This is a genomic window from Micromonospora sp. WMMB235 (assembly GCF_001855515.1).
Classification (GTDB): domain Bacteria; phylum Actinomycetota; class Actinomycetes; order Mycobacteriales; family Micromonosporaceae; genus Micromonospora; species Micromonospora aurantiaca.
The window spans coordinates 2146914-2202929 of the sequence record NZ_MDRX01000001.1; the positions used below are offsets into that span (position 1 = coordinate 2146914).

At 74.0% G+C, this 56016-nt stretch carries 56 protein-coding genes (2 of these 56 running past the window's edge); 20 read left to right on the forward strand and 36 right to left on the reverse strand.

Going from position 1 to position 56016, the window contains the following annotated elements:
- From secD to ruvC, 5 genes are all read right to left on the reverse strand, one after another.
- On the reverse strand, nt 1–9 hold the 5' end (the start) of the coding sequence (secD, locus tag BFV98_RS08580) for a protein translocase subunit SecD (RefSeq protein WP_174361706.1). The gene continues 1893 nt to the left of window position 1, outside the view; only the first 9 of its 1902 coding nucleotides appear in the window; the start codon lies at nt 7–9; its stop codon lies off the left edge, out of view.
- 224 nt (nt 10–233) lie between these two features.
- Entirely contained in the window at nt 234–578 is a 345-nt protein-coding gene (gene yajC / locus BFV98_RS08585; protein WP_036345294.1) for a preprotein translocase subunit YajC, read from the reverse strand.
- A gap of 140 nt (nt 579–718) precedes the next feature.
- On the reverse strand, nt 719–1783 hold the full coding sequence (gene ruvB, locus BFV98_RS08590; protein ID WP_071095757.1) for a Holliday junction branch migration DNA helicase RuvB: 1065 nt from the start codon (nt 1781–1783) through the stop codon (nt 719–721).
- Nucleotides 1780–2382 (reverse strand): Holliday junction branch migration protein RuvA, encoded by a 603-nt coding sequence (gene ruvA / locus BFV98_RS08595; protein WP_013285464.1) that lies wholly within the window; start codon nt 2380–2382, stop codon nt 1780–1782. The genes ruvB and ruvA overlap by 4 nt, the downstream gene beginning before the upstream one ends.
- Entirely contained in the window at nt 2379–2906 is a 528-nt protein-coding gene (gene ruvC / locus BFV98_RS08600) for a crossover junction endodeoxyribonuclease RuvC (protein ID WP_071095759.1), read from the reverse strand. The genes ruvA and ruvC overlap by 4 nt, the downstream gene beginning before the upstream one ends.
- Nucleotides 2907–3090: 184 nt before the next feature.
- Between ruvC and BFV98_RS08605 the strand changes: the two genes are divergently transcribed.
- Both BFV98_RS08605 and BFV98_RS08610 read left to right on the forward strand, forming a co-directional pair.
- Nucleotides 3091–3873: a 3-hydroxybutyrate dehydrogenase gene (locus BFV98_RS08605; RefSeq protein WP_071095761.1), complete on the forward strand. Its 783-nt coding sequence runs from the start codon at nt 3091–3093 to the stop codon at nt 3871–3873.
- A 14-nt stretch (nt 3874–3887) separates the two neighbouring features.
- On the forward strand, nt 3888–5807 hold the full coding sequence (locus BFV98_RS08610) for a helix-turn-helix domain-containing protein (RefSeq protein WP_013285461.1): 1920 nt from the start codon (nt 3888–3890) through the stop codon (nt 5805–5807).
- Nucleotides 5808–5844: 37 nt separating this feature from the next.
- Here BFV98_RS08610 and BFV98_RS08615 read toward each other — a convergent pair whose 3' ends face one another.
- From BFV98_RS08615 to BFV98_RS08625, 3 genes are all read right to left on the reverse strand, one after another.
- Nucleotides 5845–6453: a TetR/AcrR family transcriptional regulator gene (locus tag BFV98_RS08615; protein ID WP_013474870.1), complete on the reverse strand. Its 609-nt coding sequence runs from the start codon at nt 6451–6453 to the stop codon at nt 5845–5847.
- An 11-nt stretch (nt 6454–6464) separates the two neighbouring features.
- Nucleotides 6465–8030, reverse strand: coding sequence for an MFS transporter (locus BFV98_RS08620; RefSeq protein WP_013474869.1), 1566 nt, complete (start codon nt 8028–8030; stop codon nt 6465–6467).
- 119 nt (nt 8031–8149) lie between these two features.
- Nucleotides 8150–9211 (reverse strand): FAD-dependent monooxygenase, encoded by a 1062-nt coding sequence (locus BFV98_RS08625; protein WP_071095763.1) that lies wholly within the window; start codon nt 9209–9211, stop codon nt 8150–8152.
- Between the two features lie 54 nt (nt 9212–9265).
- On the opposite strand from BFV98_RS08625, the gene BFV98_RS08630 reads away from it, so the two are divergent.
- On the forward strand, nt 9266–9823 hold the full coding sequence (locus tag BFV98_RS08630; RefSeq protein ID WP_071095765.1) for a TetR/AcrR family transcriptional regulator: 558 nt from the start codon (nt 9266–9268) through the stop codon (nt 9821–9823).
- A 58-nt stretch (nt 9824–9881) separates the two neighbouring features.
- On the opposite strand, the gene BFV98_RS08635 is transcribed toward BFV98_RS08630, so the two are convergent.
- From BFV98_RS08635 to BFV98_RS08650, 4 genes are all read right to left on the reverse strand, one after another.
- The gene (locus BFV98_RS08635) at nt 9882–10523 is read right to left on the reverse strand and encodes a transcriptional regulator (RefSeq protein WP_232236670.1); all 642 of its coding nucleotides are present in this window, start codon (nt 10521–10523) and stop codon (nt 9882–9884) included.
- A 90-nt stretch (nt 10524–10613) separates the two neighbouring features.
- Entirely contained in the window at nt 10614–11690 is a 1077-nt protein-coding gene (locus BFV98_RS08640; RefSeq protein WP_225319659.1) for a zinc-binding dehydrogenase, read from the reverse strand.
- Nucleotides 11687–13129 (reverse strand): aldehyde dehydrogenase family protein, encoded by a 1443-nt coding sequence (locus BFV98_RS08645; RefSeq protein ID WP_071095771.1) that lies wholly within the window; start codon nt 13127–13129, stop codon nt 11687–11689. Before BFV98_RS08645 ends, BFV98_RS08640 begins: the two co-directional genes overlap by 4 nt.
- A gap of 45 nt (nt 13130–13174) precedes the next feature.
- Complete coding sequence (locus BFV98_RS08650) at nt 13175–13828, reverse strand: TetR/AcrR family transcriptional regulator (protein WP_013285453.1); 654 nt, start codon at nt 13826–13828, stop codon at nt 13175–13177.
- 87 nt (nt 13829–13915) lie between these two features.
- Between BFV98_RS08650 and BFV98_RS08655 the strand changes: the two genes are divergently transcribed.
- Entirely contained in the window at nt 13916–15088 is a 1173-nt protein-coding gene (locus BFV98_RS08655; protein ID WP_071095773.1) for an acyl-CoA dehydrogenase family protein, read from the forward strand.
- Nucleotides 15089–15092: 4 nt separating this feature from the next.
- On the opposite strand, the gene BFV98_RS08660 is transcribed toward BFV98_RS08655, so the two are convergent.
- Entirely contained in the window at nt 15093–16130 is a 1038-nt protein-coding gene (locus tag BFV98_RS08660; RefSeq protein WP_030270997.1) for an aminotransferase class V-fold PLP-dependent enzyme, read from the reverse strand.
- Nucleotides 16131–16503: 373 nt separating this feature from the next.
- Nucleotides 16504–17424 (reverse strand): hypothetical protein, encoded by a 921-nt coding sequence (locus tag BFV98_RS08665; protein ID WP_255368078.1) that lies wholly within the window; start codon nt 17422–17424, stop codon nt 16504–16506.
- An 877-nt stretch (nt 17425–18301) separates the two neighbouring features.
- Here BFV98_RS08665 and BFV98_RS33065 point away from each other — a divergent pair.
- Nucleotides 18302–19243: an N-acetylmuramoyl-L-alanine amidase gene (locus BFV98_RS33065; protein WP_369830078.1), complete on the forward strand. Its 942-nt coding sequence runs from the start codon at nt 18302–18304 to the stop codon at nt 19241–19243.
- A gap of 30 nt (nt 19244–19273) precedes the next feature.
- On the opposite strand, the gene dnaE is transcribed toward BFV98_RS33065, so the two are convergent.
- Entirely contained in the window at nt 19274–22807 is a 3534-nt protein-coding gene (gene dnaE / locus BFV98_RS08675; RefSeq protein WP_013285448.1) for a DNA polymerase III subunit alpha, read from the reverse strand.
- A 184-nt stretch (nt 22808–22991) separates the two neighbouring features.
- Between dnaE and BFV98_RS08680 the strand changes: the two genes are divergently transcribed.
- From BFV98_RS08680 to BFV98_RS08695, 4 genes are all read left to right on the forward strand, one after another.
- Nucleotides 22992–23333: a PadR family transcriptional regulator gene (locus BFV98_RS08680; RefSeq protein ID WP_013285447.1), complete on the forward strand. Its 342-nt coding sequence runs from the start codon at nt 22992–22994 to the stop codon at nt 23331–23333.
- Nucleotides 23330–24274 carry a permease prefix domain 1-containing protein gene (locus BFV98_RS08685; protein ID WP_013285446.1) on the forward strand — a complete coding sequence of 315 codons (945 nt, stop codon included), beginning with the start codon at nt 23330–23332 and terminating at the stop codon, nt 24272–24274. Before BFV98_RS08680 ends, BFV98_RS08685 begins: the two co-directional genes overlap by 4 nt.
- A 145-nt stretch (nt 24275–24419) precedes the next feature.
- Nucleotides 24420–24959 carry an RNA polymerase sigma factor gene (locus tag BFV98_RS08690; RefSeq protein WP_013285445.1) on the forward strand — a complete coding sequence of 180 codons (540 nt, stop codon included), beginning with the start codon at nt 24420–24422 and terminating at the stop codon, nt 24957–24959.
- A complete protein-coding gene (locus BFV98_RS08695) occupies nt 24952–25521 on the forward strand; it encodes a hypothetical protein (RefSeq protein WP_071095777.1) in 570 nt (189 codons plus the stop codon). Before BFV98_RS08690 ends, BFV98_RS08695 begins: the two co-directional genes overlap by 8 nt.
- A gap of 9 nt (nt 25522–25530) precedes the next feature.
- Here the strand turns inward: BFV98_RS08695 and BFV98_RS08700 are convergent, their stop codons facing one another.
- Entirely contained in the window at nt 25531–26895 is a 1365-nt protein-coding gene (locus tag BFV98_RS08700; RefSeq protein WP_071095779.1) for a serine/threonine-protein kinase, read from the reverse strand.
- Nucleotides 26896–27013: 118 nt separating this feature from the next.
- Between BFV98_RS08700 and BFV98_RS08705 the strand changes: the two genes are divergently transcribed.
- Nucleotides 27014–27613 (forward strand): hypothetical protein, encoded by a 600-nt coding sequence (locus tag BFV98_RS08705; protein WP_013285442.1) that lies wholly within the window; start codon nt 27014–27016, stop codon nt 27611–27613.
- A gap of 52 nt (nt 27614–27665) precedes the next feature.
- Here the strand turns inward: BFV98_RS08705 and BFV98_RS08710 are convergent, their stop codons facing one another.
- Entirely contained in the window at nt 27666–28226 is a 561-nt protein-coding gene (locus BFV98_RS08710; RefSeq protein ID WP_071095781.1) for a GNAT family N-acetyltransferase, read from the reverse strand.
- A gap of 87 nt (nt 28227–28313) precedes the next feature.
- Here BFV98_RS08710 and BFV98_RS08715 point away from each other — a divergent pair, with 87 nt between their 5' ends.
- The 4 genes from BFV98_RS08715 (at nt 28314) to BFV98_RS08730 (ending at nt 32307) form a co-directional block, all read left to right on the forward strand.
- Nucleotides 28314–29600: a sensor histidine kinase gene (locus tag BFV98_RS08715; protein ID WP_071095783.1), complete on the forward strand. Its 1287-nt coding sequence runs from the start codon at nt 28314–28316 to the stop codon at nt 29598–29600.
- The gene (locus BFV98_RS08720; protein WP_013285439.1) at nt 29597–30274 is read left to right on the forward strand and encodes a response regulator transcription factor; all 678 of its coding nucleotides are present in this window, start codon (nt 29597–29599) and stop codon (nt 30272–30274) included. Before BFV98_RS08715 ends, BFV98_RS08720 begins: the two co-directional genes overlap by 4 nt.
- A gap of 81 nt (nt 30275–30355) precedes the next feature.
- The gene (locus BFV98_RS08725) at nt 30356–31249 is read left to right on the forward strand and encodes an ABC transporter ATP-binding protein (protein WP_071095785.1); all 894 of its coding nucleotides are present in this window, start codon (nt 30356–30358) and stop codon (nt 31247–31249) included.
- The gene (locus BFV98_RS08730) at nt 31246–32307 is read left to right on the forward strand and encodes an ABC transporter permease (RefSeq protein ID WP_013285437.1); all 1062 of its coding nucleotides are present in this window, start codon (nt 31246–31248) and stop codon (nt 32305–32307) included. The genes BFV98_RS08725 and BFV98_RS08730 overlap by 4 nt, the downstream gene beginning before the upstream one ends.
- Nucleotides 32308–32374: 67 nt before the next feature.
- Here the strand turns inward: BFV98_RS08730 and BFV98_RS08735 are convergent, their stop codons facing one another.
- The 7 genes from BFV98_RS08735 to pgsA all read right to left on the reverse strand — a co-directional run bounded on the left by BFV98_RS08735 (nt 32375) and on the right by pgsA (nt 38379).
- Nucleotides 32375–33124: a YebC/PmpR family DNA-binding transcriptional regulator gene (locus BFV98_RS08735; RefSeq protein ID WP_013285436.1), complete on the reverse strand. Its 750-nt coding sequence runs from the start codon at nt 33122–33124 to the stop codon at nt 32375–32377.
- Nucleotides 33125–33354: 230 nt separating this feature from the next.
- Complete coding sequence (gene pdxT / locus BFV98_RS08740) at nt 33355–33960, reverse strand: pyridoxal 5'-phosphate synthase glutaminase subunit PdxT (protein WP_071095787.1); 606 nt, start codon at nt 33958–33960, stop codon at nt 33355–33357.
- 73 nt (nt 33961–34033) lie between these two features.
- Complete coding sequence (gene pdxS / locus BFV98_RS08745; protein WP_013285434.1) at nt 34034–34945, reverse strand: pyridoxal 5'-phosphate synthase lyase subunit PdxS; 912 nt, start codon at nt 34943–34945, stop codon at nt 34034–34036.
- Between the two features lie 126 nt (nt 34946–35071).
- Nucleotides 35072–35575 carry a hypothetical protein gene (locus tag BFV98_RS08750; protein ID WP_013285433.1) on the reverse strand — a complete coding sequence of 168 codons (504 nt, stop codon included), beginning with the start codon at nt 35573–35575 and terminating at the stop codon, nt 35072–35074.
- 83 nt (nt 35576–35658) lie between these two features.
- Nucleotides 35659–36819 (reverse strand): glycosyltransferase family 4 protein, encoded by a 1161-nt coding sequence (locus BFV98_RS08755; protein WP_013285432.1) that lies wholly within the window; start codon nt 36817–36819, stop codon nt 35659–35661.
- Nucleotides 36820–36829: 10 nt separating this feature from the next.
- Nucleotides 36830–37762, reverse strand: coding sequence for a phosphatidylinositol mannoside acyltransferase (locus BFV98_RS08760; RefSeq protein ID WP_013285431.1), 933 nt, complete (start codon nt 37760–37762; stop codon nt 36830–36832).
- The gene (pgsA, locus tag BFV98_RS08765) at nt 37759–38379 is read right to left on the reverse strand and encodes a phosphatidylinositol phosphate synthase (protein WP_013285430.1); all 621 of its coding nucleotides are present in this window, start codon (nt 38377–38379) and stop codon (nt 37759–37761) included. Before pgsA ends, BFV98_RS08760 begins: the two co-directional genes overlap by 4 nt.
- A gap of 252 nt (nt 38380–38631) precedes the next feature.
- Between pgsA and BFV98_RS08770 the strand changes: the two genes are divergently transcribed.
- Nucleotides 38632–40788: an elongation factor G-like protein EF-G2 gene (locus tag BFV98_RS08770; RefSeq protein WP_030270973.1), complete on the forward strand. Its 2157-nt coding sequence runs from the start codon at nt 38632–38634 to the stop codon at nt 40786–40788.
- A gap of 280 nt (nt 40789–41068) precedes the next feature.
- Here the strand turns inward: BFV98_RS08770 and BFV98_RS08775 are convergent, their stop codons facing one another.
- The 4 genes from BFV98_RS08775 to thrS form a co-directional block, all read right to left on the reverse strand.
- A complete protein-coding gene (locus tag BFV98_RS08775; protein ID WP_176921758.1) occupies nt 41069–42070 on the reverse strand; it encodes an aldo/keto reductase in 1002 nt (333 codons plus the stop codon).
- Between the two features lie 263 nt (nt 42071–42333).
- Nucleotides 42334–43002 carry a hypothetical protein gene (locus tag BFV98_RS08780; protein WP_071098795.1) on the reverse strand — a complete coding sequence of 223 codons (669 nt, stop codon included), beginning with the start codon at nt 43000–43002 and terminating at the stop codon, nt 42334–42336.
- A gap of 32 nt (nt 43003–43034) precedes the next feature.
- Nucleotides 43035–43595 carry an HIT domain-containing protein gene (locus BFV98_RS08785; RefSeq protein ID WP_071095791.1) on the reverse strand — a complete coding sequence of 187 codons (561 nt, stop codon included), beginning with the start codon at nt 43593–43595 and terminating at the stop codon, nt 43035–43037.
- A 75-nt stretch (nt 43596–43670) separates the two neighbouring features.
- The gene (gene thrS / locus BFV98_RS08790) at nt 43671–45689 is read right to left on the reverse strand and encodes a threonine--tRNA ligase (RefSeq protein WP_071095793.1); all 2019 of its coding nucleotides are present in this window, start codon (nt 45687–45689) and stop codon (nt 43671–43673) included.
- Between the two features lie 203 nt (nt 45690–45892).
- Between thrS and BFV98_RS32990 the strand changes: the two genes are divergently transcribed.
- Complete coding sequence (locus BFV98_RS32990) at nt 45893–46840, forward strand: DUF1775 domain-containing protein (RefSeq protein ID WP_013474849.1); 948 nt, start codon at nt 45893–45895, stop codon at nt 46838–46840.
- 110 nt (nt 46841–46950) lie between these two features.
- Here BFV98_RS32990 and BFV98_RS08800 read toward each other — a convergent pair whose 3' ends face one another.
- Entirely contained in the window at nt 46951–47880 is a 930-nt protein-coding gene (locus tag BFV98_RS08800) for an ADP-ribosylglycohydrolase family protein (RefSeq protein WP_013474848.1), read from the reverse strand.
- A gap of 73 nt (nt 47881–47953) precedes the next feature.
- Here BFV98_RS08800 and BFV98_RS08805 point away from each other — a divergent pair, with 73 nt between their 5' ends.
- The gene (locus BFV98_RS08805) at nt 47954–48643 is read left to right on the forward strand and encodes a response regulator transcription factor (RefSeq protein ID WP_013285422.1); all 690 of its coding nucleotides are present in this window, start codon (nt 47954–47956) and stop codon (nt 48641–48643) included.
- Between the two features lie 29 nt (nt 48644–48672).
- Nucleotides 48673–50064, forward strand: a complete 1392-nt coding sequence (locus tag BFV98_RS08810; RefSeq protein ID WP_176739827.1) for a HAMP domain-containing sensor histidine kinase — start codon at nt 48673–48675, stop codon at nt 50062–50064.
- A gap of 460 nt (nt 50065–50524) precedes the next feature.
- On the opposite strand, the gene BFV98_RS08815 is transcribed toward BFV98_RS08810, so the two are convergent.
- Together BFV98_RS08815 and BFV98_RS08820 are read right to left on the reverse strand one after the other, a co-directional pair.
- Nucleotides 50525–51550 (reverse strand): adenosine deaminase, encoded by a 1026-nt coding sequence (locus BFV98_RS08815; protein ID WP_071095795.1) that lies wholly within the window; start codon nt 51548–51550, stop codon nt 50525–50527.
- Nucleotides 51547–52338 carry a trans-aconitate 2-methyltransferase gene (locus tag BFV98_RS08820; protein WP_071095796.1) on the reverse strand — a complete coding sequence of 264 codons (792 nt, stop codon included), beginning with the start codon at nt 52336–52338 and terminating at the stop codon, nt 51547–51549. Before BFV98_RS08820 ends, BFV98_RS08815 begins: the two co-directional genes overlap by 4 nt.
- 84 nt (nt 52339–52422) lie before the next feature.
- Between BFV98_RS08820 and BFV98_RS08825 the strand changes: the two genes are divergently transcribed.
- Together BFV98_RS08825 and BFV98_RS08830 are read left to right on the forward strand one after the other, a co-directional pair.
- Entirely contained in the window at nt 52423–53406 is a 984-nt protein-coding gene (locus BFV98_RS08825) for an aldo/keto reductase (RefSeq protein WP_013474845.1), read from the forward strand.
- A gap of 82 nt (nt 53407–53488) precedes the next feature.
- Complete coding sequence (locus BFV98_RS08830; RefSeq protein ID WP_013285417.1) at nt 53489–53680, forward strand: hypothetical protein; 192 nt, start codon at nt 53489–53491, stop codon at nt 53678–53680.
- Between the two features lie 81 nt (nt 53681–53761).
- Here the strand turns inward: BFV98_RS08830 and BFV98_RS08835 are convergent, their stop codons facing one another.
- From BFV98_RS08835 to BFV98_RS08855, 5 genes are all read right to left on the reverse strand, one after another.
- A complete protein-coding gene (locus BFV98_RS08835) occupies nt 53762–53965 on the reverse strand; it encodes a cold-shock protein (RefSeq protein ID WP_007075740.1) in 204 nt (67 codons plus the stop codon).
- 287 nt (nt 53966–54252) lie between these two features.
- Nucleotides 54253–54525, reverse strand: coding sequence for a DUF4235 domain-containing protein (locus BFV98_RS08840; protein ID WP_013285416.1), 273 nt, complete (start codon nt 54523–54525; stop codon nt 54253–54255).
- Nucleotides 54522–54863: a DUF3618 domain-containing protein gene (locus tag BFV98_RS08845; RefSeq protein WP_013285415.1), complete on the reverse strand. Its 342-nt coding sequence runs from the start codon at nt 54861–54863 to the stop codon at nt 54522–54524. Before BFV98_RS08845 ends, BFV98_RS08840 begins: the two co-directional genes overlap by 4 nt.
- Entirely contained in the window at nt 54860–55294 is a 435-nt protein-coding gene (locus BFV98_RS08850; protein ID WP_013285414.1) for a phage holin family protein, read from the reverse strand. The genes BFV98_RS08845 and BFV98_RS08850 overlap by 4 nt, the downstream gene beginning before the upstream one ends.
- A 228-nt stretch (nt 55295–55522) precedes the next feature.
- Nucleotides 55523–56016: the 3' end of a mechanosensitive ion channel family protein gene (locus BFV98_RS08855; RefSeq protein ID WP_013285413.1), read on the reverse strand. The gene runs 703 nt beyond the window's last position; only the last 494 of its 1197 coding nucleotides appear in the window; its start codon lies off the right edge, out of view; it ends in the stop codon at nt 55523–55525.

A 56016-nucleotide genomic window follows, 5' to 3' on the forward strand; every position in this document is an offset into this window, starting at 1 on the left:
TGGTGCCACGGCTGTCCTGTCTCCCTGTACGGTCGCGCCGCTTCCACGGCGGCGACAACTGTCGGGCCGGGGGTGTCCGCCCGACTGCTCCGGCGGGTCGGCACCGGAGGACGGCACGCCGGCTGGTGCGCGGCGCGGGGGCGCCGCACGGGCCGGCCGGATGCCGGCGCCGCGCGCCGACCCCAACTATCCACTTGTACGGATGAATCCGCTGCCCCGTCCGGGACGGGTGGTCACTCCTTGACCGGCTCGGCTTCCTCGGTGATCGTCTCGGCCGCCGGCGCCTCGGCGCGCTTGATCACCCGCGCGACGGCGGGGCGGGCGTACCGGGTCTGCACGCCCGGAGCGACTTCGAGCAGGACCGTCTCGTCCTCGACCGCGGTGACCGTGCCGTGCAGGCCGCCGATGGTGACCACCTCGTCGCCCGGGGCGAGAGCGGACTGCATCTGCTCTGCCTCGCGGCGGCGCTTCTGCTGCGGACGGATCATCATGAAGTACATGACGACGAAAAGCAGAGCGATCATGAGGATCGGCGTCAGACTGCCGGCTCCCCCGCCACTCGCTGCTGCGTAAAGCACGGTGTAGACCTTCCGGTTGGCCTCCACCCCGGCGCCGGAGGGCGCCGCAGCGGAAGCGGATTCTCACGTCCTGTACAAACCGCGGCGAAGTCTAGTCCCTGCTCCTGAGAAGACCGAATGCGGCACAGATCACGAACGGATCACGGCTGGTCGGTCTGCACCGAGAACAGATCGGGCCCCGGAGGGGCATCCGCACCAAATGTACCATTCGGGGGCGTACGGCCCAGATGGCGCCAGGCAGCCTCGGTCGCCACCCGCCCGCGCGGGGTCCGGGCCAGCAGCCCGGCCCGGACCAGGAACGGCTCGCAGACCTCCTCGACCGTGTCCGGCTGCTCGCCCACCGCCACGGCGAGCGTGGACAGGCCCACCGGGCCGCCCCGGAACGAGTCGACGAGCGCGGTCAGCACCGCCCGGTCGAGCCGGTCCAGGCCGAGCGCGTCCACGTCGTAGACGGTCAGCGCGGCCCGTGCGGTCTCCAGCGTGACCACGCCGTCGGCGCGGACCTCGGCGTAGTCGCGGACCCGGCGCAGGAGCCGGTTGGCGATACGCGGGGTGCCCCGGGACCGGCCTGCGACCTCCGCCGCGGCGTCGGCGGTGATCGGCACGCCGAGGATCCGCGCCGACCGGTGCAGCAGCGTCTCCAGGTCGGCCGGCGCGTAGAAGTCGAGGTGCGCGACGAAGCCGAACCGGTCGCGCATCGGGCCGGTCAGCAGGCCGGAGCGGGTGGTGGCGCCGACGAGCGTGAACGGCTCCACGTCGAGCGGGATGGCGGTGGCACCCGGGCCCTTGCCGACCACCACGTCGACGCGGAAGTCCTCCATGGCGCTGTAGAGCAGTTCCTCGGCCGGCTTGGCGATCCGGTGGATCTCGTCGATGAACAGCACGTCGCCCTCGGCGAGGCCGGTCAGGATCGCGGCCAGATCGCCGGAGCGCTCGATGGCCGGGCCGCTGGTCACCCGGATCCCGGTGCCCAGCTCGGCGGCGACGATGTTGGCCAGGGTCGTCTTACCGAGGCCAGGCGGCCCCGAGAGGAGGATGTGGTCGGGCGGGGAGCCGCGCCGCATCGCTCCCTGCAACAGCAGGTCGAGCTGGTCGCGGACCCGGTGCTGGGCGATGAACTCGTCCAGCCGCTTCGGGCGGACGCTGGCCTCCGCGTCCAGCTCGGCGTCGTTCACGTACGCCGAGACCAGGTTCTCCCCGCTCATCGGTTCCGGCCCAGGAGGCGGATCGCCTGCTTGAGCAGCACCGGCACCGGCGGGGTCTCGCCGTCGACGGTCTCCGCCACCGCGGCCACCGCCTGCTCCGCCTGCCCGGCCGTCCAGCCGAGCCCGACGAGGGCCTGGCGGACCTGCTCCGGCCAGGCGCCCGCGGTCACCCCGGCCGCGCCGTCGGCGCCCACCGGCACCGGGCCGACCCGGTCGCGCAGCTCCAGCACCAGCCGCTCGGCACCCTTCTTGCCGATGCCCGGCACCCGGGTCAGCGCGGCGGTGTCGGCGTTGGCGATGGCCTTGCGGACCGCGTCCGGCGTGTGCACGGCGAGCACCGCCTGGGCCAGCCGGGGACCGACCCCGCTGGCGGTCTGGAGCAGCTCGAACAGCTGCTTGGCGTCGTCGTCGGCGAAGCCGTAGAGGGTGAGCGAGTCCTCCCGGACCACAAGGCTGGTGGCGAGCCGGGCGGGCTGGCCCACGCGCAGGTCGGCGAGCGTGCCGGGAGCGCACTGCACGGCCAGGCCGATGCCGCCCACCTCCACCACCGCGTGATCCGGGCCGGTGGCGGTCACCGTGCCGCGTACGCTCGCGATCATCGCGTCCCTCCTCGTCGGGCCCGTTGCGCGGCCGCGGCCAGCTTGGACCGGGTGCCACCGCGCCACACGTGACAGATGGCCAGCGCCAGCGCGTCGGCGGCGTCGGCCGGTTTCGGCGGCTCGGGCAGCCGCAGCAGCCGGGTGACCATGGTGGTCATCTGCTTCTTGTCCGCCTGCCCCGAGCCGGTCACCGCCGCCTTGACCTCGCTCGGCGTGTACGTCGTCACGGGCAGCCCGGCCCGGGCCCCGGCGAGCACCGCGACGCCGCTGGCCTGCGCGGTGCCCATCACGGTGCGGACGTTGTGCTGGCTGAACACGCGCTCCACCGCGACCGCGTCCGGCCGGTGCTCGGCGACCAGGCCGGTGAGCGAGCGGTCCAGGTGCAGCAGGCGCAGCGCCAGGTCGTCCTCCGGGTCGGTGTAGACCACGTAGTAGGCCACGAGCGTGCAGGGACGGCCCGGCACGCCCTCGACAACGCCGACCCCGCACCGGGTCAGCCCCGGGTCGACGCCCAGCACGCGCACGCCGCCTCCTCCCCGAGCCGCCAGCAGTACGTGTGTTCGACACACCCTACTGGTGCCCGCCGACACCGGGACCGCCGGACACGCCGGGCACGGGCGGTGACGCGGCGCACCACACACGCAGACGGTGGAGTATGTGTCGCCGCCCCATGTGCCAGGGGGCACCCGGCTCGTACGTTCATGCGCCATGACGGCAGAACCCGTGGCGGTCCCCCACGTCGTACACGTCGACCTGACCGGTCGCACCGCGCTGGTGACAGGTGGTGGCGGCGGCATCGGACGGGCCTGCGCGCTGCGCCTGGCGGCGGCCGGCGCGACGGTGGTGGTGCTGGACCGCGACGTGGCGGCGGCCGAGGCGGTGGCCGCCGAGGCCGGCGGCCGGGCGGTGGGGATCGACCTGGCCGACCCGGCGGCTGTGGACCGGCTCGACGTCGACGCCGACATCGTGGTCAACAACGCCGGGCTGCAGCACGTCGCGCCGGTGCAGGACTTCCCGGTCGAGCGCTTCGAGTACATCCAGCGGGTGATGGTGGAGGCGCCGTTCCTGCTGATCCGCCGCGCGCTGCCCGGGATGTACGCGAACGGCTGGGGCCGGGTCGTGAACATCTCCTCGGTGCACGGGCTGCGCGCCTCGCCGTTCAAGGCCGCGTACGTCTCGGCCAAGCACGCGCTGGAGGGCCTGTCCAAGGTGGTGGCGCTGGAGGGCGCCGCACACGGCGTCACGGCCAACTGCATCAACCCGGCGTACGTGCGCACCGCGCTGGTGGAGAGCCAGATCGCCGACCAGGCGGCCACCCACGGCATCGGCGAGGACGAGGTGGTCGAGAAGATCATGCTGGCCCGGGCGGCGATCAAGCGGCTGATCGAGCCGGCGGAGGTGGCCGAACTGGTGGCGTACCTGTGCTCCCCGCCGGCCGCGTTCCTCACCGGCACCTCGATCGCCCTCGACGGGGGCTGGACGGCGAACTAGTGGGCCCGCGCACAATGTCGGTCATGTCGTCGCCGGTCGAGTTCCTGGAGCTGCTGGCGCGCGAGGCCGCCGCGGTCGAGTTCGAGGGCCCGCTGGTGGCCGCGCGCGCCGCCGGCCTGCCCGCCGAACGGCTGGCCGAGCTGGAGCAGGCGAAGGTGGTGGCGCTGCGGGTACGGGCCCTGCTGGCCCGCAGGCGCCGCCGGGAGACCGAGCTGTCCGGCCTGTACGACACCGCGAGCGACCTGGCCGGACTGCGCGACCTCGACGACGTGCTGCGCGCGATCGTGCACCGGGCGCGGATCCTGCTCGGCACCGACGTGGCGTACATGACGCTCAACGACGACGAGCGCGGCGACACGTACATGCGGGTCACCGACGGCTCGATCTCGGCCCGGTTCCAGCGGCTGCGGCTGGAGCTGGGCGACGGGCTCGGCGGGCTGGTCGCGCAGACCGGCACCCCGTACGTCACCTCGAACTACCAGGAGGACGAGCGGTTCCGGCACACCGGGGAGATCGACGGCGGCGTGGGCGAGGAGGGCCTGGTGGCCATCCTCGGCGTGCCGCTGCGGCTCGGGTCCAGCGTGATCGGCGTGCTGTACGCGGCGAACCGCTCGGCCCGCCCGTTCGCCCGCGAGGAGGTGTCGCTGCTGGTGTCGCTCGCGGCACACGCGGCGGTGGCGATCGACACCGCGCGGCTGCTCGCCGAGACCCGGGCGGCGCTGGCGGAGCTGTCCGCGGCGAACAGCACCATCCGGGCGCACAGCAGCTCGGTGGAGCGCGCCGCCGCTGCGCACGACCGGATGACCGCGCTCGTGGTGCGCGGCGGCGGCATGGAGGACGTGGCGGCGGCGGTCACCGAGGTGCTCGGTGGCGCGCTGCTGGCGCTGGACGCCGAGGGCCGGCGGCTGGCCCGGGTCGGTGAGATCGAGGAGCCGGACCGGGCCGACATCGTGGAGGCGGTCGCCGCGTCCCGTACCGAGGGGCGCAGCGTGCGCCGGGGCCCGCTCTGGTACGCCGCGGTGGTGGCCGGCGCGGAGAACCTGGGCGCGCTGGTGCTGCGCCCGGACGACGAGCTGGTCGACGCCGACCAGCGCATCCTGGAGCGGGCCGCGCTGGTGACCGCGTTGCTGTTGCTGTTCCGCCGGACCGTGGCCGAGGCGGAGGGGCGGGTACGCGGTGAGCTGCTGGACGACCTGATCGCCCGGCCGCTGCGCGACGCCGACGCGCTGCGCGCGCGGGCCCGCCGGATCGGGGTGGACCTGGACGCCCCGCACGTGCTGGTGGCGGTCGGTGACGACGCGTTCGCCGAGACCGGCTCGGCCCGGCAGCGGGTGCTGTCCTGGGCCACCACGTACGCCTCGACCCGGGGTGGCCTTGCCGCGGCGCGTGCCGGACGGGTGGTGCTGATGCTGCCCGGCCACGACGCCGGCGGTGCGGCCCGCGCGGTGGCCCGGGACCTGTCCCGGGTGACCGGCCGCCCGGTGACCGCCGGGGCGAGCGGGCCGTCGACCGGTCCGGCGTCGCTGGCCGTCACGTTCGCCGAGGCGGAGCGCTGCCTGTCCGCGCTCGGTGCGCTGGGCCGGGCCGGGCAGGGGGCGAGCACCACCGAGCTGGGTTTCGTCGGGCTGCTGCTGGGCGCGGTCGGTGACGCCGGGGACCGGGACGTGGCCCGGTTCCTCGCCACGACTGTGGGGCCGGTGCTGGACTACGACGCCCGGCGGGGCACGGCGCTGGTGAAGACGCTGGAGGCGTACTTCGGGGTGGGCGGCAGCCTGGCTCGCGCCGCCGAGCAGCTGCACGTGCACGTGAACACGGTCACCCAGCGGCTGGAGCGGGTCGGGCACCTGCTCGGCGCGGACTGGCAGCGGCCGGAGCGGGCGCTGGAGGTGCAGCTCGCGCTGCGCCTGCACCGGCTGCGCACGCCCGCCCGCTGAGCGGCCGGACCGCGCCGGGCGGACCGGCCGGCCCGGGTCAGCGGACGCGCAGGCCGTCCAGGACCGTGTCCACGATCCGCTCGGGAAGCATCCGCTCGTCGCGCTCGGGGTGCCAGCGCAGCATCCGCTGGGTGAGCATCGGCGCGGTGAGCAGCGACATGGTCACCTCGATGTCGAGGTCGGCGCGCAGTTCGCCCCGGTCGATCGCGCGGCGCAGCACCTCGCGCATCGCCGCGCGCCGGGGCTCGACGATCGCCTCGTACGCCTGCCGGTGGGCCGAGCTGCGGTTCACCTCGGGCACCAGGCAGGGCATGATCTTGCGGACCCGGGGGTCGGCGTGCTGGCCGACGGCGCCGACGAGCAGCACCAGGTCGTCGCGGACGGAGCGCCCGGCGGTGCGGGGCGCGGGCCCCTTGAGCGTGCGCAACGCGTCCAGCAGCAACGCGTCCTTGCCCGGCCAGCGGCGGTAGATGGTGGCCTTGCCGACTCCGGCGCGGGCCGCGATCGCCTCGATGGACAGCGACTCTATGGTGCTGCCCTCGGCCAGCAGGTCGAGGGTGGCGTCGACGATCGCCTCGTCCGCACGGGTGCTCCGCGGTCGCCCGGGCGACCGCGGAGCATCCGCCGTGGAAGTCATGTCAGACATTGTCCACGAACCTACGCGGTACCGGCCAACTCCCTGTCGGTGACCGGCGCCGCGTCGGGGGCGACGACCGGCCGGCCCGGCATCCAGCGCAGCACGATCACGATGCCGAGCGCGGCCACCACCGCGGAGGCGCCCGCCGCCCAGTGCATGGCCGAGACGAACGAGTCGTTGGCCGCGTCGATCAGTCGCGGCGCGTCGGGGCCGAGCCGGCCGGCGACCGCGTACGCCCCGGACACCGACTCGCGGGCCGCGTCGCGTACCGGGGCGGGCAGGGCGGCCACCGCCGGGCCGACCTGGTCGCGGTAGACGGCGGAGAGCACCGAGCCGAGCACCGCCACGCCGAGCGCGCCGGCCACCTGGCGCACGGTGTTGCTGACCGCGGAACCGACACCGGCCTTCTCCCGGGGCAGCGAGGACATGATCGACTCGGTGGCCGGCGGCATGATGTTCGCCATCCCGGCGCCCTGGAGGAAGCCCAGCGCCGAGAAGATCCAGATCGGGGTGTCCGCGTCGATGAAGACGAACGCGGCGAGCGCCACAGTGGTGAGCAGCAGCCCGACGGCCGCGACCGCCCGGCCGCCGTAGCGGCGGACCATCGCCGCGCTGCGCGGCGCGAAGATGAGCTGGGCCGCGGCGAACGGCAGGAACAGCAGGCCGCTCTCCAGTGGGCTGTAGCCGCGGACGAGCTGGAGGTAGAACGCGCCGAAGAACATCACGCCCATGGCGGCGAAGAAGACCAGCCCGACCAGGGCCACCGGCGCGGCGAAGCGGGGCACCCGGAACAGCCGTACGTCCAGCGACGGGTGGTCGCTGCGCAGTTCGTGGGCGACGAACCAGCCGAGCACCGCGAGGCCGCCGAGCACCGCGACCCAGACCTGCGGGCGGCCGAAGCCGTGCTCGCCGCCGTCGATGATGCCGTAGGTGAGGGCGACCAGGCCGACCACCGAGAGCAGCACGCCGAGCAGGTCGACCCGGCCGGGCTTGGGGTCGCGGGACTCGGGGACCAGGGCCGCGACGAGCACCACGCCGAGCGCCACCACCGGCACGTTGATCAGGAAGACCGAGCCCCACCAGAAGTGCTCCAGCAGCGCGCCGCCGAGCACCGGGCCGATCGCCACCGCGAGGCCGACCGCGCCGGCCCAGACGCCGATCGCCTTGGCGCGCTCGCGCGGGTCGAAGACGTTGGAGATGATCGAGAGCGTCACCGGCATGATGGCCGCGCCGCCGACGCCCATCAGCGCGCGGGCCGCGATGAGCTGGGCCGGGTCCTGCGCGTACGCGGACAGCAGCGAGGACAGGCCGAAGAGCGCCAGCCCGAGGATCAGGAAGCGGCGGCGGCCGAGCCGGTCACCGAGCACGCCGAAGGTGAACAGCAGCCCGGCGAAGACGAGCGTGTAGGAGTTGATCGCCCACTCCAGCTCGCCCTGGGTGGCGCCGAGGCCGTGCACCGGGTCGGCCAGCGTGCGCAGCGCGACGTTGAGGATGGTGTTGTCGAGGACGACCACGAGGAGGCTGATCACCAGCACCCCGAGGATCGCCCACCTCCTCGGGTGTCCGGTGTTCTCGTGTGGTTCCACGTCCGTGCTCCCCCCGGTTTCCCCGCGTCGGAATACGATACGGGTCAGACTCGTAACGGAGCCGAGCGTAGGTGAGCGGGTTTCGATACGGAACGGGTTCGTATCGAATGTGTCTCAGGTCACGCGGGCGGTCCGGCCGCCAGCGCCAGTCGCAGCAGCGCGTCCCGCACCGGCAGCAGCCGCCGCACGCCGGACAGCCGCCCCGCCCACCGCGCCCCGGCCGCGATCCGCTGTGTCGGACGCCGGCGCCTCCTGTCGTACGCGCGCAGCGCGGCCGGCACGTCCCCGGCGTCGCGCAGGCAGTCGGCGAGCGCCACCGCGTCGATCAGCGCCTGGCAGGCGCCCTGCCCGAGGTCCGGGGTCATCGCGTGCGCGGCGTCGCCGAGCAGTGCCGTCCGGCCGGCCACGTACGACGGCAGCGGCGTGAGGTCGTGGATCTCGTGCCGCAGGATCCCGTCCGGTGTGAGCGCGTCGAGCACCCGCGGCACCGGCGGGTGCCAGTCACCGAAGAGGCGGCGCAGCTCGGCGCGGTCGTCGGGCGGCGCCGGGTGCCCCTCGGGCAGGCGCACCGCGGCGTACCAGTTGGTGCGGCCCGGCCCGGCCGGGGTCAGCCCGAACTTGCGCCCCCGCCCCCAGGTCTCGCCACCCTCGGCCAGATCCAGGTCGACCACGCCGCGCCAGGCCACCGCGCCCGCGTACCGCAGCGGATACCGCTGCCCGTACATCTGCGCGCGCACCACGCTGTTGATCCCGTCCGCGCCCACCACCAGGTCGTACGCGTCGCGCAGTGACCCCGGGCCGGTCACCGGGGCGCCGAGGCGCAGCGCCGGTCCGGGCAGCGCGCCGGCCAGGACGGCGAGCAGCACCGGCCGGGTGACCAGGTGCACCGGCTCGCCGTGCCGGCGTTCCAGCCGCTCGACGTCGACGGTGGCGATCCGGCTGCCGTCCGGGCGCCGGATCGACCCGCCGGCCTGACGGCTGCCCCGGCGGCGCACCTCGTCGCCGACGCCGAGGGCGTCCAGGGCGCGCATCGCGCCGGGCCAGATGCCCAGCCCGGTGCCGGTGTGCGGCAACGCGGCCGACCGCTCCCGGACCGTCACCTCCCAGCCCACCGCCCGCAGGCCGATGCCCGCCGCGAGCCCGCCGATCCCGCCCCCGACCACGACCGCGCGTCCGCCCATGCCGTCACCGTACTACAGATGTAGTCGAGTGCACTACGCCTGTAGTCTGTCCGGGTGACCGATCGCCGGCAGCTCCTGCTCGACGCCGCCATCCGGGTGCTCGGCACCGGCGGGCCGCGCCAGCTCACCCACCGGGCCGTGGACGCGGAGGCGGGCCTGCCCGAAGGCTCCGCGTCCAACCGGTTCCGCACCCGGGAGGCGCTGATCACCGGCGTCTTCGACCGGCTGGTCGAGGTGGAGACGGCGGCCTGGCAACGGCTCGCCACGGACCTGCCGCCGGGCGACGTCACCGCGTTCGCCGCGGTGGTCGGCCGGCTGATCCGGGAGTTCACCGACCGGCAGCGGGTGGTCACGCTCGCCCGGTACGCGCTGTTCGTCGAGGCGGCGGTGCGGCCCGATCTGCGCCCGGCCATCGAGGCCGCCCGGGCACGGCTGGCCGGCTGGGGGGAGCCGCTGCTCGCCACGCTCGGCTCGGCCGATCCGCCGGCTCACTTCCGGATGCTGCTGGCACTCGTCGACGGGCTGCTGAGCAACCAGCTCGCCTCCCCTGATGACGGCTTCGACCCGGAGTCGGCCGTCGCCACGCTGGTGCGCGGATTCCGCACCGGCTGATCCTGGTCGCGCCGGTCTGCTCGCGCCTGGCGTCAGTCCGCCGTGTCAGGAGCCGGTGTCAGGTGGCGCCTCCTGCGGCCAGGCAGGCCAGCGTCGCCTCGCCGAGCGTGGTGAGGCGCTGCGGAGCGGCCGAGGAGGGCGGGAACGGCTCGATCCACCCCGGACCGGCAGCGAGCACGCGTACCCCGGGCAGGTCCCGCCGCAGACGGACCAGGCGGTACGCGCGGCCGGTCAGCGGCGTCTGCGACCAGACCACCACCACCCGCGGACGGACCCGGACCACGGCACTGGTCAGCGCGGACCACGGCAGCGCCGGGCCGAGGTGCAGCGCGCCCCGGCCGCGTTCGCGCAGCGCCGCGGCGAGCGCGTGCAGCCCGAGGCAGTGCGTCTCGTGCTCGGCGCCTGCGAGCAGCACGCCCTGGGCGGGAAGCGGCCGGGACGGCTCACGGCCGAACACGTCCAGGCCGACGCGTACCCCCTCGGAGAGGGCGTGCTCGACGGCGATCTCGGCGGCGCTGTCGCCGCGCAGCGTGCCGAGCAGCGGCAGGCAGACCTGTTCCCAGGCGGGCACCACCCCGGCCTCGGCGGCCAGGTCGAGCACCAGCCCGGCGACCCGGTTGTCGTCCAGGTCCTCGGCGGCGGCGGTCAGCCGTTTGCGGGCCGTCTCGACGGCCCCGGCCGGCATGTTCTCGGTCAGCAACGGACGTACCCCCGGGTAGCTCTCCTACCCTGGGGTTCGTCCGCACGGCCCGATCCGGATGCGCCGGCGGCGAATCCGGCCGGAGCCCGGTCAGTCCGGGAACGTGACGACCCAGCGGGCGCCCTCGCCGCGGGCCAGCCGCTCCAGCGCCGCGGGCGCCTCGGTCAGCGGCACCGTGCCGCTCACCAGCGGCCCCAGGTCCAGGTCACCGGCGGCGAGCGCGGCAGCCAGCTCCGGGACCTCCCGGTCCGGGTCGGTCGAGCCGTACACCGAGGAGCGCAGCGTGCGCGCGGAGTGGAAGATGTCCAGCGCGGAGAGGCTGAGCATGTCGTCCTTGCCGCCCATGCCGACCACAGTGACCGCTCCCCCGCGCCGCGTCGCCCGCCAGGCGGCGCGGATGGTGACGGACCGGCCGACGCACTCGAACGCGTGGTCCACGCCGCGCCCGTCGGTGCGGGCCCGGATCTCCTTGCCCAGCCGGTCGTCGGAGCGCAGGAAGTCGGTCGCCCCGGCGGCGAGCGCGAGGTCCCGCTTGGCCTCCACCACGTCCACGGCGAGGATCGGCGCCGCGCCGGCCCGCCGCGCGGCGGTCAGCACGGCCAGGCCCACTCCGCCGAGCCCGATCACCGCCACCGACTCGCCGGGGGCGACCCGTGCGGTGTTGCGGACCGCGCCGACGCCGGTGAGCACCGCGCAGCCGAGCACCGCGGCCTGCTCCGGCGGCAGTCCGGCGGGCACCGGCACGGCGGCGTGCTGCGGCACCACCACCTCCTCGGCGAGCGCGCCGAGCCCGAGCGTGACCTGAAGGGGCTCACCGGCGGCCGTCTCGCCGCGAGGTGTGGACGGGTTGGGGTTGGCGGCGCAGAGCCACGGTTCGCCGTGCCGGCAGTGCCAGCAGTCGCGGCAGGCCGGCGCCCAGTTGAGCACCACGGGCGTGCCGGCCGCGAGCGTCGTACCGGGTCCGGCCTCGGCCACCACACCCGTCGCCTCGTGCCCCAGCACCAGCGGGTACGCGGGCGCCAGCGTGCCGTCCACCATGGCCAGATCGGAGTGGCAGATGCCGGCGGCGCGGATGCGTACCCGCAGCTCACCCGGGCCGGGCGCGGGCAGGCGTACCTCCTCGACCGCCGGTGTGGCGCCCCGGCCGCGTACCACGAGCGCCCTCACCGCTGGATCGCCTTCAACTCGGTGAACTCCTCCACGCCGTACGCGCCCAGCTCACGGCCGAGGCCGGACTGCTTGTAGCCGCCGAACGGGGCGAGCGGGTTGAACGCGCCGCCGTTGACGTCGACCTGGCCGGTACGCATCCGCCGGGCCACTGCCAGCGCCGCGTCGGAGTCGGCGGACCAGACCGCGCCGGCCAGCCCGTACCGGGAGTTGTTGGCGACGGCGACCGCCTCGTCGGTGTCGGCGAACGGGATCACCGCGAGCACCGGGCCGAACACCTCCTCCTGGGCGAGCGCGCTGTCCGGGTGCACGTCGGCGAAGACGGTGGGCGCGACGAAGTGCCCCTGCGGCGGCAGTGGCGCGTCCGGGCCACCGGCGACGAGCCGGGCGCCGTCGGCGAGCGCCCGGTCGACGTGGTCGCGTACCCGCCGGGCCTGCGCGGCGGAGGCGAGCGGGCCGAGCCGGGTGGCCGGGTCGAAGGGGTCGCCGAGCCGGTAGCCGGCCACCGCCGCCGCGACCAGGTCCAGCGCCTCGGCGTAGCGGTCGCGGTGTACGAGCATCCGGGTCCAGGCGGTGCAGGTCTGCCCGGAGTTGAGCAGCGCGTTGCCGACGCCGACCTTGACCGCGGTGGGCAGGTCGGCGTCGGCCAGGATGACGTTCGCCGACTTGCCGCCGAGTTCCAGCGACACCCGGGCGATCCGCTCGGCGGCCAGGTGAGCGATGCGCCGGCCGGTGGCGGTGGAGCCGGTGAACGAGACCAGGTCGACGTCGGAGTGCGCGGCGAGCGCCTCGCCGACCACCGGGCCGGTGCCGGGCACCAGGTTCACCACGCCGGGCGGCAGCCCGGCGTCGGTGATCGCGTCGAACAGCAGGTACGCGGTCAGCGGCGTCAGCTCGCTGGGCTTGAGCACCACTGTGCAGCCGGCGGCGAGCGCGGGCGCGACCTTGGCGACCACCTGGTGCAGGGGGTAGTTCCACGGGGTGATCGCGCCGACCACGCCGACCGGCTCCCGGACGACGAGCGAGTTGCCGACCGTGTGCTCGGCCGCCGGGCGGGCGGCCAGGTCGACGATGCTCCGCAGCACCGTCAGCGGCAGGCCGGCCTGGACCCGGGTGGCGAGCTTGAGCGGGGTGCCCAGCTCGGTCGCCACGGTGCGGGCGATCTCGTCGGCGCGGGCGGCGAGCGCGCTGTGCAGCCGGTCCAGGTGCGCGGCCCGCTGCTCGGGGGCGGTGGCGGCCCAGCCGGGGAACGCGGCACGGGCGGCGGCGACCGCGCGGTCCACGTCGGCCGGTGTGCCGGCGGGCACCTCACCGACGATGCTCCCGGTGGCCGGGTTCTCCACCGGGATGGTGTCGCCCGACGACGGGTCGACCCAGTCACCGGCGACGTGCAGGTGGCGGCGCGTCAGCAGGGCGGGAGGGGCGGCGGCGAGATCCATGGCGTCCTTCGGGGGCGGCGGAAACTAGCGGTGGGAGTTTCGACGCTACTCCGGACCGCCGACCCGTTCCAGCGGGGCGACGGTGGCGGCGTACTCGGCGGCGAGCCCGTGCAGCAGCGCGTCCAGGCCGAGCGTGAACGCGCCCTCGTCCACGCTGCGCTGGTGTCCGGCGAGCCGGTGCGCCTGGTTGAGGTGCGGGTGCGCGGCGTAGAGCGAGGGGTCCTCGACGAAGCCGCGGGCGAACGAGCCGAGCGCGGACCCGGCCACGAAGTAGCGCATCGCGGCGCCGATGTGGGTGGCCCGCGCGGGCGGCCAGCCGGCCCGGACCAGCGCGCCGTAGACCGCGTCGGCCATGGCGAGCGCGGCCGGACGGCGGCCCGGCCCCTGCGCCAGGTACGGCACGATGTTCGGGTGGGCGGCCAGCGCGGCCCGGTACGAGCGCGCCCAGCGGCGAAGCGCATCGAGCCACTCGCACTCGTCGAAGACGCCGATGTCGACTGTCGCCGCGACGCCGTCGGCCACCGCGTCGAGGATCTCCTCCTTGGTGGCGAAGTGGTTGTAGAGCGAGGGGCCGCGGACGCCGAGCGCGGCGGCGAGCCGCCGGGTCGAGAGCGCGTCCAGCCCGTCGGCGTCGATCAGCGCCAGCGCGGTCTCGACGATCCGGTCGCGGGTGAGCAGGGCCTGTCGGGGTCGGGGCACCTGGTCATCATCCTCCCTTTCACATCGGGTCTGGACGCGGGAAAACTTACAGCGCTAGTTTAGAGCCAGTCGACCTGAGGGGGCACCGTGGACTTCGCACTGTCCGACGAGGAACGCGCGATCCGGGACACCGTTCGCACGTTCGTCACCCGCGAGGTGATGCCGCTGGAGGCGGAGGTGCTGCGCCGCGAGCGCGCCCACCAGCCCGGCCTGGACCGCTCCGAGCTGCGCGAACTCCAGCTCAAGGCGAAGAAGTTCGGCTTCTGGGGGCTGGCCACGCCGGAGGAGTACGGCGGGATGGACCTGCCGGCGGTCATGCAGTCGCTGATCTGGACCGAACTGGGCCGCAGCTTCGTGCCGTTCCGCTTCGGCGGCGAGGCCGACAACATCCTGTTCCACGCCACCGAGGAGCAGAAACGCGAGTTCCTGATCCCCACCATCGAGGGCGAACGGATCTCCTGCTTCGCCATCACCGAGCCCGGCGCGGGCTCCGACGCGGCGAACATCAAGCTGCGCGCCCGCCGCGACGGCGACGACTGGATCCTCGACGGCGAGAAGACGTTCATCACCAACGGCAACGACGCCGACTTCGCCATCGTGGTCGCGGTGACCGACCCGGAGAAGGGCGCCCGCCGCGGCGGCGCCACCGCGTTCCTGGTGGACCGCGCGATGGGCTGGCGCTCCGAGTTCATCCAGACCATGGGCGAGGGCGGCCCCGCCTCACTGATCTTCGACGGCGTACGGGTGCCGCACCGCAACATCCTCGGCGAGATCGGGCAGGGCTTCACGCTCGGCATGGAGTGGATCGGCAAGGGCCGCTACACCATCCCGTCACACGCCATCGGCATCGCCGAGCGCGCCCTCCAGATGGCCATCGACCACGCCAACACGCGGGAGACGTTCGGCGCGCCGATCGCCACCAACCAGGCCATCCAGTGGATGATCGCCGACTCGGAGACCGAGCTGGAGGCGGCCCGCTGGCTGATCCTGCGCTCGGCCTGGACCGTCGACCAGGGCCTCGACCCCCGGCACGCCTCCTCCATGGGCAAGCTCTACGGCGCCGGCATGGTCAACCGGGTGGTGGACCGGGTGCTCCAGATCCACGGCGGCATGGGCTACACCCGTGAGCTGCCGATCGAACGCTGGTACCGGCAGGTCCGGCTGTACCGGATCTTCGAGGGCACCGACGAGATGCAGCGGCTGATCATCTCCCGCGACCTGCTGCGCGGCTACACGAAGATCGGCGGCCACCTGGCCTGAGCAGTCAGCCGGTCAGCGCCTCGACCGCCCGGTCCACGTCCGCCTCGGTCGTGTAGAGGTGGAACGAGGCGCGCACCCGGCCCGCCCGTACCGCCGCGCGCACCCCGGCGCGGGCCAGCCGCTCCTGCGCGTCCGGCACGTCCACGCTGACGATCGCGCTGTCGCCGGGCGGGCGGCCCAGCCCGGTCAGGAACCGGTTGGCCAGCCCCACGTCGTACGCGCGCACCGCCTCCGGGTCGAGGTCGGCGAGCAGTTCCAGCGCCGGGGCGGTGCCCGCGTAGCTGAGCCACGGCGGCGCGATGTCGAACCGGCGCGCGTCGTCGGCCAGGCGCAGCGGCAGCCCGTAGTAGGAGGCGTGCGGCTCGCGGCCCGCGTACCACCCGGCCGCGTCCGGGCGCATCCGCTCGCGCAGCGCCGGGGCCAGGTAGGCGAAGGCCGATCCACGCGGCGACATCAACCACTTGTACGCCCCGACCACCACCGCGTCCGCCCGGTCCGCCGCGAACGGCAGCCACCCGCACGCCTGCGTCGCGTCGGCCACCACGAACGCGCCGTGCGCCCGGGCCGCCGCGACGATCTCGTCGTACGGGAGCACTGTGCCGTCGGCGGACTGCACCACGCTGAACGCCACCAGATCGGTGTCGGCGTCGATCGCGTCGACCAGGCCGGCCAGCGGCACGGTGCGTACCCGCACGCCGCGGTCCTGCTGCACCAGCCACGGGAACAGGATCGAGGTGAACTCAGTCTCGGGGACCACCACCGTCGCGCCCGCCGGCAGCCCGGCCGCGATCGGCGCGACGAGTTGTGACGCGCTGGCGCCGATGCTCACGTCGGCGACGTCCACACCGGTCAGCCGGGCGAACGCGGCCCGGGACCGGTCCACCGACTCCTCCCACACCTCGAACGACACCCGCCCGGTCCGCCAGTCGGCGAGCACCCGCTGCACGGCGTCCCACACCGGCTCCGGCGGCAGTCCGTAGGTGGCCGTGTTCAACCAGCCCGGCTCCGGCTGCCACAACTTCTGCGCCTGCTCCAGCTCCATGCCACCGACGCTAGCCACCCCCGCCCCCACCCCGGCACCGCCAATCCCACCCCCGTGGCCCCACCCCGCCCGAGCCCGCCCCACCCCGCCCGAGCCCGCCCCACCCCGCCCGAGCCCGCCCGAGCCCGCCCGAGCCCGCCCGCGATCTTGCACTTTCGGCCCCGGCAAATCGGGGCAAACCAGCGATCCGCAGGGCCGAGACTGCAAGATCGCGCGGCAGAAGCAGGGGCGCGAGGGCGGGCGGGGACGCGACGCACCAGCACACCCCCGCCCGGACGATCATGAAGTTGGCGGTGTCGGCTGTCCGAATTGTCGCCGCCAACCTCATGATCGTCGCGGTGGAGAGGGCGGAGGGTGGGGGCGGGGGTGGGGGTCAGGTCGGTGGAGGGAGGTCGGCCAGTGCGGCGGCCATCTCTGCGCGGACGCGGGGCAGGGGCCACCCGGCCAGGTCCCGCAGGGAGTGCCGGCGGCGCAGGTGTCGTACCGCGGTCAGGCCGACCAGGTAGCCGCAACGCTTCGGCAGGCCGCCGGCCAGCGGCGAGTCCCGCATCAGGAAGTACGGGGCGTGGTGCTCCGCGTCGGTGGCGTCGAGGTCGGCGCGTACCCGGCGCAGGATCTCCGGCCACCGGCGGCGGCACTCGTCGAGCCACCGCCGGTGACCAGGGCGGCCGAACCAGAGGTACTCCTCGTTCGGCCGGCCGGCGTCCAGTTCCGCCGTGACCTGCGTGGCGAGCCCTTCGGTGAACAACGCGTTCGCCACCCCGCACTCGGGCCAGTCGCGGATCGCGGCGCCGCGGTCGTGCACCACGTGCGCGGCCTCGTGCCGCACCAGCAGGTCGAGATCCTCCGGCGGCCCGAGCTGTTCCACGGCGAGGAAGAGCGCGTACCTGCCGTTCAGCTCTCCGGCCCAGCCGTTGGCCTGGTTCAGCCCGACCAGCACCACGCACTCGACCGGCCCGCCGTCGCCGGACCAGCCCAGCGCACCGGCCACCGCCGTGACGCCGTCGGGCAGCAGCGCGCGTACCCTCTCGGCTCGTGCCGCCAGGTCGGCGGCGCGGCCGCGGAGCCCGTCCAGGACGGATGCCACGCCGGCGGCGTCGGACCAGTCGCCGTCGCGGCGCAGCACCCGGACCACGTCCGGATGCGCGGCCAGATAGTGCGCGCTCCACGGCTCCGGCGACGCGGACCGGCGCCCCTCGGCGCAGGCGAGGAAGTCGGGCACCAGGTCGCGGACGCGCAGCAGGTCGGCGGGCGGCATCCGCCCGATGGTGCCCGGCCGTGGCGCGCCGGGCAACACCGCGACGGTACGGGGGCAGCTCACGCCGACCGGGCCGAGGGGTGATCCCCGAGCACGGTGGACACCGCCTCCGGAACGGGCCGGGGCGCGGCGGCGGGCGGCCCGCGGCGGGCGGCGCGACTGCCGGAGATGCCGCACACCTGAAGGAAGTCTTCATCAAAGGGCCCGTTGATGCAAGGTATCGACATAGACGAACGTCACGCTATAGGGTGCGGCGAACCGGCGACGTGAGCCAGTCGCCCCCTGTAGTGGACGAGGAGTGCCTGTGACGATTCGGAGACCCTCGCGTCGGGTGAGCCACCTGCTCGGCGGCGCCATGATCCTCATGATCGGCCTGACCGGCCAGCCGGCCCAGGCCGCGCCACAGCACGGCGCGCAGCCGCTCGCCGCCGCCTTCGACCGGGCCGCCACCGCCTCCGACGTGCCGCGCGACCTGCTCGCCGCGCTCGGGTACGCCGAGACCCGCCTGGACGGCCACGGCGGCGAGCCCAGCGTCTCCGGCGGATACGGAGTGATGCACCTGACCAGCAACCCGAAGGTGCGGACCCTCGACGAGGCCGCACGCCGGACCCGGCTGGACCGCACCGACCTGCGTACCCGGGACGCGGCGAACGTGGCCGGCGCGGCGGCGGTGCTGCGCTCCTACGCCGACGAGGCCGGACTCACCGCGGCGCAGCGCGACGACGTCAACCAGTGGTACGGCCCGATCGCCCGCTACGGGGGCTCGACGGACGCGGCCACCGCCCGGCTGTACGCGGACTCCGTGTACGACCTGCTCGCCAGGGGCTTCATCGCGACCACGGCCGGCGGCGAGGTCAGCGTGGACGGCCGTCCGGTCGCACCCCAGCGGGGCCGGTACGCCGACGTCGCGCCGCTGGGCACCGGCGACTTCGGCACCCTGAGCACCGACTACGGCCCGGCGGCCTGGGTGCCGGCCAACTCGTCGAACTACACGGTCTCCAGCCGCGAGTCGGCGTACCCGATCAACTACATCGTCATCCACACCATGCAGGGCAGCTACGCCGGCTCGATCAGCTGGTTCCAGAACGCCGCCGCCGGCACCAGCGCGCACTACCTGCTCCGCTCCTCCGACGGCGCGGTGACCCAGATGGTGCGGGACAAGGACATCGCCTGGCACGCCGGCAACTGGACCTACAACACCCAGTCGATCGGCATCGAGCACGAGGGGTACGTCGACAACGCCTCCTGGTACACCGACGCGATGTACCGGTCGTCGGCGGCGCTGACCCGGTTCCTGTGCGACAAGTACGGCATCCCGAAGACCCGCAACAACATCATCGGGCACAACCAGGTGCCGGGCGCCACGCACACCGACCCCGGTCCGAACTGGAACTGGACCTACTACATGCAGCTCGTCACCGGCGGCACCACGCCCCCGCCGACCACTTGGTCGACGGTCGTGGACAACACCACCGCCGGCCGGTTCACCGCGAGCGCCAACTGGAGCACCTCGACGTACTCGGCGCAGCGCTACGGCGCCGACTACCGGTACGCCAACCCCGTCGCGGCCAGCGACGCCGCCTGGTACAAGGTGAACATCCCGGCGACCGCCACCTACCGGGTGGAGGTCTGGTATCCGGCCGTCGCCGGCTACAACACCAGCACGCCGTACATCGTCGCGACCACCAGCGGCAACCAGACGGTCTCGGTGAACCAGACAGCCAACGGCGGTGCGTGGCGTTCGCTGGGCACCTTCACCCTGGCCGCCGGGGACGCCAACAAGGTGGGTGTCAGCCGATGGTCCGGCAGCACCGGGTACGTGATCGCCGACGCCATCCGCGTCACCCGCGTCTAGCCCGGTACGTCCCGGAGGCGCTCGGCCCGGTCAGCTCACGTTGGCCGGGCCGAGGACGCTCTTCAGGTCACCCATCAGCGCTGTGGTCGGCGCGACCCGGAACGGGCCGAGGCGCAGCGTGGTGACCTTGCCGCCGTTGAGCAGCTTGACGTGCACCTCGGTGTCGCCGGGGTGCAGCACGAGCGTCTCCTTGAGCCGTTCCACGAGCGGCGGCGTGCAGCGGTGCACCGGGATGGTGAGCGTGATCGGCTTGCTCCCCGGGGTGCTGCTGACGTCCGGCATGGACATGTCCATCGCCATGATGCGCGGGGTGTCGTCGCGCCGGTCCACCCGGCCCTTCACCACCACGATCGCGTCCTCGGCGATGTACTGCCCGATCACCTCGTACGTGTTCGGGAAGAACAGCGTCTCCACGCCGCCGGCGAGGTCTTCGAGGGTGGCCGAGGCCCAGGCCCGGCCCTGCTTGGTGACCCGGCGCTGCACGCCGGAGAGGATGCCGGCCAGCGTGACCACCGCGCCGTCGGGCACCGTGCCCTCCTCCGACAGCGCGGCGATCGTGGTGTCCGCGGCGGCACCGAGCACGTGCTCCAGACCGAAGAGCGGGTGGTCGGAGACGTACAGACCGAGCATCTCGCGCTCGAACGCGAGCTTGTCGCGCTTGTCCCACTCCCCCTCGCCGATGACCGGCATGACAGTGGTGCTGCCACCGGTGTCCGCCTCGCCGAATCCGGCGCCGAACAGGTCGTACTGGCCGACCGCCTCCTTGCGCTTGACGTCGGCGTACGCGTCGATGGCGTCGGCGTGCACGGCCAGCAGGCCCTTGCGCGGATGCTGGAGCGAGTCGAACGCCCCGGCCTTGATCAGCGATTCGATGGTCTTCTTGTTGCAGACGACGGCGTCGACCTTGGACAGGAAGTCGTAGAAGTCGGTGTAGTCGCCCTTCTCCTCGCGGCACCGCATGATCGAGGCGACCACGTTCGCACCGACGTTGCGTACCGCGCCGAGACCGAAGCGGATCTCCTTGCCGACCGGAGTGAACGGCCCGGCCGAGGTGTTCACGTCCGGCGGGAGCACCTGGATGCGCATCCGGCGGCACTCGGACAGGTACAGGGCCATCTTGTCCTTGTCGTCACCGACGGAGGTGAGCAGCGCGGCCATGTACTCGGCCGGGTAGTGCGCCTTGAGGTACGCGGTCCAGTAGGAGACCAGGCCGTACGCGGCGGAGTGGGCCTTGTTGAACGCGTAACCGGCGAACGGGACCAGCACGTCCCACACGGCCTGGATGGCCTCGTCGGAGTAGCCGCGCTCGCGGCAGCCGTCCCGGAACGGGATGAACTCCTTGTCGAGGATCTCCTTCTTCTTCTTGCCCATCGCCCGGCGCAGCAGGTCGGCCTGGCCGAGCGTGTAGCCGGCGAGGATCTGCGCGGCGCGCTGCACCTGCTCCTGGTAGACGATCAGGCCGTACGTGGGCGCGAGGATCTCGCGCAGCGGCTCCTCCAGCTCCGGGTGGATCGGGGTGATCTCCTGGAGCCCGTTCTTGCGCAGCGCGTAGTTGGTGTGCGAGTCCACGCCCATCGGGCCGGGCCGGTAGAGCGCCAGGACGGCGGAGATGTCCTCGAAGTTGTCCGGCTTCATCAGCCGCAGCAGCGAGCGCATCGGCCCGCCGTCGAGCTGGAACACGCCGAGCGTGTCACCGCGGGCCAGCAGCTCGTACGCCTGCCTGTCGTCAAGCGGCAGGCCGAGCAGGTCCAGCTCCCGGCCGTGGTTGAGCTGGATGTTCTTCACCGCGTCGTCGATGATCGTCAGATTCCGCAGGCCGAGGAAGTCCATCTTCAGCAGCCCGAGCGACTCGCAGGTCGGGTAGTCGAACTGCGTGATGATGACGCCGTCGGAGTCGCGCCGCATCAGCGGGATGTGCTCGATGATCGGTTCGGCGGACATGATGACGCCGGCGGCGTGCACACCGGTCTGCCGGATCAGGCCCTCGATGCCCTTGGCGGTCTCGATGACCTTCTTGACGTCCGGGTCGGACTCGTAGAGGCCCCGGATCTCGCCCGCCTCGGCGTAGCGCGGGTGCTTCGGGTCGAAGATGCCGGACAGCGGGATGTCCTTGCCCATCACCGCCGGGGGCATGGCCTTGGTGATCCGGTCGCCGACCGCGTACGGGAAGCCGAGCACGCGGGCCGAGTCCTTGATCGCGGCCTTCGCCTTGATCGTGCCAAACGTGGCGATCTGCGCGACCTTGTCCTCGCCCCACTTGTCGGTCACGTATTTGATGACCTCACCGCGCCGGCGCTCGTCGAAGTCGATGTCGACATCGGGCATGGAGACGCGTTCGGGGTTGAGGAACCGCTCGAAGATCAGGCCGTGCGGGATCGGGTCGAGGTCGGTGATGCCCAGCGCGTACGCCACGAGCGAGCCGGCCGCCGAGCCGCGCCCCGGGCCGACCGCGATGCCCTGGCTCTTGGCCCACTGGATGAAGTCGGCGACCACGAGGAAGTACGACGGGAAGCCCATCTGGATGATGACGCCCAGCTCGTACTCGGCCTGGACGACGTGGCCCTCGGGGATGCCGCCGGGGAAGCGGCGCGCCAGGCCGGCGAAGGTCTCCTTGCGGAACCAGGATTCCTCGGTCTCGCCCTCGGGGATCGGGAACCGCGGCATCAGGTTGTGGAACGTGAACATGCCGGCCGGGTCGACCTTCTCGGCGACCAGCAGCGTGTTGCGGCAGCCCTGCTGCCACAGCTCGGAGGAGTCGACGGCGCGCATCTGGTCGGCGGACTTGACGAAGTAGCCGCCGCCCTCGAACCGGAACCGGTTCGGGTCGGCCACGTTGCTGCCGGTCTGGACGCAGAGCAGCACGTCGTGCGCCTCGGCCTGCGCCTCGTGCGTGTAGTGCGAGTCGTTGGTGACCACCGGCGGGATGTCGAGCTTGCGGGCGATCTCGGTGAGCCCGTCGCGGACCCGGCGCTCGATGTCGAGGCCGTGGTCCATGATCTCCAGGAAGTAGTTGTCCTTGCCGAAGATGTCCTGGTACGCGGCCGCGACCTTGAGCGCCTCGTCGAACTGGCCCAGCCGCAGCCGGGTCTGCACCGCGCCGGACGGGCAGCCGGTGGTGGCCATGATGCCCTCGGCGTGCTCGGCGATCAGCTCCATGTCCATCCGGGGCCACTTCACGTAGTGGCCCTCCATGGAGGCGCGGGAGTTGAGCTTGAACAGGTTGTGCAGGCCGTCGCGGTTGGCCGCCCACATGGTCATGTGGGTGATCGCGCCGTTACCGGAGACGTCGTCGCTCTTCTGCTCGGGGCGCCCCCACTTGACCCGGGCCTTGTGGAAGCGCGACTCCGGCGCGACGTACGCCTCGACGCCGAGGATGGGCTTGACCCCGGCGTCCATGGCCTGCTTGTAGAAGTCGTTCGCGCCGTGCATGTTGCCGTGGTCGGTGATCGCCACCGCCGGCATGCCGAGCCGCGCCGCCTCGGCGAAGAGGTCCTTGAGCCGGGCCGCCCCGTCGAGCATCGAGTACTCGGTGTGTACGTGCAGATGCGCGAACGAATCGCCCATGCGTGGCGCCCCCCGGGTTGTGGATCAAGCTGCGTCGGAGTCGACCGACCCACCCTACCGAGGTGATCGTGCGGGCTCCACCGTCCGCGCCGAGGGTGGCCCGGGTCTCTCCGGCCGACCGGTGTACGGCACGCGATGTTCTTCTCTGTTGCAATGGTGTGTGGCACACAGTATCGTGTTGCACATGGTCAGCGAAGAGGTCCTCCGGACCCACCTCCAGGAGCTACGGCGCGGCACGGTCGTGGTGGCCAGCCTGGTCGCCCTGCACCGCCCCGACTACGGATACGCCCTGCTGCAACGGCTGGCCGCGCACGGCTTCGCGGTCGACGCCAACACGCTCTACCCGCTGCTGCGCCGGCTCGAGGACCAGGGCCTGCTGACCAGCGAGTGGAACACCGAGGAGAGCCGGCCGCGCAAGTTCTACCGGACCAGCGACGACGGCGAGGCCGTCCTGAACCGCCTGCTCGACGACATGACCGCGGTGCGGACGTCCGTCACCGACCTGATCGAAGGAGCGGAACGATGAGTTCCCTGACCGACCGTTACGTCGCCGCCACCATGCGGACCGTGCCCGCGCAGCGCCGCCTGGAACTGGCCGAGGAACTGCGCGGCTCCATCGCCGACATGATCGACGACCGGACCTCTGGCGGGCAGGACCACGCCTCCGCCGAGCGCGAGGTGCTCACCGAGCTGGGCCACCCGGAGAAGCTCGCGGCCCGCTACAGCGACCGCACCCTGCAACTGATCGGCCCGCGGTACTACCTGACCTGGTGGCGGCTGCTGCGGCTGCTGCTCACGTACATCCCGGCGATCGTGGGCGTGCTCGCCGGCCTCGCCAAGGCGCTCATCGACGGCGAGCCGGGCGCGGCGATCGGCGCGGCGATCGTGGCCGCGATGCAGACCGCGGTCCAGATCGCGTTCTGGGTCACGCTGGTGTTCGCCGTGCTGGAGCGCACCCGCACGCCGCTCGGCCTGCCCGAGTGGACCGTCGACCAGCTCCCCGAGGAGAGCCGGGAACGGCAGATCAGCCACTCCGACAGCATCGCCTCGGTGGTGTTCCTGCTCGTCACCGTCGGCTTCCTGATCGGTCAGCACTTCCAGCGCTGGACCACCGACGACGGTTCCCGGATGGCGGTGCTCGACCCGGCGCTCTGGGGCTTCTGGCTGCCGGCCCTGATCGTGGTGCTGCTGGCCACCGTCGGCCTGGAGATCGCCAAGTACCGGGCCGGGCGGTGGACCTGGCCGCTGGTCGTGGTCAACGCGGTGCTCAACGCGGCCTTCGCCGCCCCGGTGCTCTGGCTGCTCGCCACCGACCGGCTGCTCAACCCGGAACTGGTCGAGCGGTTCGCCTGGCTGCGCGACGGCGGGACCGTCGAGTTCGCCCGGGTGGCGGGCGCGGTGGTCGTGCTGGTCGCGATCTGGGACGTGGTCGACAGCGCGGTCAAGGCCGCCCGCGCCGCGCGCTGACGCCCGGCGCCGCGCTCCCCGTCCCGCCCCGGTGCCGTCGGCGCCGGGGCGGGACGCCGTCGGCTGCCCGACTCAGCCGGGGCGGCACGGCCTCCCGGGGCATAGCCTGGGGTCCGGACCACCGGCGAGCACTGGGACGCCCCTGATGCCCCTCCCCGACGGCACGGACGAGCTGGCCCGGTCGGCGGCACGCGGCGACCGCGAGGCCCTCGACGCCCTGCTGGCCACCGTACGGCCGGAGGTGCTGCGGCAGTGCGCCCGGCTGCTGCCCCACCGGCAGGACGCCGAGGAGGCCTGCCAGGACGCTCTGCTCGCGCTCGCCCACGGGATCACCGGGTTCGAGGGCCGCTCGTCGTTCGACACCTGGCTGTACCGGATCACCGCCAACCGGGCCCGCTCCACCTACCGGACGTTGCGGCGACGGTGGCGGCGGGAGGCCGGCGGCGTCCCGCTGCCGGACCGGCCCGACCCGCGCCGGACCAGCGTGGTCGCCGGCACCCGGCTCGACCTGCTCGACGCCCTCGACGCGGTCCCGCCGGACCTCGCCGAGGCGGTGACCCTGCGCGATGTGCTTGGACTGAGCTACCGGGAGATCGCCGGCCTGCTCGACGTGCCGGAGGGGACCGTGAAGTCCCGCATCCACGAGGCCCGCCGGCAGCTCCGGGCGCGGCTGTCCGATGCGTGACCCGGCCCGCCGTCGGCGCGGCGTCGCGGTCGTCGCACTCGTCGCCCTCGCCGGGACGCCCGCCTGCGCCGACCGCCCGGTCTCGCCGCTGCCGGTACAGCCGGCGGTGACCAGCGCCGTCGCCGCCGCGCCGCCCACCGCCGCGACCTCACCCGGCCCCACCCCGGCGCCGCTGGGCACGGGCACGCCGGTCCCGGAGCCGTCGGGGGCCACGCCGACGAGCACGCGTACGCGGTCACGGCCGCCGGTCACGCCCCGGACCACCCGGCCCACCCCGTCGATACGCACCACGGCGCCGGCCGCGTGCTTCGGGCCGGTCCGCTACGACCTGGTGCTCGCCGAGACCGAGCTGGCGCTGCTGAAGTCCCTCTGCTTCGCCGCCGGCGGGATCCTGCGCATCCGGGGGATCGGGCCGGGTGAGGTCACCGTGGACCGGGAGGACCTGGTCTCGCACAGCTACGAGGCCGGTGTGGTGGACATCCGGTTCGTGCGCACCGGCACGGTGGTGGTCACCATCCCGCAGGACGGCCGCACGTACCCGATCACGGTGGTGGTGGTCTGAGCCCGTCACCTACCCGGTCCGAACTCCGGCGAGCACGCGGTCGGCGAAGTCCGCGCCCGCGTCCGGCGGCGGCACGAGCTGGACGTAGAGCAGACCGGCGCGGCCGGTGGCCGGCCCGGCCGCCTCGACGATCATCGGGCGGCCGGTGGGGCAGGTGTACGTGACCACCGTCCACTCGACGCCACCCTGCCGGCTGCGGCGCGGCGGGGCCGCGGCACAGTCCGCGTGGGCCCGTCCGGCGAGGAAGGCCGCCGGGCCGGCACGACGCGCCTCGCCGCTGGCGAGGCCGACGAAGGCGCCGGGCAGCGTGGGGTCGGCCGCCCAGTTCCCGGGGTCCGGGGAGATCACCAGCGCCGGTTCGAGGTCACCGTCGTCGCCGTACCGTCCCGCCCAGCCGGTCCCCTCGGCCCGCCAGCCGGCCGGCAGAACCACTGTCAGCGGCCCGCTGCGGCCCACCGCACCCGCCGAGGCGGGGTGGACCGCGTCCGCCGCGCACGTGCCGGCGACGGCGAGCGCCACCGCGACCCCGGCGACGAGCCGGCCCGGGTGCGGTGCCCACCCCGCCCGCACGGCAGCGGGCCCACCCGTCACCGCGCGCCGCAGCGCCTGCCGGAACGCGTCCGCGTCCGGGTAGCGGTCGGCCGGGCGCACGGCGGTCGCGGTGCGCAGCACCGTGTCCACGGCGGCGGGCACCCCGGCCCGCAGCCGCGAGCCGGCCGCCCGGCCGTCGGCCGCACCGCCCGGTGCCCGATCCCGGCCGAGCAGCCGCAGTCCGAGGCGGCCCAGCCCGAACACGTCGGCGCGGGTGTCGACCACGGCGAGTGGATCGTCCTGCTCCGGCGCCATGTAGCCGGGCGTGCCGGCCCGGGCGGTCAGCCCGGAGGCGGAGGCGAGCGCCTTGGCCAGCCCGAGATCGGCGATCAGCACCCGGTCGCCGCCGGGCGCCGAGTGGAACAGGACGTTGCTCGGCGTCAGGTCACGGTGCACCACCCGGTGCCGGTGCAGCACCGCAACGCCGGCCGCGATCTCGTCGAGGACCGTCAGGGCCCGCCCCACCGGCAGCGGGCCGCGGGCCAGGCGGTCCCGCAGGCTGCCGCCGTCCGCCCAGGCCAGCACGGCGTACGGGCGGCCGTCGGGCAACTCCCCCACGGCGTGCACCCGGACCAGGCGGTGGTGGTCCAGCTTCCGCAGCAACCGCGCCTCGTCGAGGAACCGTTCCCGCACCCGCAGGTCGTGGCTCCAGTTCTCGGCCAGAACCTTGACCGCCACCCGGTCCGCGAGCGCCGGGTCGTACGCGAGCCAGACCGTGGCGAAGGACCCCGTCCCGAGCAGACGCTCCACCCGGTACGCCCCGATCCGCGCCGGCGTGATCATCGCACCACCTCCGGGACCGCCACCCGGACCATCACGTCGACGGTAGACGATGGACCGAACCGAACCGGTCCGGGCGGAGACCAACAGGACAGGAGAACCCGACCGAAGGAGATCCGCCATGAACCGTCTCCCGTCCACCATCCTCGCCGGCTTGCTGGCGCTGACCGGGATCGCGCCGGTCGCCGTCGGCGCACCGGCCGCCTCCGCCGCTCCCGCGCACTCGGCGACCGCCGCCCGCGGCGACGGCACGCCGGCCCGCGTCCGGCCGACCGTCGCGGAGAACGAGGTGCTCAGCGTCCGTGGCGCCGGCCCGTACCGCATCGGAGCCCGGCTGGACCGGCTCGTCGCGGCCGGACTGATCGACTGGACGGCGCCCGGCTGCCCCGGAGTGGTGCACGCCGGTGCCACCGGCTCCTGGGCCGGGGCGATCCTGCTGGCCTTCCGGGACGGCCGGCTCGTGTCAGTGGGCACGGCCACCGCCCCGCCGCGCTCCCCGGCCGGCGGGTCGGTCGGGATGTCCTTCGCCGAGTTGGAGCGCATCTACGGACCGCGCGGCGGCATGATCCGCAACGACGCGGGTGACGCCGAGGCGTACCTGGTCCGGTTCGGGTCGCGGGTCGAGCTGTTCAGCGACCACCCGATCCGGCCCGGTGCCGGCTTCTACGAGGCCGGTGTGGCGTCGTACGTCGAGCGGTCGTTCCGGCAGGGCTGCTGCTGAGCGACGCCGGGGCCCGCCGGACGCGGGCCCGGCCGGCGCGCCGGGCCCGCGCTCAGTCCGCCGACCGCCACTGGCGGGCCAGCAGCGCGTAGACCACCTCGTCGGTCCACTCCCCCTTGACGAACTCGTTCTCCCGCAGGTGCGCCTCCCGGCGCATGCCCAGCCGCTCCAGCACCCGGGCCGAGGCGGTGTTGCGGGCGTCCAGCCGGCCCACGATCCGGTGCAGCCCCAGCCCGTCGAAGCCGATCCGCAGCAGCTCCCGGGCCGCCTCGGTGGTGTACCCCCGGCCGGTGTGCGCGGGGTGCGCCACGTACCCGATCTCGCCCTGCCGGTGCTCCCCGCTCGTCCAGCTCAGCAGCACGTCGCCGAGGAACTCGCCGGTGTCCGCCAGCGTCACCGCCAGGTTGAGCACGTCGCCGGGGGCGCGCAGCGCGGTCCGCCGGACCAGCCGGTCGACCGCGGCCCGGGCGGCGGCGTCGTCGTACGGCTGGTGGTAGAGGTAGCGGGTCACCTCCGGGCGGCCCCGGTAGTCCCGGATCACGGCGAGGTCGTCGGTGGTGAAGGCGCGCAGCAGCAGGCGCTCGGTGCGTATCGGCAGATCGGGCACGAACACCCCGGCAGGCTACGTCGCGGCTGTCGTCCGGCCCACCCGATTACGCCCCGGGCACCGTACCGGGCGCGGCGGTGGCATGGTCGTACGGTGAGCACCGCACCCACCACCGCCTGGCGCCGGCCGGCTCCCACGGCCGCGCAGTTGCGCGCCGACCTCTGGGTCGGACTCGCGGTCACCGTGCTGGCCCTGTTCGAGCTGACCCTGGCGCGCAGCACCGGGGCCTTCCTGCTCGGCCCGCCGCCGAGCCTCGCCGAGCAGGTCTGGTGGACCGTGGCGGTGACCGCCCCGCTGACCGTACGGCGACGGTGGCCCGCCGCCGTCGCGGTGGTCGTCTCGATCGCGTTCATCGCCGGGCAGGCGCGGGCGGTCCCGCTCGCCCAGCTCCCGTCGGGCGCGCTGTTCGCGGCCCTCTTCACGCTCGGCGCGTGGGGTGCCGACCGGCGGCTGGCCGGGCGGCTGCGGGCCGGCGTCATCGTGGCGATGTTCGGCTGGCTCGCGCTGTCCCTCGCGCTGCGGGCCGACCAGATCTCGGCGGCCTCCTTCGCCGACGCCGCCGGTCCGGTGCCGCCGGTGCTCGCCGCCGTGGTGAACGGCGTCTTCTACAACGTGCTGTTCTTCGGGTTCGCCTACTACTCCGGGCAGACCGCCTGGGTGGCCGCGCGTCGCCGGAACGAACTGCGGGAGCAGGCCGAGCAACTGCGCCGCTCACAGGTCGAGGCGCGCGAGCGCGCGGTGATGGGCGAGCGGGTCCGCATCGCCCGCGAGCTGCACGACGTGGTCGCCCACCACGTGTCGGTGATGGGCGTGCAGGCCGCCGCGTGCCGGCGCGTGTTCGACCGTGACCGCGACAAGGCGCGGACCGCCCTGGCCGCGATCGAGGAGACGGCCCGCACCTCGGTCGACGAGCTGCGCCGGATGCTCGGCGTGCTGCGCGACCCGGACGCCGCGGCCGGCGCGACCACGCCGGAGGACACCGCCGGCATCGACCAGGTCGCCGCGCTCGTCGACCGGGCCCGGGACACCGGGCTGCGGGCCGAACTCGGTGTGTACGGGGAACCGGCGCCGCTGCCCCGCTCGGTGTCGCAGGCGGCGTACCGGATCGTGCAGGAGGCGGTGACGAACGTGGTCAAGCACGCTCACGCCACCACGCTCGACGTGCGCATCCGCTATCTGGCGAGGGAACTGGAGATCGACGTGAGCGACGACGGACACGGGGGCGTACCCGAGGCCGGGGCCGGGCTGGGCCTGATCGGCATGCGGGAGCGGGTCGCCGCGCACGGCGGTGAGGTGGAGGCCGGGCCGCGTCCCGGCGGCGGGTTCCGGGTCCGGGCCCGCATGCCGCTGCCGGTCGAGGCCGCCGGGCGGGCGGCGTGAGCGCCCCGGTGCGGGTGCTGCTCGTCGACGACCAGCACCTGGTCCGGACCGGATTCCGGGTGATCCTGGAGGTCGAGGACGACATCGAGGTGGTCGGCGAGGCCGCCGACGGGCAGCGCGCCGTGTCGATGGCGACCGCGCTTCGGCCGGACGTGGTGCTGATGGATGTGGAGATGCCGGTGCTCGACGGGCTGGAGGCCACCCGCCGGATCACCGCCGACGCGACGCCGGGCGGGCCGGCGGTGCTCATCCTCACCACGTTCGACAGGGACGACTACCTCTTCGCCGCGTTGCGCGCCGGGGCAAGCGGTTTCCTGCTCAAGAACGGCACCCCGGAGGACCTGATCGACGCGGTCCGGGTGGTGGCGCGCGGCGAGGGACTGATCGCACCGGCGCTCACCCGGCGGGTGATCTCCACATTCGCCCGGCCCGGGGCGGCGCCACCGGACCCCCGGCACGACGCGGCCACCGCGGACCTGACCCCGCGCGAGCGGGAGGTGCTGGAACTGGTGGCGCGCGGGGCCAGCAACGCCGAGATCGCGGACGTGCTGCACGTCGGCGAGGCGACTGTGAAGACCCACGTCAGCCGCGTCCTGGCCAAACTCGGGCTGCGCGACCGGGTGCAGGCGGTGGTGTTCGCGTACGAGCACGGGGTGGTGCGGCCCGGCGGGTGACGCCCGTCCGCCGCGCGACGGACCCCGTGATCGCCCCGTGGTGGGACGACGGGAGCGGGGGCCGGCCGTAGCGTCGGGATCATGACAAGCGTGCTCCGCCTCGACGGCGTCGACCGCAGCTTCGGCGGCCGTCAGGTGCTCAAGGACGTCTCCTTCGACGTGACCGCAGGGCGCATGACCGGATTCGTCGGCGGCAACGGCGCCGGCAAGACCACCACCATGCGGATCATCCTCGGCGTGCTCGCCCCGGACGCCGGGCAGGTGACGTGGCGGGGGCGGCCGCTCGCGCGCGAGGCCCGGGCCCGGTTCGGCTACATGCCGGAGGAACGCGGCCTCTACCCGAAGATGACCCCCCGCGAGCAGGTGGTTCACCTCGGCCGCCTGTACGGGCTGGACGCCGCCGGGGCGCGCCGGCGTACCGACGCGCTGCTGGAGCGGGTCGGTCTCGGCGAGCGGGCCGACGACCTGCTGGAGACGCTGTCGCTGGGTAACCAGCAGCGGGCGCAGATCGCCGCCGCGCTGGTGCACGACCCGGAGGTGCTGATCCTGGACGAGCCGTTCTCCGGGCTCGACCCGCTCGCCGTCGACATGGTGGTGGCGGTGCTGCGGGAACGCGCCGCCGCCGGAGCGCCGGTGCTGTTCTCCAGCCACCAGCTCGACGTGGTGGAACGGCTCTGCGACGACCTGGTGCTCATCGCGGGCGGGACGATCCGGGCCGCCGGCGCCCGCGATGAGCTGCGCGCCGCGTACACGCTGCCCCGGTTCTCGCTCGTGGTGGACGGCGACGCCGGCTGGCTGCGCGACCAGCCCGGCGTGCGACTGGTCGACCTCGACGGCGCCCGCGCCGTGTTCGAGGTGGACCCGCCCGCCGACGACCAGGCGGTGCTGCGCGCGGCCCTGGCCCGCGGCCCGGTGCGCGCGTTCGGCCCGGTCACCCCGTCCCTCGCCGAGATCTTCCGAGAGGTCAACCAGTGAACACGTTCCAGGCCACCCGGCTGGTCGCGGCCCGCGAGATCAAGGTCAAGGTCCGCGACAAGACGTTCCTCTACAGCACGCTGATCTTCCTACTGCTCGCCGTCGTCGCCACAGTGGTGCCGGCGATGATGAGCAGCGGTCCATCCACTGTGGCGGTGACCGCTGCCGGTGCCGAACCGCTGCGCGCGGCGGGGCTGGACGTCCTCGTGGTCGCCGACGACGGCGCCGCCGAGCAGGCGGTACGCGACGGCGACGCGGACGCCGCGGTGGTGGCCGGTCCGCTCGTGGTCGCCGACGAGCGGGCCCCGGACGACGTGGTCTCCGCGCTCAGCGCGGCCCCGCAGGTGAAGCTGCTGGACCCGGACGCGGTGGATCCGCTCGTCGCGTACCTGGTGCCGTTCGCCTTCGCGTTCGTCTTCTTCTTCATGTCCCAGACGTTCGGGTTGCAGATCGCGCAGAGCGTCACCGAGGAGAAGCAGACCCGGATCGTGGAGATCCTGGTGGCCGCCGTGCCGGCCCGGGCGCTGCTGGCCGGCAAGATCCTCGCCGCGGGCGCGCTGGCGCTGGGACAGATCACCCTGATCGCGGCAGTCGCGCTGATCGGCATGCGCCTGACCGACGGCGGCGACCTGCTGGGTCTGATCGCGCCCGCGATCGGCTGGTTCGTGCCGTTCTTCCTGTGCGGCTTCCTGCTGCTGGCGGCGATGTGGGCGGCCGCCGGTGCGCTGGTGAACCGGCAGGAGGACATCGCCGGGGCGTCCACGCCGGTGCAGCTCGCGGTGATGGCGCCGTTCTTCGCGGTGATCTTCCTGAACGACAACGCCGCCGCGATGCGGATCCTGTCGTACCTGCCGATCTCCTCGCCGACCGCGATGCCGGTACGGCTGTTCACCGGCGACGCGGCGCCGTGGGAGCCGATCGTGTCGCTGGCGCTGCTGCTGCTCGCCGCCGCCGGGTTCCTGCTCGCCGGGGCCAGGATCTACGAGGGTTCGCTGCTGCGCACCAACGGGCGGACCTCGGTGCGGGCGGCGTGGCGGCAGCGCGAGCCGATCGGCTGACCGTGCGAGACGCCGAGCGCCGGCCACCCCGTGATCCGGGGGCCGGCGCTCGGCACGTCGGGCGGAATCAGCCGACGGCGGCCATGACCTCGTCGGAGACGTCGAAGTTGGCGTAGACGTTCTGCACGTCGTCGCAGTCCTCCAGCACGTCGATCAGCTTGAAGATCTTGCGCGCACCCTCCTCGTCCAGCGGCACGTTCACGCTGGGGATGAGGGAGGACTCGGCCGACTCGTACTCGATGCCGGCGTCCTGCAGCGCGGTGCGGACCGCGACCAGGTCGCCCGGCTCGGAGACCACCTCGTACGCCTCGCCGAGGTCGTTGACCTCCTCCGCGCCCGCGTCGAGCACGGCCATCATCACGTCGTCCTCGCTGGTGCCGGCCTTGGGGACGATCACCACGCCCTTGCGGGAGAACATGTACGACACCGAGCCGGCGTCGGCCAGCGAGCCGCCGTTGCGGGTAAGGGCGGTGCGCACCTCGGTCGCGGCGCGGTTGCGGTTGTCGGTGAGGCACTCGATCAGCATCGCCACGCCGTTCGGCCCGTAGCCCTCGTACATGATCGTCTGCCAGTCGGCGCCGCCGGCCTCCAGGCCGGAGCCGCGCTTGACCGCGCGATCGATGTTGTCGTTCGGGACCGAGTTCTTCTTCGCCTTCTGGATGGCGTCGTAGAGAGTCGGGTTGCCGGCCGGGTCACCACCGCCGGTACGGGCCGCCACCTCGACGTTCTTGATCAGCTTGGCGAACATCTTGCCGCGCTTGGCGTCGATGACCGCCTTCTTGTGCTTGGTCGTCGCCCACTTTGAGTGGCCGGACATCTGTTACCTCCGTTGCTACCCGCCGTCTGCATCGACCGCACCGCACACGCCCCGCTCCCCCGCCGGCGCACGTCGAGGTGCCGTGATCTTCGCTGGGAGCCGCGGCGGGCTGATGGCCCTGCCGAATCTCGGCAATCCTACCGGCGAGGGCCGGGTGACTGTCACGCGCCGCACGGCACCGGCCCGCCCGAGGCCGCCCGAACCGGCACAACCAGGGACGGACCGGATGCTCAGGAGGCGGCCCGGACGAGTTCCACGAAGGACCGGTGCAGGCGCAGGTCGCCGGTCAGCTCGGGGTGGAACGACGTGGCCAGCAGGTTGCCCTGCCGTACCGCGACGATCCGGCCCGCCGTCGGCCCCTCGGTCACCCGGCCGAGCACCTCGACGTCCGGGCCGACGCGCTCCACCCAGGGCGCCCTGATGAACACCGCGTGGAACGGCCCGCCGTCGACGCCGGTGAGCGCCACCGGCGCCTCGAACGAGTCGACCTGGCGGCCGAACGCGTTGCGCCGCACCGTCATGTCGACGCCGGCGAATCCGCGCTGGTCGGGGCGGCCGTCCAGCACCTCCGCCGCCAGCATGATCATGCCGGCGCAGGAGCCGTAGACCGGCATGCCGGCGGCGATCCGCTTGTCGATCGGCTCGCGCATCTCGAAGATGTCCACCAGCTTGCTGATCGTGGTCGACTCGCCGCCGGGGACCACCAGGCCGTCGACCGCGTCCAGCTCGCCCGGCCGCCGCACCGGCCGGGCGTCCGCGCCCACCCCGGCCAGCGCGGCGACGTGCTCGCGTACGTCGCCCTGCAGGGCGAGCACGCCGATCACCGGTACGGCCACGATGCTCCCTCCGGGGTGTTAAAAGGGGGCCCCGCCTCTACCGCAGGCGTTAACAGGGGGCCCTTCCTTGCACTCACCAGCCGCGCTCGGCCAGGCGGTGCGGCTGGGGGATCTCGTCGACGTTGATGCCGACCATCGCCTCGCCCAGCCCCCGGGAGACCTTCGCGAGCACGTCCGGGTCGTCGTGGAACGTGGTCGCCTTGACGATCGCGGCGGCCCGCTGGGCCGGGTTGCCGGACTTGAAGATGCCCGAGCCGACGAAGACGCCCTCGGCGCCGAGCTGCATCATCATGGCCGCGTCCGCAGGGGTCGCGATGCCGCCCGCGGTGAACAGCACGACCGGCAGCTTGCCCTGCTCGGCGACCTCCTTGACCAGCTCGTACGGGGCCTGGAGCTCCTTGGCCGCGACGTACAGCTCGTCGGAGGGCAGCGACTGGAGCCGGCGGATCTCCTGCCGGATCTTGCGCATGTGGGTGGTGGCGTTGGAGACGTCACCGGTGCCCGCCTCGCCCTTCGAGCGGATCATCGCGGCGCCCTCGGTGATCCGGCGCAGCGCTTCGCCCAGGTTCGTCGCACCGCACACGAACGGGACGGTGAACGCCCACTTGTCGATGTGGTTGGCGTAGTCGGCCGGGGTCAGCACCTCGGACTCGTCGACGTAGTCGACGCCGAGGGCCTGGAGGACCTGCGCCTCGACGAAGTGGCCGATGCGGGCCTTGGCCATCACCGGGATCGAGACGGCCTGGATGATGCCGTCGATCATGTCCGGGTCGCTCATCCGGGACACGCCGCCCTGCGCGCGGATGTCGGCCGGCACGCGTTCCAGGGCCATCACGGCGACCGCGCCGGCGTCCTCGGCGATCTTCGCCTGCTCGGGGGTGACCACATCCATGATCACACCGCCCTTGAGCATCTCGGCCATGCCGCGCTTGACGCGGGCGGTGCCGACGGCGGTGGCGGTGGTCGGGGCTGCGGATTCAGACACGGGACATCGCTCCTCGGCGTGCTCGGGAGGTGACTGCGCAGGAATGCTACGACCGGCACGGCGCCGATCCGAGCGCCAATCGAACCCCCGGTGGCCTGCCGTGTGGCCCCCGTCACGGCCGGTGCGTCAGCCGGTGGTCACATCCGCGTGCGAGGCCAGCGTGGGGTCGTCGATGTCGAAGTAGCGCGGCCACTCCCGTCCGCGTCCCATCCGGAACAGCCGCACCACCGGACGCCCCCGCGCCGAGCGGGCGTCCCGGACCAGGTCGGTGTGCACCTGCCGGGCCAGCCCCAGCCGCCTGCTGGCCGCGATCACCGCCGCGCAGGCCGGGTCGTCCGGGTCCAGCCGCACCGCGCGCAACTGCCGGGTCAGGTCGTTCTCGGCCGCCTCGCGCTCCTCCGGGGCGGCGTCCAGCGCGATCCGGGCGGCGGCGTACAGCTCCACGCCGTACCGCTGCTCGGCCAGGACCGCGGCGGCGGCCGCGCGGCGCAGCAGGTGCGCGTCGAGCGCGCGGGCCGCCGAGTCCGCGCGGACCTGGAGCCGCTGCACCCGGCCGGAGGTCCAGATCAGGTACGCCGAGAGCAGCCCGAGCACCGCGACCGCGCCCACCACCCACCACATGCCCGGCATCGTAGTGCTGCTCCTCATCCCGGCCGGCCGGCGCGGTGCACCGGTCGACGCGCTCGTCACAGCGGCCGCAGCGGCCACAGCGGTCAGCCCAGACCCGCCCACTCCTGGTCCATGACCCGGCCGTCGGTGGCCTCGATCGCGGCTGCGTATACCTCCAGAACGCGGCGGGCAACCACGGGCCAGTCGAAATTCGCCACCACCTGGTCGCCGCAGGCGGTCAGCCCGGCCCGGCGGCCGTCGTCGTCGAGCAGCTCGGACAGCGCGGCGCCCAGCGCGGCCGCGTCGCCGGTCGGGAACAGCCGGCCGGCCCGCCCGCCGTCGAGCACCCTGCGGAACGCGTCCAGGTCGCTGGCGACCACCGTGGTGCCGGCGGCGAGCGCCTCGGTGAGGATCATCCCGAAGGACTCCCCTCCGGTGTTCGGTGCGACGTAGAGGTGCACGCTGCGCAGCATGCGTGCCTTGTCCGCCTCGGAGACCAGGCCGAGGAACGTGACCCGGTCGCGCAGCCCGGCCGGGAACCGCCCGTACAGCTCGTCGGCATCACCCGGGCCGGCGACCAGCAGGCGCAGGCCGGGGCGGTGCGGAGCCAGCGCGACGAACGCGTCCCGCAGGATCGGGAAGCCCTTGCGCGGCTCGGTGAAGCGGCCCAGGAACCCCAGCGTGCCGCCGGTGCCCGGGGCACACTCCCCCGGCCAGCCCGGCAGCGGCGGCACCCCGGCGAACTTCGCCACCGCCACCCCGTTGGGGATCTCCACCGCGCCGCCGTCCATGTGCTCGACCTGCACCTTGCGGGCCAGCGCACTGACCGCGATCCGGGCGGTGATCCGCTCCAGCACGATCTGGAGCACGCCCTGCGCGGCCGACATCACCCGGGAGCGGGTCATCGCGGTGTGGAAGGTGGCCACCACCGGGCCGCGGGCGCAGAGCACCGCCAGCATCGACAGGCTCGGCGTGAGCGGCTCGTGCACGTGCAGCACGTCGAACTCGCCACGGGTGATCCAGCGGCGCACCCGGGCGGTGGAGACCGGGCCGAACGCGATCCGGGCCACCGACCCGTTGTACGGCAGCGGCACCGCCCGGCCGGCCGACACCACGTACGGCGGCAGCGCCGAATCCTCGTCGGCGGGTGCCAGGACGCTCACCTCGTGACCGAGCCCGAGCAGCGCCTCGGCCAGGTCCATGACGTGGTTCTGCACGCCGCCCGGCACGTCGAACGAGTACGGGCACACGATGCCGATACGCACTGCGCCCCCCCTAGACCGTCCCGGTGGTGGCCGGTGGCTGCGCCGACGTGGGCGTACCGTCCCGGCCCTGGTCCAGCCACATCCGCTGCAACATGTGCCAGTCTTGCGGATGCCGGGCGATGCCCGCCGCCAGACCGTCGGCAATCCGCTGCGTCACCGTGCGGACCCGCTCGTCGAGCGGCGCGCTGTCCGGGTCCGGCAGCGGCAGCGGGCCCTCGATCGAGGCGCACGCCGCGTCCGGTTCGTACCACATCGAGGCCACGTAGAGCGGGGCGCCGGTCCGGATGGCCAGCAGCGCCGGCCCGGCCGGCATCCGGGTCCGGCCGCCGAAGAAGTCGACCTCCACGCCCCGGGCGGACAGGTCCCGGTCGGCGAGCAGGGGCACCACGTAGCCGGCGCGCAGGCGGTCCACCAGCACGTCGAACGCGGGACGCGGGCCGCCGTGGTTGGGCAGGATCTCCATTCCCAGCCCTTCCCGGAACCCGACGAACCGCTCGTAGACGCCGTCCGGAAGCCGCTCAGCCACCGTGGTCATCGGCCAGCCGGTGGCAGCCACCCAGGCGCCCGCGGCATCCCAGTTGCCGGCGTGCGGCAGCGCCACCACGGCGCCCCGCCCGGCGGCCACGTCGGCGGCGAGCAGTTCCTGCCCGTCGAGGCGGAACCCGGCGAGGATCTCGGTGCGGCTCAGGCCGGGCAGCCGGAACGCCTCCATCCAGTACCGGGCGTACGAGCGCAGCCCGGCACGCACCAGCACGTCCAGCTCCGCGTCGGGCATCTCCGGTCCGACCACCCGGCGCAGGTTGGCGCGCAGTCGACGCGTACCCCCGCCGTCCTTGCGGTGGGCGCGGTCGGCGCCCACCCGGAAGGCCGCCGCCGCGACGGGCCGGGGCAGCGCCCGGACCAGGCGCCAGCCCGCGACGAAGCCCGCCTCGGTGAGGTTCACTCGGCGCCGACCCGCTGGGCCTGGCGGTACACGTGGGCCATCCGCTGGCCCACCGTGAAGATCGAGACGGCGGCGAGCAGCCAGAGCGCGATCTCCAGCGCCGGACGGACCCCGACGCCGGTGAGCAGGCCGCCGACGCCGACGATGAGCAGCCGCTCGGTGCGCTCGGCGATGCCCACGTTGCAGGTCATCCCGAGGCCCTCGGCGCGCGCCTTGACGTAGGAGACCAGACCGCCCGCGGCCAGGCAGATCAGCGCCGCTGCCACGCCCGAGTAGTCGTGCTCGGTGGCCAGCCAGTACGCGACCGCGCCGAACACCGCGCTGTCGGCGACCCGGTCCATGCTCGAGTCGAGGAACGCCCCGAACCGGGTCGACCCGCCGCTCATCCGCGCCATCGTGCCGTCGAGCAGATCGGTGAGGGCGAAGACCGTGACGATCAGCGCGCCGGCGACCAGATGGCCGCGCGCGCCGAAGCCGAGCGCGCCCACGAGCACGCCGACGGTGCCGGTCACGGTGACCGCATTGGGGGACACGCCCGCACGCAGCAGCGCGCGGGCGACCGGCTCCACGACGCGGGTCATGCCCGCGCGGGCCGTCACTTGGAAGATCTTCGCCATGGCGGTCCCACGATAACGGCCCGCAACCGCCAGGGACACAGCCGGGCGTACGACCCGCCCGGCGGCCCTTGTGCGGGCACCCCTGCGGGTGTGAGATCGAGCCAGGAGGTGAGCCAGTTCACCGGATCACCGGTCCGCGTTCCCGTCCAGCAGGAGATCACCGGAAGATATCGCCGCGGCGCCCGTCCCGGGTCCGCTCCCCCGTCGCCCGCGGCGGTCGCCACCACCACCGGTTGAGGGAGGTGCGCCGCGATGGCGCAGAAGAACGAGAAGGGTGTCACCGGCGGCGCGCCGGTGGTGACCGAGCCCGGCAGGGTTCGCAACGTGGTGCTCGTCGGGCACTCCGGTGCCGGCAAGACGACGCTCGTCGAGGCGCTGCTGGCCGCCAGTGGCACGATCGGCCGGGCCGGCGCCGTCGCCGAGGGCACCACCGTCTGCGACCACGACCCCGCCGCCGTACGCCAGCAGCGTTCGGTGAGCCTGGCGTGCGCCCCGCTGGTGCACCGCGACGTCAAGGTCAACCTGCTGGACACCCCGGGATACGGCGACTTCGTCGGCGAGCTGCGCGCCGGGCTGCGCGCCGCCGACGCGGCCCTGTTCGTGGTCTCCGCCGTCGACGGCATGGACGCCGCCACCGCCGCCCTCTGGGAGGAGTGCGCCGCCGTCGACATGCCCCGGGCGGTGGCCGTCTCCCGGCTGGACCACCCGCGCGCCGACTTCGACGAGGCCGTGGCGCTGTGCCAGCGGGTCTTCGGCGACAACGTGCTCCCGCTCTACCTGCCCATGCTCGGCGACGACGGCGAGTCGGTGGCCGGGCTGATGGGGCTGATCACCCGCCGGGTGTTCGACTACTCCGGCGGGCTGCCCGCGGCGGTACGCGAGCCGGACCCGCAGCACCTGCCGGCCATCCAGGAGTCCCGCGACGAGCTGATCGAGGGGATCATCGCGGAGAGCGAGGACGAGACTCTGATGGACCGCTACCTCGGCGGTGAGGAGATCGACCCCGAGGTGCTGATCACCGACCTGGAGACGGCTGTCGCCCGCGGCCACTTCTACCCGGTGGTGCCGGTCTGCGCGGAGACCGGCGTCGGCCTGGACGCGCTGCTCGACGGCCTGGTCGCGGCGTTCCCGTCGCCGCTGGAGCACGACCTGCCCGCCGTCACCGGCGTGGACGGCTCGCCCCGCCCGCCGCTGACCTGCGACCCGGACGGCCCGCTCGTCGCCGAGGTGGTCAAGACGACTGTCGACCGGCACGTCGGACGGGTCTCGCTGGTGCGCGTCTTCTCCGGCACGCTCCGCCCCGACCAGGTGATCCACGTGTCGGGCCACGGCATGGCCGAGCGCGGCCACCCGGACCACGACGCCGACGAGCGGGTCGGCCACGTCTACAGCCCGCTGGGTGCGACGCTGCGCGAGGTGCCCGCCTGCGTCGCCGGTGATCTGTGCGCGATCACCAAGTCGGGCAGCGCGGAGACCGGCGACACCATCTCGGCCAAGGACGACCCGCTGCTGATCGCGCCCTGGGAGATGCCGGAGCCGCTGCTGCCGGTGGCGATCGTGGCGCGCAGCCGGGCCGACGAGGACGCGCTGGCCCGCAACCTGTCCCGGCTGGTCGCCGGCGACCCGACGCTGCGGCTCGAACGCAACCCGGAGACCCACCAGCTTGTGCTCTGGTGCATGGGCGAGGCGCACGCCGACGTGGTGCTCGACCGGCTGCGCGGCGGCGGCGTCGAGCTGGACACCGAACCGGTCCGGGTGCCGCTGCGCGAGACGTTCACCGCCGCCGCGCGCGGGCACGGCCGGCACGTCAAGCAGTCCGGCGGCCACGGCCAGTACGCGGTCTGCGACATCGAGGTGGAGCCGCTGCCCCGGGGCGCCGGCTTCGAGTTCGTCGACCGGGTGGTCGGCGGCGCGGTCCCGCACAACTACATCCCCTCGGTGGAGAAGGGGGTACGGGCGCAGATGGAACGCGGCCTGATCGCCGGCTGCCCGGTGGTGGACCTGCGGGTGACGCTGGTCGACGGCAAGGCGCACAGCGTCGACTCCTCCGACGCGGCGTTCCAGACCGCGGGCGCGCTGGCGCTGCGCGACGCCGCCGAGAAGGGCCAGCCGGCGCTGCTGGAGCCGGTCGACGAGATCACCGTACGGGTACCCGACTCGTCGGTCGGCGCGGTGATGGGCGACCTGTCCGGGCGGCGTGGCCGGGTGCTCGGCACCGAGCCGGACCCGGATGCCGAGGGCCGCACGCTCGTCCGCGCCGAGGTGCCCGCGACCGAACTGCTGCGGTACGCGGTCGAGCTGCGCTCGATGACGGCCGGCACCGGCACGTTCCGCCGCGAGTTCGCCCGCCACGACCCCATGCCCGCCCACCTCGCCGACCAGGCCCGCAAGGAGTCCACCACCCGCTGACCCCGCCGCCCTCCCCCACCCGCGCCCGCCCGCCCTCGCCCTCCCCCGCGATCTTGCACTTGCGGCCCCCGCAAAGGGGGCATTCCCGACAACATGCGGGCCACAACTGCAAGATCGCCGCCGACGAGGGCGGGGGTCGGCGCGGGGATTGTGTAGATCTTGGTAGGAAGTGGCCCCTATGGGGGCGCTTTCGTACCAAGATCTGTGGCGTCTCAGGGGTCGGGAGGCGAATCTCGTCGGGCGGGTGGATCGGCTCGGGCGGGTGGATCGGGAGGCTTGGTCAGGGGCGGACGGCGGGGACCGGGGGCATCGGCCAGTGGGGGCGGTCGGCGTCCCGGAGCGCGGCCGAGCGTACCGCCGCCAGTTGCCGCTCCACCTCGGCGAAGTGGTCCGGGGCGAGCGGGCCCCGGGCCAGCGCGGCCGCGTTCTCCTCGACCTGCGCGACGGTACGGGCACCGGGGATCGGCACGGCCCGGTCGCTGCGCGCCCAGATCCACCCGATCGCCCCCTGGGCCAGGGTGCGTCCGTCGGCGGTCAGCGCGTCGCGCACGGCGGCGACCCGGCGCAGCCACTCCGGGGCGGGCCGGCCGCTGCGGAACCACTCCAGCCAGGTCGGCCCGAGTCCGCGTACGTCGTCGCGGGGCAGCGTGGACTCCGGCGTGTACTTGCCGGTGAGCAGACCCATCCCGAGCGGCCCCCGGGCGAGGCCGGCCAGGTCGTGCTTGTCGCAGGCGTCGAGCATGGCCGGGGCGTCCCGGAGCACCGACAGCGCGTGCTGCACGGCGGCGGCGCCGCGGGCGACCTGCGCGAAGGCGGCGGCCCGGTCGGCCCGGTCGGTGCTCCACCCGTACGCCCGGATCAGGCCGGCGTCGACCAGGTCGTCGAGCGTGCCGATGAGCGCCTCGGCCCGGGGCAGCGGCAGGTCGCCCAGGTGCAGTTGGTAGAGGTCGATGCGGTCGGTGCCCAGCCGGCGCAGCGAGCCGGTGACCGCCCGGCGCAGGTAGTGCGGCGAGGCGTTCTCGCCGGTGGCCTGCCGGGTCCGCTCGTCGAACGTGTAACCGAACTTCGTGGCGATCACCGCCTCGTCACGCCGGCCGGCGAGCGCCCGGCCGAGCACCCGCTCGCCGTGCCCGGCGCCGTACGTGTCGGCGGTGTCGAACAGGGTGACGCCGAGCTCGAGCGCGCGGCGGACGGCGCGTACCGACTCGTCGTCGTCGACCCGGCCCCAGCCCAGCGGCCGGGCACCCTCAGCCCACGGGCCGCCGATCGCCCAGCACCCCATGCCGAGGGCGCTCACCTCGATGCCGCTGCGCCCCAACTGCCGCGTGTCGACTGCCACCGCCGCATCCTGTCACCTTCCCGGCGTACACGGGCCGATTCCTGACCCCTGAGCAGGGTCGCGGTCACGCCGCGTGACGCCCGGCGGTGCACGGTCGTGGTGAACGCGATATGCCTCAGAGTCATGAATATGCCTCTGCGGCATATCGGTCCGCTGTCGTCCCTTCGATCCGGCTCCGAGGAGGAACGCCGCCGCCCGGCGAGCCGTCAGCGCGCGTAGGCCAGCAGTACCGGCTCGTCCTGACCCGGCCAGGCGCCGGCGAGGCCGCCCGCCTCCGGCACGTCGGCCGGTACGGGCCGCCGGACCACCGCCAGCTCGACGTCCCCCACCCGGACCACCGTCACGCCGCCGTCAACCGGACCATCCGGAACCGGAGCAGCCGAAACCGCGCCGGCCGAAACCGGACCAGCCGAAACCGGACCCGTCGGCACCGGACGGCCGGTACGGCTGCCGGTCAGCGTCATGCTCACCGGGCGCACCTCGCGCTTCCCGTCGACCTCGAAGTACTCCTCGGCCTGACCGGCGTCGGCGAGCACGGCGGCGGCCAGCAGCGGCGCGTACACCGGGTCGCCGCAGGCGTCGTACGCCCAGCGGCGGCCGAGGACCGAGTGCTCGATGACGCCCACCAGGTGCTCGTCCGCCCCGGCCAGCGGCGCGCCCCGGTAGGTCAGCGGCACCTGGAGCACCGGGCCGTCACCGGCGCGCACGAGCAGCGTCTCGATGCCGACCTCGCCGGCCGGGTCGTCGAACCGGTACGCCGCGACGCGGGTGACCGGCGCGCCGGCCTCGCCGGCGAACCACTGCCGGCCGGGCAGCCAGCCGGCGAGCAGCTCCAGTTTCGAGGGGCGCAGTTCCGCGCGGTGCAGGAGAGCCATGCGCGAGATCGTACTGTCGGGGCGGGCCCCCGTCAGGCCGCCGCCCACGCCTTGGCGAGCAGCTCCCGGGTGTCGGCGAGCAGTTGCGGCAGCACCTTCGTCCGGCCGATCACCGGCATGAAGTTGGCGTCGCCGCCCCAGCGCGGCACCACGTGCTGGTGCAGGTGCGCGGCGATGCCCGCGCCCGCCACGCCACCCTGGTTCATGCCAAGGTTGAAGCCGTGCGCGCTGGAGACGTGCCGGACCACCCGCATGGCGGCCTTGGTGAACGCGGCCAGCTCGACCGTCTCCGACTCGTCCAGCTCGGTGTAGTCGGCCACGTGCCGGTAGGGGCAGACCAGCAGGTGCCCCGGGTTGTACGGGTAGAGGTTGAGCACAGCGAAGACGTGCTCGCCCCGGGCGACCACCAGGCTCTCCTCGGCCGGCAGGCCGGGCGCGAGGCAGAACGGGCAGCCGGCCGGCTTCTCGTAGCCGCCCTCGGGACGGTCCTCGCCGGAGATGTAGGTCATCCGGTGCGGCGTCCAGAGCCGGTCCAGCCCGTCCGCCAGACCGTCGTCGCCGCCGTACCCGGTGTGCCGCTCCGCCCCTGTCACACAGGCGATCCTACGATCCGGGCCGGGTCGCCGCCGAACCGCGCCGCCGCCCGGGCGGCGCGGTCGGCGGAGCGTCTACTCGGCGACGGTGGCGGTGGGACCGGCGTTGGTGCGCGACTCCACCACCTCGCGGACGTGCGCCACCGCCTCGTCGACCGGTACGCCGTTGCGCTGCGAGCCGTCCCGGTAGCGGAACGAGACGGTGCCGGCGGCCACGTCGTCGTCACCGGCGATCACCATGAACGGAATCTTCTGCTGCTGCGCGTTGCGGATCTTCTTCTGCATCCGGTCGTCGCCCAGGTCGACCTCGGCCCGGATGCCGTGCCGGCGCAGCGTCGCGGCGAAGTCGACCAGGTAGTCGCCGTGCTCGTCGCGGATCGGGATGCCGACCACCTGCACCGGCGCCAGCCAGGCCGGGAACGCGCCCGCGTAGTGCTCGGTGAGCACGCCGATGAACCGCTCGATCGACCCGAACTTGGCGCAGTGGATCATCACCGGCTGCTGCCTGGTGCCGTCGGCGGCCTGGTATTCCAGCCCGAAGCCCTTGGGCTGGTTGAAGTCGTACTGGATCGTCGACATCTGCCAGGTCCGGCCGATCGCGTCCTTGGCCTGCACGGAGATCTTCGGGCCGTAGAACGCCGCGCCGCCCGGGTCCGGCACCAGTTCCAGGCCGGTCTCCAGCGCGCACTGCTCCAGTACGGCGGTGGCGGTCGCCCAGTCCTCGTCGGAGCCGACGAACTTGTCCGGCTTCGACTCGTCGCGGGTCGACAGCTCCAGGTAGAAGTCGTCGATGCCGAAGTCGCGCAGCAGGCTGAGCACGAAGCCGAGCAGGTGCTTGATCTCCGACGGCGCCTGCTCGCGGGTGCAGTAGGAGTGTGAGTCGTCCTGGGTGAAGCCGCGTACCCGGGTCAGGCCGTGGATGACGCCCGACTTCTCGTACCGGTAGACCGTCCCGAACTCGAACAGGCGGATCGGCAGCTGCCGGTAGGACCGCCCGCGCGACCGGTAGATCAGGTTGTGCATCGGGCAGTTCATGGCCTTGAGGTAGTAGTCGCTGCCCTCCATCTCCATGGGCGGGAACATCGTGTCCTTGTAGTAGGGCAGGTGTCCCGAGGTGTGGAAGAGACCTTCCTTGGAGATGTGCGGCGTGCCGACGTAGTCGAAGCCCTCCTCGACGTGCCGCGCGCGGACGTAGTCCTCCATCACCCGCTTGAGCACGCCGCCCTTGGGGTGGAAGACCGGCAGGCCGGACCCGATCTCGTCGGGGAAGCTGAACAGGTCGAGGTCCGCGCCGAGCTTGCGGTGGTCGCGGCGGGCGGCCTCCTCCAGAAGCTTCAGGTACGCCTTGAGCTCGTCCCGGGTCGGCCACGCCGTGCCGTACACGCGCTGGAGCTGCGGGTTCTTCTCCGACCCGCGCCAGTACGCGGCGGCCGAGCGCATCAGCTTGAACGCGCCGATCAGCCGGGTGTTCGGCAGGTGCGGGCCCCGGCACAGGTCCGACCAGCAGACCTTGTCCTCGTTCGCGGCGAGGTTGTCGTAGATGGTCAGCTCGCCGCCGCCCACCTCCATCACCTCGGAGGAGTCCAGCCCCTCCCCCTTGACCTCGATCAGCTCCAGCTTGTACGGCTCGGCGGCCAGCTCGGACCGCGCCTCGTCCAGGTCGGCGAACCGGCGGCGGCGGAACCGCTGGCCGGACTTGACGATCTCCTGCATGCGCTTCTCGAGCTTGGTCAGGTCGTCCGGCTGGAACGGCTTGTCGACGCCGAAGTCGTAGTAGAAGCCGTTCTCGATCGGCGGGCCGATGCCGAGCTTGGCGTCCGGGAAGACGTCCTGCACGGCCTGGGCCAGCACGTGGGCGGTGGAGTGGCGCAGCACGTTCAGCCCGTCCGGGCTGTCCAGCGTGACCGGCTCGACCGCGACGTCCTCGGCCGGGCGCCAGTCCAGGTCACGCAGCTGGCCCTGCGGATCGCGGACCACCACGATCGCCTTCGGCCCGCTCATCGGCAGGCCGGCCGCGGCCACCGCGTCGGCCGCCGTGGTCCCGGCGGCGACGACGACGGGGTCGGCCACGACGGGGGTACGGGGTGCGGACACGGTGACTCCTGTCGTCGACGGTACTGGTGGGCCGGTGACCGGCCCCTGCGATGCTATCGGTCGCCCGGACCCGGACCGCCGCCGACGCCGGTGCCCGTCCTCGGCGAGTTCCGTGCCGTGTTGAACCTTTTCGCCCCGCCGCCCGAACTACCAGGTGGGGCCGGAGCCGGAGCCGACCCCAGCCGAGAAGGATGGGGACGACCATGAGGATGATCCGTCAGGGCCGGTGGGCGGCTGCGCTGCTGGCGGCCGTACTCGCCGGGACGGTGGGCTGGCCGGGCGCGGCGAACGCGGCCGGGGTGACCGTCACGACCTCGCCCGCCCAGGTACGCCAGGGCGACGCGATCGAACTGTCGGTGCTGGTCCCGGCGGACAAGCCCGGCACCCGGACCACCCGGATCGAGCTGACCATGCCCGCGGACGCCCCGATCGGCGAGGTGTACCCGCTGTCGGTGCCGGACTGGGCGCCGACCATCACGACCCGCACGCTCGACCAGCCCGTCCCCGGCATGCACGCGGCCGAACTGAACCAGGTGACCCACTCGGTGAACTGGCTGCGGATGCCCGGCACCGGCACCGGGGCGGCCCGGCTGCCGCTGGGCATGGGACCGATGCCCGCCACCGACCGGCTCACGTTCACCGTGACGCAGACGTACGACGACGGCACTGTGGTCCGGTGGGCGGACCCGGCGGGTGGCGCGCACCCCGCGCCGACGCTCGACCTGCTGCCGCCGCTGCCGGGCACCGTGACGCACGACGGCGGCGCCGGTACGAACGGCGGCGCGCACGGCGGTCACGGCGCCGCGGGCGCCCCCGGCGATGCCGGTGGGGCGCAGGGCGGCGCACCGGGCGGCACGGCACCGGCGGCCGGTGCGGCGGACGACGGGCCGAGCGCGGACCTGCTGCTCGGCGGCGGCCTGCTCGCCGGGCTGGCCGGTGGCGCGGCGATCGGCTGGCTGCTCAGCCGCCGCCGGCGCGACACCATGACCCTCCCGCCCGACGACAGCCCTTCCCCCGACGAGCCCGCCGCCACCGGACGCCCGGACACGGACCCCCGCTCCGGCTCCCCCGAGCCGGCCCCCGCCCCCGCCGCCGACGTCCCCGCGACCGTCGAGCCCGTCCCCGCTGGTGGTGCGCGCCGGAACGCATGATCGACTCCACCTCGCCGAGGTGGCTGCATCCCTCCGCCGCCGACCCCGCCACTTCCCCGAACCGGCGCGCGCACCCACGACCACCACGGCCGGCGAGGGAGGGCGGGCGGTCAGGCGGGAGTGGGGAGCCAGGTGGGGAGCGGCTCGCGGGCGGTCAGCCAGCCCTCCGGCACGCCGCCCGGCGCGCCCACCCCGGTGTACGCGGCAACGATCCCGCCCACGATCGCGGCCGTGGTGTCCACGTCGCCGCCCGCCTCGACGCAGGCGCGGATCGCGGCGGGGTAGTCGTGCAGCAGCGTGGCGGCGACCCACAGCGTGAACGGCACGGTGTCCTGCGCGGTGACCCGGGAGCCGTTGCCGAGCGCGTCGGCCGCCTCGGCGGCGGAATGACCGAGCAGCGCGGCGGCCCGGCGTACGCCCCGGTGCACCTCACCGGCCGGGTCGAGCGCCCCGGCGACGGCGGTGAGCAGCCGGGCCGGGTCGGGGCGGCCGCCGTCGAGGCGGGCGCGGGCGGCGAGCGAGGCGGCGACCGCGACCGCCACCGCACCGGCGACGCCCTCCGGGTGGGCGTGTGTCACCTCGGCGGAGGCGCGGGCCTGCTCGGCGGCGCGGCGGGTGGAATCGGCGTGCCAGGCGCCGAGCGGCGCGACACGCATGGCGGCGCCGTTGCCGCAGGAGCCCTGCCCGTCGAACGCGGACGCGGCGGCCACCGGCCAGGGCGTGCCGGTGCGGATCAGCCGCAGCACCGTCACCGCGCCCGGCCCGTACCCGCGGTACGGCTCGCAGCGCTGCGCGAACGCCAGCGCCAGCCGGTCCCGGTCGATGCGGCCGTCGGCGGCCAGCTCGGCCACCACCGAGCACGCCATCTCGGTGTCGTCGGTCCACTCCCACGGCGGCGCGGGCAGCCGCCCGGCGGCGAGGTCGTCCGGGTGCCGGCCGGGGACGAAGAACTGGGAGCCGAGGGCGTCGCCCACCGACAGGCCGGCCAGCGCGTCGCGGGCGAGCGTGAGGCGGGTGTCGGGGAAGAGCGTGAACGTCATCGCCGTCCCAGCTTGCCCGGTTGGCCGGACCGCCGCAACGCGACCGGCTTGCCACGCCGAGTACGGTGCTGACGTGGCAACCGTCCTGCTGGTCGAAGACGACCACGTCGTGCGCGGCGCCATGCTGCGGTCGCTGACCGACCGGGGGCACGCGGTGCACGCGGTCGGCACCGCGCTGGACGCACTGCGCCGGGTCGCCGCGGAGACGCCGGACCTGGTAGTGCTCGACCTCGGCCTGCCCGACCTGGACGGCTCGGACGCGCTGCGCATGCTGCGCGGCATCACCGATGTGCCGATCATCATCGCCACCGCCCGCGACGACGAGCAGTCGGTGGTACGGCTGCTGCGCGCCGGGGCGGACGACTACATGGTCAAGCCGTTCACCGGGGCGCACCTGGACGCCCGGATCACCACTGTGCTGCGGCGGGCCGGCCGGGCCAGCCGTACCGTCGCGCCGGCCGTGCACACGGTCGGCGGCCTGCGGGTGGACGTGGGCGAGCGCAGCGCGGTGCTGGACGGGGAGGCGCTGGCCCTGACCCGTAAGGAATTCGACCTGCTGGCGTATCTCGCCGCGCGTCCCGGCCGGGTAGTGTCCCGGCGGGAACTCTTGGAGGAGGTATGGCGGCAGCCATCGGTCGGCGAGGACCAGACCATCGACGTTCACCTGTACTGGCTCCGCCGCAAAATGGGCGAGTCCGCGGCGAAGCCGCGCTACCTGCGCACCGTGCGGGGGGTCGGCTTCCGGCTGGTGGCGCCGGACTGAGGTTCAGCCTCGCCGGGCTCACCGCGGGGCTGTGCGGCCTGATCGCGCTCGCCTTCCTCGTCCCGCTCGGGTTCACCCTCGCCGACCGCACCCGCGAGGCGGAGCTGGCCGACGCCGCCCGCCGGGCCGCGCTGGTGACCGGCGCGCTGGCGGTCAGCACGGACACCGCGACGATCGAACGGGCGGTGGCCGCCGCGGCCGGCGACGATCCGGCCATGCGGCCGGTCGTGCACGGCATCGGCGCTGACGAGTCGGCCGGCCGCGCGAACCCGCAGGTGCTCGCCGACGCCGCCGCGCAGCGGCGGTCGGTGGTGACCGAGGTGGACGGCGGAGTGCTGCGGCTGGACCCGGTGGTGCTGGGTGACCGGGTCGCCGTGGTGGAGGTCTTCGTCCCCGACGAGGTGCTCGACTCCGGCGGCGGCGGGCGGTGGCTGCTGCTGCTCGCGATCGGTCTGGCGCTGGTCGGCGCGGCGGTCGCCGTGGTCGACCGGGTGGCGGCCCGGGCCGTGGACGCCACCGGCGACCTGGTCAAGGCGGCGCTCGCGGTGGGTGACGGCGAGCTGGGGGTACGGGTCGAGCCGACCGGCCCGCGTGAGCTGGCCGAGGCCGGGCACGCGTTCAACCGGATGACGGAACGACTGGTGGCGCTGCGCGCCGACGAGCACGAACTGGTCGCCGACCTGTCGCACCGGCTGCGTACGCCGCTGACCGCGCTGCGGCTGGACGCCGAGGCGCTGGAGTCCGACGACACGAGCATCGGCACGTTCAGCGAGGCGGAGCTGGACCGGCGGCGCGGCATCCGGCGTATCCGGCAGGCGATCGTCACGCTGGAGGGCGAGGTCGACCAGCTCATCAAGACGACCCGCAAGGCGGTCGCCCAGGAGTCGGCGCCGGCGTCGTGCGACGTGAGCGAGGTGGTCCGGGACCGGATGGTCTTCTGGTCGGCGCTGGCGGGTGACCAGAACCGGCCGCACCGGGTGGTCGGTGCGCAGTTGCGGATCCCGGCGCCGGTGCCCCGCGCCGAGCTGGCCGCCGCGCTGGACGCGGTGATCGGCAACGTGTTCCGGTACACACCGCAGGGCACCGCGTTCGAGGTGGCGGTGAGCCGCCGGGACGGCTGGGTGGCGATCCGCATCGACGACGCCGGGGCGGGCATCGCCGACCCGGACCGGGCGTTGCGCCGGGGCGAGAGCGACAAGGGTTCGACCGGGCTCGGGCTGGACATCGCCAAGCGGGTCGCGTTGCAGGCGAACGGTTCGGTGAGCATCGACCGGGCCCGGCTCGGCGGTGCGAGTGTGGTGATGCTGCTGGCCGACCCGGACGCGGCGCCCCGGCCGGTGAACCGGTTCGGGCTGGTCGGGCGGATGGCCCGGGAGGCACGCGAGCCGCGTCCGGGGCGGCGCTGGCCGCGCCCGCGCTGACCGCTGACTGTGTACGGGCGCAAGTTCTCCTTAAAGGTGGTTTAACGACGGCCGGAAAACCGGCGTGAACTGCCAGGATCGCTGACAGAACCCATCAGTTCCGTCGGCCGGGACGCCCCGTAAGACCTTCCGGCCGACGGATCATGCGCGCGGCGGGAGTCCGGTCCCCCCACACCTCGCTCCCGTCGCGCGCGCTCTCCCGTCGATCCCGGGCGCGAGGTGACCGTCATGCCACCGGCCGTCAGTCGTCTGCTCCGCTGGGCCGCCGTCATCGGCCTGGGCATCGCACTCACGCTCGCGGTCTGGCAGGACCCGGTGCTCGCGCACGGTCCCGTCCGGCCCGTGCCCGTCGCTCCCGGTCCCACTGCCGCGCTCGCCGCGCTGGCGCTGTCCGGGCTGATGCTGACCGCGCGGCGCCGGCCGCCTCGGGGATCGCGACGACCGGCACCGGTACGGCCGCTCAGCGTGCCGCGCTCGCCAGGTACGCGTCGATCTCGGCGGTGATCCGGGCCTGCTCGGCCGGCGTCAGGAACGCCGCGGCCACCGCCTCGCGGGCCAGCGCGGCCACCCCGTCCGGGCCGAGCCGCAGCAGCCGGGCGGCCACTGCGTACTCGTCGTTGAGCGTGGTGCCGAACATCGGCGGGTCGTCGGAGTTGATGCTGACCGGCACGCCGGCCTCGACCAGCCGCGGCAGCGGGTGCGCGTCCAGGCTGGGCACGGCGCGGGTGCGCACGTTGGACGTCGGCGAGATCTCCAGCGGGATCCGCCGCTCGGCGAGGTGGGTCAGCAGCGCCGGGTCCTGCGCGGCGGAGATGCCGTGGCCGATCCGCTCGGCGCCCAGTTCGCGCAGCGCGTCCCAGATCGTCTCCGGGCCGGTGGTCTCACCGGCGTGCGGCACCGAACGCAGCCCGGCCGCCCGCGCCTGGTCGAACCACGGCTTGAACTGCGGCCGGGGCACCCCGATCTCGGGGCCGCCGAGGCCGAAGCTGATCAGCCCGTCCGGTCGTTCGTCGAGTGCGATCCGCAGCGTCTGCTCGGCGGCGGGCAGGCCGGCCTCGCCGGGGATGTCGAAGCACCAGCGCAGCGCGATGCCGAAGTCGGCCTCGGCGCGCTTGCGGGCGTCCTCGATCGCCTCGCAGAACGCCGGCGCCGGGATGCCGCGGTTGACGTGCGAGTACGGCGTCACGGTCAGCTCGGCGTAGCGGACCTGCTGGCGGGCCAGTTCCCGGGCGACCTCGTGGGTGAGCAGCCAGACGTCGTCGGCGTCGCGGATCAGGTCCACGACGCTGAGGTAGACCTCGATGAAGTGGGCGAAGTCGCGGAACGCGAAGTAGTCGGCGAGCGCCTCCGGGTCGGCCGGGACCGGGCTGCGCCCCTCGTGCCGGGCGGCCAGCTCGGCGACGATCCGGGGCGAGGCCGAGCCGACGTGGTGCACGTGCAGCTCCACCTTGGGCAGTCCGGCGATGAAGGTGGGCAGGTCGGTCACGAGTTCTCCTCTGCGCGGGCGCCGGTGCGGGCCACCATGAAGATCCGGCGGAACGGGAAGTACACCTGACCCTGCCGCACCGGGTACGCCTGCGCGAGCCGTACCCCCAGCTCGGCGCGGAAGGCGGCCCAGCCGCCGGCGTCCAGCGCGGCGCGGACCGGGCGCAGCGCGGTGCCCTCCATCCAGGCCAGCACCGGGTGGTCGGCGCCGGTGGCGGGCAGCAGATGCACGTACGTAGTCTCCCAGGCGTCGACCGCGCAGCCCGCGCCGGTCAGCAGCGTGGCGTAGCCGACCGGCTCGTCGACGGGGGCCTCGCGCAGCTTCCCGGCGAGCGCGTCGCGCCACCGGTCCTGCGCGGCGACGGAGCGCAGCAGCCGGTGCGACGGCGCGTCGAAGTTGCCGGGGACCTGGAACGCCATCCAGGCGCCGGCCGGCAGCGCGGCCGCCCAGCGGCGGAGCAGGTCGCGGTGTTCCGGCACCCACTGGAGCACGGCGTTGCCGACCAGCACGTCCACGTCGGGCTCCGGCCGCCAGTCGCGGACGTCGGCCACGGCGTACGTGACCGGTCCGCCCTCGGCCGTCGCCCGGGCGATCATCTCCGGGGAGGAGTCCAGGCCGGTGACCCGGCTGCCGGGCCAGCGGGCGGCGAGCGTGGCGGTGAGGGTGCCGGGGCCGCAGCCGAGGTCGACCACGGCGCGCGGGTGCTCGGCGCCGACGCGGGCCAGCAGGTCGTGGAACGGCCGGGAGCGCTCGTCGCCGTAGCGCAGGTAGGTGCGCGGATCCCACATGACAGCCTCCAAACCGTACGTACGTCTTGTTAGACCGTACGGCCCGGCGCGCGCCACGGCAAGCCGCTCACTAGGCTCGACCGGGTGGAACAGCGCAGCTTCGACCGGCTCGGCCGGCACGTCGGCATCATCGGACTCGGCGCGTGGCAGCTCGGCGCGGACTGGGGCGAGGTCAGCGAGGACGCGGCGCTCGCCGTACTGGCCGCCGCCGTCGACGCGGGCGTCACCTTCCTGGACACCGCCGACGTGTACGGCGACGGCCGCAGCGAGGCCCTGATCGGCCGGTTCCTGCGCTCCCGCCCCGGACACGGGCTCACCGTGGCCACCAAGATGGGCCGCCGGGTCGAGCAGACGCCGGAGGCGTACACCCTCGACAACTTCCGGGCCTGGACCGACAGGTCCCGGGCCAACCTCGGCGTCGACACGCTCGACCTGGTGCAGCTGCACTGCCCGCCCACCGCCGTCTTCGCCGACGACCGGGTCTTCGACGCGCTCGACACACTCGTCGCCGAGGGACGCGTGGCCGGGTACGGCGTCAGCGTGGAGACCTGCGACCAGGCGCTCACCGCCATCGCCCGGCCCGGTGTGGCGAGCGTGCAGATCATCCTCAACGCGGTCCGGCACAAGCCGCTGGAGCGGGTGCTGCCCGCCGCCGCTGCCGCCGGGGTCGGGATCATCGCCCGGGTGCCGCTGGCGAGCGGCCTGCTCTCCGGCCGGTACGACGAGAACACCACGTTCCCGGCGAACGACCACCGCACGTTCAACCGGCACGGCGAGTCGTTCGACGTGGGCGAGACGTTCTCCGGCGTGGACTACGACAGCGGCCTGGCGGCGGTACGCCGGCTCGCGCCGCTGGTCGGCGACGACCGCACGATGGCGCAGTTCGCGCTGCGGTGGGTTCTCGACCAGCCCGGCGTCACTGTGGTGATCCCCGGCGCCCGCTCCCCCGAGCAGGCGCGGCGCAACGCCGAGGCGGCCGGGCAGCCGGCACTGACCGAGGTGGAGCTGGCCGCGGTGCGGGCCACCTACGACGAGCTGATCCGCCCGCAGGTGCACGACCGGTGGTGAGCCGGCCGTCCGGCGCGGCGTCGCCGGGCACCCGCGGCGGCGGGCATGCTGGAGCGGGACTGTCGTCGTCGGAGGGGGAACGATGAGGGGTTGGTTCCGGCTCACCCTGGGGCTGCTCGCCGTGGTGCTCGGTGCGCTGTGGACGGTGCTGGGCCTCGGGTACGTCGAGGGCAGCATCATGAGCGACCAGCGGATCTGGGCGCTGGTCGGCCCGGTGCTGGTCCTGTTCGGACTGGCCGGGCTCTGGTGGGGCATGCGGGCGCGACGCCGCTGAGGCACCGGGTAAGGCGAAGCCCCGCCTCCCGTGCGGGATGCGGGGCTTCCGGCACCGGCCGGCGCGGCCGGTGCGGTCAGCTCAGATGGGGCGGACCTGCTCGGCCTGCGGACCCTTCTGACCCTGGGCGATCTCGAACTCCACCCGCTGGTTCTCCTCCAGCGTGCGGTAGCCGCTGGTCTGGATGGCCGAGAAGTGGACGAACACGTCAGCACCCCCGCCGTCGACGGTGATGAAGCCGAAGCCCTTGTCAGCGTTGAACCACTTCACGGTTCCCTGCGCCATGTGTATCTCCTTCTAAAACTGGCGGCCGAGCACGCCGTGCGGCCGATTGGCCGTTTTCGAGCAGCGGCGCCTGAGGCGGCCCCCAATGCAGGAGACTTCTCTCAACCCACGCGTCTCTCAACAGCGTGAGACAGCAAACCACGTACGCAAAAACTTCGCACAGCCTAGCGGACGAAATTCTCCGACATGTGACCTGAAGGTCGTGCGGACGGCGCTGCGCGGCCCGCCGGAGCCATGCGAAAGGCCCCTTTCCCGCGCTCGGGAAAGGGGCCTTTCCGGCCTTTTCGTCAGTCCGGCCAGCGACCGGTCAGACGGCGTACGCCCACCGCCCCGCCCCTGTCGACGGCGGCCCGCACCACCGAGAAGATGGCCCCCTGCAGGGCCGCGGCGGCCAGCACCTCGCCCCAGCGGCGGTCCTCGTCGGTGGCGCTCGGCGCCTCGCCGTCGCCCGCCGTCACCTTCCAGACCTGACGGAAGATCGCCCCGGCGACGGCACCGGCGGCCAGGCCGAGCAGCACCCCCACCGGCTTGTACGCCGCCTTGCCGACCCTGCCACTCACCTGCGCCTCCCTCGGACGATCACCAGCACCACCGCGGTCACCAGCGCGCCGGCCGCGATGGCCGCCCACGGCAACGGGTTGCGCCCGACCGCCTCACCCTTCTCGTACGCCTGCGCCCGGACCAGCCGGGCCCGCTCCGCCGCCCGCCCGCGCACCCGGGCCGCGGTCAGCGACGCCTGCTCCCGCATCCGCGCCTTCGCCGCCTCGGCGGAGTGCCGCACCAGCGCCTTCGGATCGGCCCTGGCCGCGAGCAGCTCCATCGTCTCACCGAGCTCCACCCGGGTCCGGCGGATCTCCTCCCGGAGCGCCGCCACGTCCCCGGTCCCGTTACCGGTCATGCCCGCCTCCCGTCCTTCACCGCGGCGGTGACCGTGTCGACGTCCGCCCGAACGCTGCGGACCGCCGCCTGGGGCACCGGCGGGACGGCACGGCTGACCTGCTTCTTGCCCACCAGCGCCAGGATCCCGGCGAGCAGGAACAGCGCCACCGCCACGATCAGGGCGGCCAGCCACGCCGGCATGACAAGCGCCAGCAGCAGGATCACGGTGGCGACCAGGGCGCCGGCGCCGTAGAGCGCCATCACCCCGCCGCCGCCGAACAGACCGATCCCGATCCCGGCGTGCTTGCCCTTCTGGGTCAGCTCCGCACGGGCCAGGGCCAGCTCGTCCCGCACCAGGCGGGTGACCTGCTCGGTGGCGCGCTGTACCAGTTCGGCGGTGGACGGCTCGCTCCCGGTCCGCGACGTGCTGCGACTCGCGACGTCAGCCATGCTGTCCTCCTTTCGTCATCACCGCGCTGTATGCCCGGAGTCGCCGCCCGTCAATCCTGCGCGGAGCAGCCGGTCCGCCCGGCCGCGCGCCGCCGGAACCCGGTGCCGGGGCGTGCGCACCACGTCCCCCGCAACGGCCCGGCCAAACCCGCCCGGCCGGAAAGCCGCTCGTACGCGCCGAACCCCCGGCGCCGTGGGCGGCCGGGGGCTCCGATCGGGGGTACGGGGTCAGCGACGCGCCTCGGCGTGCTCCTCCCGGCCCACGAACACCTCGCTGCGGGCCTCGCCGTCGTCGCTGCCGCCGAAGACACGCGCATCGTCGGGCGCCTCGGTGCCGGTCGGGCGGCGTACCGGGCGGCGCGGCTGCACCGCCTGCCAGGGCAGCGGGCCGGTGGCCTCGCCGACCTCGGCGCGCAGCCGGGGCAGGGCGGTCGGGCGCTGGTCGCGTACCCAGGTCACCAGGTGCTCGCGGACCAGGCACCGCAGGTCCCACAGGCTGCCCGCGTCGGCGGCGCTGACCAGCGCGCGGACCTTGACCATGCCGCCGGTCGCGTCGGTCACCTGGAGCACGCAGACCCGGCCGTCCCACAGCTCCGTGCCCTCGCACAGGCGGCGCAACTCCTCCCGCATCGCCTGCACCGGAATCGCCCAGTCCAGCTCGAACTCGGCGGTGCCGAGCACCGCCGCCTCGGTCCGGGTCCAGTTCTGGAACGGCCGGCTGG

Excerpts from the sequence above, each read along its gene's own strand:
- BFV98_RS08800 (WP_013474848.1), bottom strand. The coding sequence starts at position 47,880 with ATGACGTTCACGCTCTTCCCCGACACCCGCCTCACGCTCGCCCGCGAC.
- BFV98_RS08610 (WP_013285461.1), top strand. The coding sequence starts at position 3,888 with ATGTCGGTCATGTCGTCGCCGGTCGAGTTCCTGGAGCTGCTGGCGCGC.
- BFV98_RS08680 (WP_013285447.1), top strand. The coding sequence starts at position 22,992 with ATGGTCAGCGAAGAGGTCCTCCGGACCCACCTCCAGGAGCTACGGCGC.
- BFV98_RS32990 (WP_013474849.1), top strand. The coding sequence starts at position 45,893 with ATGAGGATGATCCGTCAGGGCCGGTGGGCGGCTGCGCTGCTGGCGGCC.
- BFV98_RS08700 (WP_071095779.1), bottom strand. The coding sequence starts at position 26,895 with ATGATCACGCCGGCGCGGATCGGGGCGTACCGGGTGGAGCGTCTGCTC.
- BFV98_RS08845 (WP_013285415.1), bottom strand. The coding sequence starts at position 54,863 with ATGACCGGTAACGGGACCGGGGACGTGGCGGCGCTCCGGGAGGAGATC.
- ruvB (WP_071095757.1), bottom strand. The coding sequence starts at position 1,783 with ATGAGCGGGGAGAACCTGGTCTCGGCGTACGTGAACGACGCCGAGCTG.
- BFV98_RS08750 (WP_013285433.1), bottom strand. The coding sequence starts at position 35,575 with ATGCCGGGCATGTGGTGGGTGGTGGGCGCGGTCGCGGTGCTCGGGCTG.
- BFV98_RS08685 (WP_013285446.1), top strand. The coding sequence starts at position 23,330 with ATGAGTTCCCTGACCGACCGTTACGTCGCCGCCACCATGCGGACCGTG.
- BFV98_RS08770 (WP_030270973.1), top strand. The coding sequence starts at position 38,632 with ATGGCGCAGAAGAACGAGAAGGGTGTCACCGGCGGCGCGCCGGTGGTG.
- BFV98_RS08775 (WP_176921758.1), bottom strand. The coding sequence starts at position 42,070 with ATGGGGTGCTGGGCGATCGGCGGCCCGTGGGCTGAGGGTGCCCGGCCG.
- BFV98_RS08660 (WP_030270997.1), bottom strand. The coding sequence starts at position 16,130 with ATGGAGCTGGAGCAGGCGCAGAAGTTGTGGCAGCCGGAGCCGGGCTGG.
- BFV98_RS08820 (WP_071095796.1), bottom strand. The coding sequence starts at position 52,338 with ATGTGGGATCCGCGCACCTACCTGCGCTACGGCGACGAGCGCTCCCGG.
- BFV98_RS08705 (WP_013285442.1), top strand. The coding sequence starts at position 27,014 with ATGAACCGTCTCCCGTCCACCATCCTCGCCGGCTTGCTGGCGCTGACC.
- BFV98_RS08735 (WP_013285436.1), bottom strand. The coding sequence starts at position 33,124 with ATGTCCGGCCACTCAAAGTGGGCGACGACCAAGCACAAGAAGGCGGTC.
- BFV98_RS08605 (WP_071095761.1), top strand. The coding sequence starts at position 3,091 with ATGACGGCAGAACCCGTGGCGGTCCCCCACGTCGTACACGTCGACCTG.
- BFV98_RS08645 (WP_071095771.1), bottom strand. The coding sequence starts at position 13,129 with ATGGATCTCGCCGCCGCCCCTCCCGCCCTGCTGACGCGCCGCCACCTG.
- BFV98_RS08695 (WP_071095777.1), top strand. The coding sequence starts at position 24,952 with ATGCGTGACCCGGCCCGCCGTCGGCGCGGCGTCGCGGTCGTCGCACTC.
- BFV98_RS08690 (WP_013285445.1), top strand. The coding sequence starts at position 24,420 with ATGCCCCTCCCCGACGGCACGGACGAGCTGGCCCGGTCGGCGGCACGC.
- BFV98_RS08830 (WP_013285417.1), top strand. The coding sequence starts at position 53,489 with ATGAGGGGTTGGTTCCGGCTCACCCTGGGGCTGCTCGCCGTGGTGCTC.
- dnaE (WP_013285448.1), bottom strand. The coding sequence starts at position 22,807 with ATGGGCGATTCGTTCGCGCATCTGCACGTACACACCGAGTACTCGATG.
- BFV98_RS08780 (WP_071098795.1), bottom strand. The coding sequence starts at position 43,002 with ATGGCTCTCCTGCACCGCGCGGAACTGCGCCCCTCGAAACTGGAGCTG.
- BFV98_RS08615 (WP_013474870.1), bottom strand. The coding sequence starts at position 6,453 with ATGTCTGACATGACTTCCACGGCGGATGCTCCGCGGTCGCCCGGGCGA.
- BFV98_RS08850 (WP_013285414.1), bottom strand. The coding sequence starts at position 55,294 with ATGGCTGACGTCGCGAGTCGCAGCACGTCGCGGACCGGGAGCGAGCCG.
- BFV98_RS08625 (WP_071095763.1), bottom strand. The coding sequence starts at position 9,211 with ATGGGCGGACGCGCGGTCGTGGTCGGGGGCGGGATCGGCGGGCTCGCG.
- ruvA (WP_013285464.1), bottom strand. The coding sequence starts at position 2,382 with ATGATCGCGAGCGTACGCGGCACGGTGACCGCCACCGGCCCGGATCAC.
- BFV98_RS08725 (WP_071095785.1), top strand. The coding sequence starts at position 30,356 with ATGACAAGCGTGCTCCGCCTCGACGGCGTCGACCGCAGCTTCGGCGGC.
- pgsA (WP_013285430.1), bottom strand. The coding sequence starts at position 38,379 with ATGGCGAAGATCTTCCAAGTGACGGCCCGCGCGGGCATGACCCGCGTC.
- BFV98_RS08835 (WP_007075740.1), bottom strand. The coding sequence starts at position 53,965 with ATGGCGCAGGGAACCGTGAAGTGGTTCAACGCTGACAAGGGCTTCGGC.